This window comes from Streptomyces tropicalis (assembly GCF_029269835.1).
GTDB lineage: Bacteria > Actinomycetota > Actinomycetes > Streptomycetales > Streptomycetaceae > Streptomyces > Streptomyces tropicalis.
This window is the reverse complement of the sequence record NZ_JARJBB010000001.1, coordinates 286,055-341,685: the sequence shown is the minus strand read 5'-3', so window position 1 is coordinate 341,685 and position 55,631 is coordinate 286,055. Positions and strand designations below refer to the sequence as shown.

Sequence of the window (55,631 nt, the reverse complement as noted above, 5' to 3'; positions counted from 1 at the left end):
CCTCAACACCAGCTGGTTCGGCCGCGGCACCTACGGCATCCAGCGCGCCGCCCAGGCCTACTACGGCAAGGACGTGAGCAAGCTCAACGCCGGGCAGGCCGCCTTCCTCGCCTCCCTGCTCAAGGGCGCCGGCCTCTACGACCCCACCCTGAACAAGGCCAACCACGCCCGCGCGGTGGAGCGGTGGAACTGGATCCTGGACCGGATGGTCAAGATCGGCAAGCTGTCGCCGGCCGAGCGCGCCACCTACACGACCTTCCCCGAGCCGCTCAGGAGGAACCCGCTCTACGACACCGGCCGGCAGAGCGACTACCTGGTCGAGGTGGCCTCGCAGTACGCCAGGAAGACCGCGCACCTGTCGGACCAGCAGTTCGACCTCGGCGGCTACCAGATCTACACCACCTTCGACCGCAAGCGGGAGAACGCGCTCACCGACGCCGTCACCCGGGCCCGCAAGAAGGCCCGCACCACCGACGCGACCGCCGCCAGGACCGCGCACTACGGCGCGGCCTCGGTGAGCGACGACGGCCGGATCCTCGCCGTCTACGGCGGCCCCGACCACCGCACGCAGGGCTACAACGAGTCCAACGCGACCACCGTGCCCGCCGGTTCGGCCTTCCAGCCCTTCGTGTACGCGGCCGGGCTCGAGTACGGCGTCACCAAGCGACGTGACGCCCCGCGCGAGCAGGTGCTGCCGGAGACCGTCTACGACGGCGACGACGCGGTGCCCGTCACCACGCCCGAGGGGCCGTACTGGGACCGCAGCGGCCGCAAGGTCGCCGCGCACAACGACGGCAACCGGTCCTACGGGCGCATCAGCCTGCGCCAGGCCCTCGCGCAGTCGGTGAACACCCCGTTCATGCAGCTGGGCATGGACACCGGCCTGGACCGGGTCAAGCAGACCGCCGTGTCGGCCGGACTGCTCGCCTCCAGCCTCGGCCCGCAGACGCCCGACCTCTCCCTCGGCAACTCGACCCCGAGCGCCATCCGGATGGCGGGCGGCTACGCCACCTTCGCGGCCGCCGGGATGCACACCGAGCCCTACTCGGTGCGCCGCATCACCCGCAACGGCTCCGCCGTACGGCTGGACCGGCCGGCCCGCAACCGCGCGGTCGGCGCCACGGTGGCCCAGGAGGTCGAACAGGCCCTCGGCGACGCGTTCCGCTCCGCGCACCCGGCCGCCGCGGCGCCCGCCACGGCCGCCGTGACCGGGAAGCCCGGCACCACGTCGGACGACACCGCCGCCTGGTACGTCGGCACCGCGGACGCCGTCTCCACCGCCGTCGTCGTCTACCGCATGGACCTGGCCAAGAGCCTCCAGCCACTGCCCCTGAAGGGGATCGCCGGCACGGCAGCCGACAGCGTCCCCTACGGCATCTGGGCGGGCGCCTCGGGCCGGCCCGGCTGACCGCCGGCGGCCCGTCCGCACCGCACCCGCACCGACACCTCCCACGCAGATTGAGCCGCCCATGAAGCCCACATCCGGACGCCGCCGCAAGGCCCGCCCGCCCCGCCCCATCGCCCGCCCCGAGTTCGTCACGCTGGCCGCCCTCCTGGTCGTCGCGTCGGTCGTGGCGGGCTTCCTGGCACTGACCCGGCCCGACTCCACCGCACCGACCGCGTCCGCAGGCAGCCGGGGCGTCCCCAAGGGCAGTTCCCCGGGGGCGGCCAAGGAACCCGCGTGGGACGGGAAGACGCATGTCCTGGGCGACGGCTCGACCTCCTACACCGGGCCGCAGAAGGGCGAGCTGAAGCCCGTACCGCTCAAGCCGGGCGAGAAGCCGCCGCAGTTCGTGGTCTTCTCCTGGGACGGCGCGCTGGAGGGCGACGACCACCTCTTCTCCCACTACCGGGAGATGGCCGAGCAGTACGACGCCCACATGACCTTCTTCCTCACCGGCATCTACCTGCTGCCCAAGAGCAAGAAGGACCTGTACCACCCCCCGCAGCACCCGGTGGGCTCCGCGGCGATCAGCTACCCCACCGACGCGCACATCCGCTCCACGCTGGAGCAGCTGCGCCTGGCCTACCAGCAGGGCAACGAGATCGGCACCCACTTCAACGGCCACTTCTGCGGCGCCAAGGGCGGCGGCGACTGGAGCGTGGACGAGTGGAAGAGCGAGATCGACCAGTTCTACGACTTCGTCGAGAAGTGGAAGACCAACACCGGCTACACCGACATCCCCGCGCTCCCCTTCGACTTCAGGAAGGAGGTCGCCGGCGGCCGCGCCCCCTGCCTGGAGGGACAGCCCAACCTGCTGAAGGCCCTCAAGGGCTACGGCTGGCAGTACGACGCCAGCTCCCCGGGCGACTTCCAGATCTGGCCGGCGAAGAAGGACGGCCTGTGGGACTTCCCGCTCCAGATGCTCCCGTACGAGGACGGCAAGTACCAGGGCCTGTCCATGGACTTCAACTTCCTCTACAACCAGTCCGGCGGCGAGACCGAGGGCGACGCCGCCCAGTACCCCCAGTGGCTCCGGCAGACGGTCGCCTCGTACGTGGCCGGCTTCAACCGGGTGTACTACGGCAGCCGGGCGCCGCTGTTCATCGGCAACCACTTCGAGGACTGGAACGGCGGTATCTACATGAAGGCCATCGACCAGGTGGTCAAGACGGTGTGCACCAAGAAGGGCGTCAAGTGCGTGTCCTTCAAGGAGCTCGCCGACTGGCTCGACGTGCAGAAGCCGGAGACGCTCCAGCGTCTGCGCTCCCTCGACCCGGCCCAGGCGCCGGACTGGTCGACGGTGGTCAAGTGACGCCTGAAACAGTCCGATTCCACTTGTGCATCCCCTCTTCACAACCGTCCCGTGGGCCGTGCGAAGATGCGAACGCCCGGTAGGAGTACCGGCGTAGAGGGGAACATCATTGAAATCGAGAAGATTGAGCCGTAAGCGCAGCCGTGCGGCCATAGTCGGCGCAGCGGCCGCCTCGGTCGTCGCGGGCGTGGCCCTGGTGCCCAACTGGACCGCGGGGGCGGCCGTCGTGGACGACCCGACGGTCGACCCGGCGACGAAGGCGACCTTCCAGCGTCTGGCGGACGCGGTCTTCACCGACCGCACCCAGGCCCTGGTGGACGACGCCAAGGGCGGGGACACGGCGCGGCACCCGCGCACGTCGGGCTTCTCCGGCCGGGTCAAGCTCTCCGGCACGCAGTCCCACCAGGAGAGCTCCGCGCTGTCCCAGTTGCGCGGCCGCAAGTCCCGGCTGGCACAGCTCGGCGAGAAGTACAGCGCCGCCGCCACCAGCGTCACGCTGGACGCCACGCAGGTGAAGGGCCGCCGGGCCACCGTCGACGTCACCGAGAACACGACCCTGACCTACGAGAAGGTCAAGGGCACCGAGCCGAGGACGACCGGTTTCCAGGCGCACCACGAGCTGACCTTCAAGGCCGACCGCCAGGGGGACTGGCAGCTCACCGGCATCCGCGACACCGACGACGGCTACCTCGCCGTCAACCAGGTCGCCAAGCCGGCCGTCGCCGCGCCGGCCACCGCCGACTCCGGCCCGCCCGAGGCGACCCGCTCGTCCACGTCGTGGCCTGCCCCGTCGAAGCCGAAGAAGCTGACCGGCGGCACCTACGACTACCGTGCCATGGCCGCCTACGCGGCCAAGTACTGGAACAACTACAACCCCGCCTACCCGAACTACAACGGGCAGGGGGCCGGCGGCGACTGCACCAACTTCGTCAGCCAGACCCTGAAGGCGGGCGGCTGGAAGCACGTTCCCGGCTACACGTCCGACTACCACAAGTGGTTCGGCACCGCCGACATCCAGTCGGACTCGTTCGTCGGCGTCAACGAGTTCTCCTGGTTCGCCCTGTCCTCCCAGCGCGTCACCAGCCTGGCGAACGTCTACCAGCTGGACGTCGGCGACGTGCTGCAGATGGACTTCAACAAGGACGGGTCGAAGGACCACTCCATGATCGTCACCTACCGCAGCCCGCAGGGCGTGCCGTACGTGACGTACCACTCCACCAACACCTACAACCGTTCGGTGGCCAGCATCATCGCGTCGTACCCGACCGCGGCGTACTACGCGTACCGCACCTGACCGGTGCCCTGCGGGAGCGGGAGCCGGGCCGTCAGTGGCCGGCTCCCCGCTCCTCACGGATCCGCGCGACCACGTCGGCCGCCGTCCGCCGCACCTCCCCGGTCTCCGTCAGGAAGTGCCAGTAGTCGGGATGGCGGCCCTCCAGCGCGGCCACCGCGCGGTCCAGCCGCGCCACCGAGTCGTCCAGCGGGCGGGCGTGCCGCGGGTCGGGCGCCGTCCGGCCCGTCATCGCCAGCCGCTGGGCGTCCCGGATCGCGAACCGGGTCCGCTCCACCTCCGCCTGCGGGTCCTTCTGCACGGCGTTGAGCCGTGCGAGCCGGTCCGCGGCCGCCGACACCGCCTCGTCGGTGGTGTTCAGCAGCGCACGGACCGTCGACAGCAGCGCGGACGCGTCCGGCCAGCGCTGCGCGTCCCGTGCCGCCTGCGCCTCCGTCAGCTTCCGCTCCGCCTGCCGCACGTCCTCGGCGGCCTGCCCCGGCACCTGCTGCAGGTCCTGCCAGCAGGCGGCCGCGAACCGGCGCCGCAGCTCGCTCAGGACCGGCTCGACCTGCCCGGTCCGCGTGGTCAGCGCCTGCGCCCGGGTCCGCAGCGAGACCAGCCGGCGGTCGATCTCGGCGGCCTTCTCCGGCAGCCGCTCCGCCTCCGCCCGGATCGCCTCCGCCTCCCGCGCGACCCGCTCGGCGCGCTCCAGCGTCTGCGGCGCGCCGTGCTGCCCGGCGCCCTGGTTCAGCCGGGTCAGCTCCGGGGAGAGGGCGGCCAGCCGGGCGGCCAGGTCGTCCGCGCCGATGCCCGCCCCTCGTGCGCCGTCCAGGGCGTTGCTCGCGGCGAGCAGGGCCTGCCGGGCCCGCTCCACGGCGGGCGCCAGCCGGGCCAGCTGCGTCTCGGCCTTGCCGAGCAACGGCCCCAGACCGGAGGCGAAACGGTCCAGCTCCTGCCGGACCCGCAGCAGCTCGTCCTTGGCGCCGGTCAGCTCCGTACGGGCCCGGGCCGCCACCGAGGCCTCCAGGCCGTCCCGGTCCAGGTCCTGCGCGTCGACGGCCTGGATGTAGCGCTGACTCACCTCGTCGATGCGCCGGCCGAGCGCCTCGAAGTCGGCCACCGCGCGGCGGGCGGCCGGGGAGTCGTCGACCGCGGTGATCGTCTCCATCGAGATCCGCAGATCGCGCTGGGCGGTGTCCAGTTCGTAGAACGCGGCCGCGGCGGCGTCCTTGGCGGCCTGCGCCTCGGCCCGCTGGCTCTCGGCCCGCCCCCCGAACCAGCGCCGGGTGCCGCCGCCGGCGAACGCGGCCGGCAGCGCCAGGGCGGCGAGGGCCGGCAGCACCAGCAGGGTCAGGACGTCCCGGACCGCCGCGGGGGCGGGCCGGTGCCGTGGCCGTCGATACGGCGAGTGCGGCTCGGACGGTGTCGCCGGTGTCGCCGTCACATCCCTCTCCCGTGCTGTGGATCGCCCTGGGTGGAGTCATTCTCCCACCACGGAAGGACGAACACACGGGCCGGTCAGTTCGCCGTGCGCACCGTGATGTCTCCGTCACCGCTGCGCACGGACACCACGTGGGATGCCGTGTCGTCGCGGGGTACCCCGACACGGACGGTGCCGTCCCCGCTCGCCGTGCTCACCCGGTACACGGCCCGGGGCAGGGCCACGGTGACGGAGCCGTCCCCGGACTGCGAGTCCACCCGGTCGGGCACGGCGCCCAGTTCGAGGTCGATCCCCCCGTCGGCGGTGACCACCCGCACCCGCCGCGAGGTCACCTCGGCCCGCACCGAGCCGTCCCCGGACGTCAGGTCCACCGGTCCGGAGGTGTCCCGCACGTGCACCGCCCCGTCGCCCGTCCTGATGGTCAGCGGCTCGGCGAACCCTTGGGCGAGGACGCTCCCGTCCCCGTCCTCGACCTTCACGGCGACGCCCCGCGGCACCTCGATGCGGTGCCGCGCCGAGCAGGAGGTGAGGACGCCGGAGCACGTCATCCGCAGCACGAGCCGGTCGCCGTCCATGGTCCAGGTGGTCCGGGGGGTGCCGCCGACCACGGTGGACCCCTCGAACCAGCGGGTGACCCGGACCGTCCCCGGCCCGCCGGTGTCCGCGGTGACGACCTCCAGCGCCGAGTCGTCGGAGTCCACCGTCAGGGTGCGGCCGGTCAGGGCGAAGGACCGGTGGTCGGGGTGCCGGTCGTCGTCCGCGGAGGCGCCGCAGGCGGTGGCCCCGGCGGCGAGCACGGCGACGGCGCCGGCGAGTGCGAGGGCGCGGACGGGAACGGTGCGGCTCATGACGGTCTCCCCCTGGTACGACGGCAGGCCCCCGGTGCGACGGCGGGCCCTGCGCGGCTGCGACCGCCCCGACGCTAGGCGGTGCGGGGCCCGTGGGGAATCCGGCGGGCTTCCGCACCCGTGGTGGGGACAACCCCCGCACCCCGCTGCGGGGGTTTGCAGGGCGGCGCGCACGGCAAGGTAGGCTGTCGGTTCGTCTCGGGTGCGTAGCTCAGGGGTAGAGCGCCTGCCTTACAAGCAGGATGTCGGCGGTTCGAAACCGTCCGCGCCCACCAGCGGGGAGACCCGGCGATCAGGGCTCGGACCGGCGGGGCACTCCCCGCGGTCCGGGCCCTTCGCGCATCCTCAGCCGGCCTCCGCCAGCGAGGCCGCCCGGCCCTCCCCGTCCCAGCGGACCTCCAGGACGCGCACCACCGCGCCCCGGTCTATGGGCCCGAACACGTGCGGGAAGGCGACGCCCTCGGTGGCCCCCGGCGGCGGCGCGGGGTCGGCGGCCTCCCACTCCAGCCGGGAGCCGAGCCGGTCCTCGTCGAGGAGCAGTGCCAGCAGCGGCCGGGGCGCCGACCGGTAGAAGGCGTTGACGACGGCGAGCGTGGTCCGCTCGTCCGGGGAGCAGTGCACGAAGCCGTCCTCGGCGAGGGATGCGGGTGCGTACGGGCGGTCGGGGGCGGTGTCCCACTCGGCGAGCGGAACCACGTGGTAGATCATGCGTCGGCTTCCTGGGTGATCGTCGTGTCGGTGGTGCCGTCCGGGGCGTCCGGGGGCGCCTCGCCGGTCCCCGCGTGCTTCAGGCGGGAGCGGGCCTCGACGCGGTCCGGCCCGGCGAGCTCCGACCAGAAGCGGTGCGTGGTCACGAACACCGCCAGCTCGTGCTCCCGGCGCCGGAGCTTCTCGACCTCCGCCTGCTCGTCGGCCGTCCAGCCCGGGGAGGCGGGGCGCTCCATCTTGCGCCAGCCGCCGCCGTCACTGAAACCGTCCAGTGGCTCGACCGACCAGGGAAGCCGCTTGAGCAGGGCCGACAGCTCGGACCTGACCTGGTGCAGCTCCTCCTGGCCGGTGCGGAGATCACTCGGGAAGTCGTAGGTCGTAGCCACAGCACAATGGTACGCCTGTTCGAATTAGTGAAGCGAGTTCCGCACGGGAGTTCACGCGAACGAGTGGCCGGGACGTCCCCCGCGGCCCCGGTGGCCGTCTCCGGTCCGTTGTCGTACCCCTGCCCTACGGTGTTCCCCATGGACGAGGCGAGTGGGGGTCAGGTGCGGCTGGAGCCCTGGTCCGAGGACGACCGGCGGCTGCTGCGGCTGCTCAACAGCGCGGAGATGACGGCCCACCTGGGCGGCCCCGAGACCGAGGAGCAGCTCGCGGCGCGGCACCGGCGCTATCTGGGGCTCGCGGCGGGGCGGATGTACCGGGTGGTGTCGGCGGACGAGGGGGACACCGTCGGGTCCGTGGGCTTCTGGGAGCGGGAGTGGCAGGGGCGCACCGTCTGGGAGGCAGGGTGGGGCGTGCTGCCCGTCTTCCAGGGGCGCGGCTTCGCGGTGCGGGCGGCGCGGGCCGTGGCCGGGGCGGCGCGGGCCGCCGGACGGCACCGGTATCTGCACGCCTATCCCGGTGAGGAGCACGCCGCCTCGAACGCGGTGTGCCGCCGGGCCGGTTTCACGCTGCGGGGTCCCGTCCGGTTCGAGTATCCGAAGGGGCACTGGATCAGATCGAACGACTGGCGGCTCGACCTGGCTCCCTGACGCGCCGACCGGCCCGGCGGTCCCTCAGCGGCCGGCGGCCCGCACATCCTCCACCAGGCGCGCGGTGACCGGCACGGGCACCCCGTGACGGCCGGCCGCGCGGAGCAGGGCGCCGCCGATCGCGTCCAGCTCCAGGGGGCGCCCGGCCTCGGCGTCCCGCTGCATCGAGGACTTCGCGCCCGGCGGGAAGGCGTCGTAGCGGGCGAGTACGCCGGCCGCGTCGGCCGGGCCGCCGCAGGCGCCGCTCACCGCGGCGGTCTCCCGCACCAGCTCCGTCAGCTCCTCGCGGTGGCGGGCGCGGACGTCCCCCAGCGGCACCCGGTGCCGGGTGGTGAGCAGGGCGAAGGGCGCGAGGAAGGCCAACTTCGCCCACAGCGCCGCCGATTCGTCCTCCAGGACGCGGGTGTCCGGGCCGGCGGCTCCGAGGGCGGCGGCGAGCGCGTCCAGGCGGGCCCGCGGCACGGGGTCGCCGGCCAGGTCGACCTCGGCGAAGGGGCTGCCGTGCTCGATCACTCCCGGGGCCACGCGCGTCGACTCCACGCGGATCACCGCGGGCGCCACCCGGTCCGGGCGGTGGTGCTCCCGCAGCGCGGCGGGGTGCTCGACGCCGTTGAGGAAGGGGACGAGGAGCGCATCGCCCAGCGCCCGCGCCGGAACGCGCTCGAGTGCGGGCGCGAGGGCCGTCTGCTTGACGGCGATCAGGCACGCGTCGACCGGTTCGCGCAGTTCGGTGTCCGCCTCGACCCGGGCCGTGAAGTCGCCGAACTGCCCGCTGCGGACCCGGATTCCGCGTTCGCGCAGGACCCGGACGGTGTCGTCGCCGGCCAGGCAGACCACCCGGTGCCCGGCCCGCGCGAGCAGGGCGGCGAGCAGGCCGCCCACACCGCCGGGACCGAGCACGGCCACGGTTGCCGGGCGGTTCCCCGCCGGGTCCTTCCCCGCCGAACCGTCCTCCGGTGCGGCGGGCTCGGTCGTGTTCCGCCCGGCCGTGCCGTGGCCGGGCCGGGAGCCCTGCCCGTTCGTGTCCGGCCCGTTCGTGCCGTGGCCGGTCGTGTCGTTCGCCATGCGGACGTTCCTCTCGTCGGTCGGCCCCGGGACGGTGGCCGCCTCGCGGACGATCATGCCGGACGGGACGCCGGGGCGTCCGGCAGGCGGACGGATTCCCCGGGGGCGAGCAGGTGCAGGCGCCCGGTGGGACCGGCGGCCGCGAACGCCCTGCTCAGCTCCGGGCCGCCCTCGGTGAAGTGCGCCCAGTGCTCGAAGTGCAGGGGCACGACATGGCGGGCGCCGAGGAGGCGGGCGGCCTCGGCGGCCTGCCCGCTGGTCAGGGTGAGCGGGGCGTCGGGCACGAGCGGGGTGCGGGCGGCACCGGCGAAGAGCAGCGCGACGTCGACCGGGCCCTCGCGCTCGGCGATCTCGCGGACCACGTCCAGGGACGCGTTGTCGCCGCTGACGTACACCCTGGGCAGCCCGGCACCGGACAGGACGAAGCCGGTGACCTCGCCGACCACGGGCTCGGAACCGGCGGGACCGTGCAGGGCGGGCACGGCGGTGACCCGCAGGGCGCCGCCGCCGGGGCGCGGCAGGTCGGTGTGCGTCCAGGACGGCAGGGCCCGCACCGGGCCCCCGAGCCGGGCCGCGGCGGACGCCGTCGACAGCACCAGGCGGGCGCCGGCGACCAGGGCGCGGCCTGCCGTGTCGAGGTTGTCCGGGTGCTGGTCGTGGGAGAGCAGCACCGCGTCGGGCGGACCGGCGTCCTCGGCCGTCAGCGCCGGGGCGGCCGTCTTCACCAGGGTGCGCCGCCCGACGGGGTACTCGCCCGGGCCGTCGAAGGTGGGGTCGGTGAGCAGGCGCAGGCCGCCGAGCGTGAGGACCGCGGTCGGCCCGCCCACGTACGTGATCTCCAGCGTCGTCATGCCCGTGCAAGGGGCGCCGGTGCGGGGGTATTCCCTCCGCTCCGGCCGGGGGAGACTGGGGGCATGTGCCGGAGCATCAAGACCCTGCGTCCACCCGCCCTGCCCGAGGAGGCGACGGAGGAGGAGATCAGAGCGGCCGCGCTGCAGTTCGTGCGGAAGGTCTCCGGGTTCCGCGCGCCCGCCGCGCACAACCGCGAGGTCTTCGACACGGCGGTCGAGGCGGTCACCGCGGCCACGGCCGACCTGCTGGCGGGCCTGGAGGTCCGCGGACCGAACACGGCCCGGGCCGCACGGCCGGTGTAGCCCACCCGTCCGCATCCGGCGGGACGCCTCAGGAGCAGGCGGGACCGTGAGCCGTGGTGGGCCGGGGGCGGGGGACCGCCCCCCGGGACCGCTCCGACCGGCGCTGCGCCTCCACCGCGCTGTGGCTCCACCGCGTTGCGCCTCCACCGCGCTACGGCGCCTCCACCGGCTTCGGCTCGCGTCGGACGAGGTACGCCGCCCCCGCGCCCGCGGCGAACAGGGCCGCCACCGACACCCCCGTGGCCAGCCAGGCCGCGCCCAGCCAGCGGGTGCCGAAGTAGCCGAGGGCGGCGCTGTAGGTGGCCCAGGACAGGCCGGCCACGGCGGACCAGGGGAGGAACTCGCGCACCCGGCGGTGCGTCGCCCCCGCGCTGAAGGAGACGACCGAGCGTCCGGCGGGGGCGAAGCGGGCGAGGACCACCAGGGCGCCGCCGCCCCGGGACAGGGCCGTGCCGAGTCGTTCCTGGGCGGTGCTCAGGCGGCGGGAGCGGGATATGGCGCGGTCCAGCCGGGTACCGCCGCGCCGGGCCAGGCGGTACGCCACCAGGTCGCCCAGGACCGAGGCGGTGGCCGCGCACAGGATCAGCGCGAGGATGTCGGGCACGTCGTGGGGCACCCGCGCCGTCGCCGCGCCGGATCCCGCGGCCGCCGCCGTGGCCGCGGCGACGATCAGGACGCCGCTGGGCAGCACCGGCAGGAAGACGTCGAGCAGGACGGACAGCGCCACCGCGACGTAGATCCACGGAGTGCCGGTGAGCGACCCCACCCCCGCCAGACTCGCCTGCACCGAAACTCCCGTGTCGCCCCCCGTGGACCGGACCGTGCCGCGACGTCGCGGGGGAGCGGCAGGGGCGGCCAGTGAACAGCCATACAGCGTACGCCGGGGGCGCGGCGCCGTCTTCACCGGGGGTTCGTGCGCTCGGCACACGTCCCTCACGGCCGTCGCCGCCGGGTACGACGGCGCCCTCCCCGGGGGACCGGGGAGGGCGCGGTGGGCAGGGCCGGTCAGGCCGCCGAGGGGGTCCGCCCGGGGGCAGGCCGGGGCTCCTTCGCCGCACGCCGGGCGAGGAGTCCGTCCATGCCGAAGGCGCCGGGGCCGGTGAAGACCAGTACCAGGAACGTCCAGCAGAAGAGCGCCGAGAGCTCGCCGCCGTTCTGGATCGGCCACAGGGCGGCCTGCTGGTGGACGTCGAAGTACGCGTAGGCCATGGAGCCGGAGGCGACCAGGGCCGCGATCCTGGTGCCGAGGCCGAGCAGGACGAGGGTGCCGCCGGCCAGCTGGATCACCGCCGCGTACCAGCCGGGCCAGCTGCCCGCCGGGACGGTGCCGCCGTCGCCGCCCGCGGCCCCGCCCAGCACCCCGAAGAGCGAGGCGGCGCCGTGGCAGGCGAAGAGCAGGCCCACGACGGCGCGGAACAGGGCGAGGGCGTAGGGGCGGGCCGAGTCGAGGCGTCCGGTCGGGCCGGTCATGCAGGTCTCCTTCGTCGGGCCGGTCCGGGCGGACCGGGTGGGGGCGGATCCCACGAGAAGCCCAGATTAGGTGACCCTAATGTGTGCTTGCAAGTTCAAATATCTGCCTGGCCGCCCCTGACACGCCTGGTCAGGACGCCAGGTCGGTCTCCGTGACCGTCTCCAGGCGCGGCCGCCCGTCCCCTCCCCGCTCCGCCCGCTCCAGCCGCAGTCGCGCCGCACGGCCGCGCAGGGTCAGCGTCATGAGCTGGTTGCCGAACCACGGCCCGCCCGTCCTGCGCCAGGTCACCGGGGGTTCCGGGCACCGCCCGTGCCGGGTCAGCCGGCGGCCCAGGACCCGGGCCGCCGCGCTCCAGCCGAAGCGGAAGCCCAGCCGTATCGAGCGGGGCACGGAGTTGTGCACCGGCGAGCAGGTCAGCTGCACGACCCGGGCGTCGGGCGCGGCCCGGCCCGCGCCGGACGGCCACGACGGCTCGGCCGCGTAGGCGTGGTGCACGTCCCCGGACAGCACGCACACGGTCGCCGGGGCGCCCGCGCCGGACCCCGCCTCCGCGATCAGGTCGGCCAGCAGGACGAAGGACGCCGGGAAGGCGGCCCAGTGCTCCAGGTCGGCGCGCCGTCGCAGCCGCTCCCCGAAACGGGCCCAGCGCGCGCCGCGTTCGCCCCGGCACAGGGCCGCGTCCCACGCCTCGGCGTCGTGCACCAGATGCGGCAGCAGCCAGGGCAGCGAGGTCCCGATCAGCAGGTGGTCGCAGCCGTCCGGACCGTCCAGTCCTTCCAGGGCCTGCTCACGCAGCCACCGCGCCTCGCCGTCGTCGAGCATGGCCCGGTCCTCCTCGCGCAGCACCCGGGCGGCCCGCGAGTCCACCATCAGCACCCGGACCCGGCCGAAGTCGCGCCGGTAGCTCCAGCGCACCGAGGCGGGGTCGGCGTCGGCCTCCGCGGCGAAGGTGCGCAGGACGTCGGTGCCGTCGGGTGCGGCCCGCACCGCCGCGTACACCGGGTCGGCGGCCAGCTCCGCGGGCGACAGGTTGCCCAGGTGCTGGTACACCCAGTACGACATCAGGCCGCTCAGCAGCCGCTCCTGCCACCAGTCGGTGGCGCGCATGTCGGCCAGCCAGGAGGCGGAGGTGTTCCAGTCGTCGATGACGTCGTGGTCGTCGAAGATCATGCAGCTCGGCACGGTGGACAGCAGCCAGCGCACCTCCGGGTCCAGCCAGGACTCGTAGTAGAGGTGGGTGTACTCCTCGTAGTCCGCGACCTCGCTGCCCGGGGGGTCGGCCAGTCCGCGGCGCGCGGCGAGCCACTGGCGGGTCTCGTCGGAGGTCTCGTCGGCGTACACCTGGTCGCCGAGCAGGAGGAGGACGTCGGGGCGTTCGCCGCCGGCGTCGGCGTCCGCCCCGGCGGCGATCCGGGCGGCCAGCGTGTCCAGGGCGTCGGGGCCCACCGGGTCGTGGCCGTCCGCCGGCGCTGCGGCCCAGCGGCAGGAGCCGAAGGCGACCCGGACGTCGTCGCCGGTGCCGGGCGCGCGGATCACGGAGGGCGGGAAGGGCGAGTCGGGCAGCGGCCAGACGCGGGCGCCGTCGAGGCGGACCTCGTACGGCACCGTCGTGCCCGCGGTGAGCCCGGTCACCGGGACGAGGGCGTAGTGGTGCCCCTCGACCTGGAATGTGCGGGCCGTGCCCCCGGCGCCGTCCGGGCAGACGACCTCGGCCGTGCAGGGACGGCTCGTCTCGACCCAGACGGTCGCGGACGATCCGTCGGCGTACCTCAGCAGTGGTCCCAGGCGCAGTCCGGCCATGGTCATCCCCTCCTTCGTCGCCCCGTACGGTACGGAACGACGGAGGTCGCGGGGGAGGTCCGGGGGGTCAGCAGTTCGCGAGGTATCCCTGGAGCGCGCTCTTCTCGGCGGAGTCCACGGACAGGCCGTAGTAGTACTTCACCTGCACCCAGGCGCGGACGTACGTGCACACGTAGGCCGAGCGGGACGGCACCCAGGTGGCCGGGTCCTGGTCGCCCTTGGCCTGGTTGACGTTGTCGGTGACGGCGAGGAGCTGCGGGCGGGTCAGATCGTTGGCGAACGCCTGGCGCCGGGCGGTGGTCCATTTGCCCGCCCCGGAGTCCCAGGCCTCGGCGAGCGGGACCAGGTGGTCGATGTCCAGGTCGGAGGCGGCGGTCCAGGTGGCGCCGTCGTAGGGGGAGTACCAACTGCCGCTGGTGGCCGCGCAGGAGGAGTCGGTGACGACGTTCGTGCCGTCGCGCTCCAGGACCGTCTCACGGGTGTTGCAGGTGCCGCTGACGGTGATCCAGAGCGGGAAGAGGTCGCGGTTGTAGCCGGTGTGGTTCTCGGTGGCCACGGTCAGCGAGGACAGGTAGCTGCGGGCGGTGGCCGCGCTGACCGGCGTCGGCAGGGCGGCGGAGGCGGCCGGGCCGTTGAGCAGCCCGACGGAGGCTATGAGTCCGGTGAGCGCGGCCACGAAGCCGAGCCGTTGACGCGCGTAGCATCTGGACATGCGAACTCCCGTGGAAATGTGGGGTGTTGGGGTGCGGGCAGGGGAATGCTCGCGACCCCCCGTTGCGGGAAGGTGAGTGTTCGGTAAGAAACTAATGACGCGCGCATGTCACAACAAGGGGTGTGACGGTGCCGACCTTCCCTTGGGGTGGACGGGAGTCGTCGCGTAGCATGGGCGGCGCAGAAGGGGAGTAGCTCTTCGCCGGACCGTCGACACACTGCTCAGCTCGCCTGAGCCGGCGCCCGGAGGCAGGCCTCGGACACGGGGCCGGCCAGCGAGACCTTCGGCCAGCAGTGCACGCCCGTGCCCGTGGTGCGGGTGATCCGTGTGCTGTCGCGCCGAGGTGTTCGCAGAGCAGCACGCACTCTCGGCGGGGCGGCCCCGACCGATTGAGGAATTTTGATCAGCATCACCGTCCTGGCGGTCGTCTTCGGCGTCGTCTTCCTGGCCGAGCTGCCGGACAAGACGGCCCTCGCCGGCCTCGTCCTCGGCGCCCGCTACCGCGCGTCGTACGTCTTCGCCGGAGTCGCCGCCGCCTTCCTGCTGCACGTCGCCCTCGCCGTCGCGGCCGGCAGCGTGCTCACGCTGCTGCCGCAGCGGACCGTGCACGCCGTGACGGGCGTCCTCTTCCTGGGTGGCGCCGCGATGCTGCTGCTGCAGAAGGGCGACGGCGAGGAGGAGATCCGCCGGCCCGGGGACCAGACCTTCTGGAAGGTCGCCGGGACCGGGTTCATGCTCATCCTGGTCGCCGAGTTCGGTGACCTGACGCAGATCATGACGGCCAACCTCGCGGCCCGCTACGACGACCCGCTGTCCGTGGGCCTCGGTGCGGTTCTGGGACTGTGGGCGGTCGCCGGACTCGGCATCGTCGGCGGAAAGGCGCTGATGAAACGGGTTCCGCTGGCCCTGATCACCAAGATCGCCGCGCTTCTCATGATCGCGCTCGGCGGGTGGAGCCTCTACGAGGCCGTGGCCGGCTGAACCGAACGGCCGGTGAACCTCCGGAGGAGAGTCCGGGGGGCCGCTGGCGCCGGGCCGTCTTGTTTTGTACCGTGGAGGAACAAAGTGGCTCCCGCCCGTTTCCCCTGACCGGCGGGCGGGGCCGCCTTGTCCTCCCGGAGGCCCGATGACGCCTCCGCCCTCGCACCATCCGCCGCGCCCTGGAGCTGCCGATGCCGGCCACCGCCGTGCTCACCGCCCGCGCCCTCCTGCTCGACATGGACGGCACCCTCGTCAACTCCGACGCCGTCGTCGAACGCATCTGGCGCCGCTGGGCCGGGGAGCACGGCCTGGCCGGCGACGAGGTGATGAAGGTCGTGCACGGCCGCCAGGGCCACGCCTCGATGGCCCTGCTGCTGCCGCACCGCCCGGTGGAGCAGAACCTCGCCGACAACGCGCGCATGCTCGCCGCGGAGACCGCCGACATGGACGGCGTGGTCGCCGTCCCCGGCGCGCCCGCCTTCCTCGCCGCGCTGCGGGTCGTCCCGCACGCGCTCGTCACCTCCGCCGGCGTGGCGCTGTCCACGGCCCGCATGGCGGCCGCCGGGCTCCCGCTGCCGGACGTCCGCATCACCGCCGAGTCCGTCGGCGCGAGCAAGCCCGACCCGGAGGGCTTCCTCAAGGGCGCCGCCGAACTGGGCGTCGACCCCGCCGACTGCGTCGTCCTCGAAGACTCCGGCGCGGGGATCGCCGCCGGGCTCGCCGCGGGCATGCGGGTCGTCGGCATCGGACCGCGCGCCGCCGCCCACGGCCCGGACGTGACCGTGCCCGACCTCACCGCGATCCGCGTGGAGACCGGGCCGGACGGCACGGTCCGGCTGCACGTCGCCGGATAGCAGTCTTCCCCGGCCGGCTTCGCGGCCCGCTGCGGTCAGGGCCGGGACGTCTCCGACTCCAGGCTCGTGCGGGTGGCCGGGCCGTACACGCCCGGGTCGTCGCCGCGGATGCCGCGGGCCCACTGGTAGGTGCTGACCGCGTCCTCGACCTGCCGGCCGTAGTAGCCGTCGTCCGGGCCCGTGTAGAGCTGCAACTGGTCCAGCCGGAGCTGGAGTTCGGTGACCTCCGGGCCGCTGTCGCCGGGCCGCAGCACCGGCGTGACCCGCGCGGTGGCGGTGGCGCGGACCGTCGCCGCGGTCTGCGTCGGCCCGGCGGGGGCGGTGCCCCGCCCCGCCCCCGACGCGGTCGGCGACGGAGAGCCCGCCGACGGCGAGGGCGACGCGGACGGCGAGGGACTCGGGTCGGTGGCCGGCACCGGGCGTGCCGGCGCCGCCGGCGCCGGCGGAGAAGCCGCTGCCGGGACGGACGCCGACGGTGTGCCGGCCGGAACCTCGGGCACGCGGGCCCGTATCTCCCGCGGGGCGGCGTCCTCCCGGGCCGGCGGCTCGTACGAGAGCAGGCCGCCGGCGAACGCGGCGCCCGCCACGGCCGCGACCACGGCGCCCGCGCCGGCCGGCAGCAGCACCCGGCGGCGGACCCGGCCCGCACGTCGTGCCGGCTCGCCCTCCCGGCCCGCTCCGTCCGCTCCGCCGCAGCCGTCCACGGCCTCCGGAGGACCGACGTCCGAGGGGGCCGCACCGCCGTGGGCGGCCGAGGGGGTCAGGTCGGCGCCGACCGGGTCGGGACGGGCCCGGCCGGCGCCGGGGGCGTCCACCGGGAGGGCACCCTGCACGCCGGTGGGGCCCCCGGGGGCGCCCGGCCGTGTTCCGGCTCCGTTCGCCCCGGCGGTGTCCGCCCGTGCTCCGGCTCCGTTCGCCCCGGCGGTGCCCGGTCGTGCGCCGGTCGCCGGATCCCCGTCCCCGGCAGTCCCGGCGGGCCGTGCGCCGGGCCCCGGTTCGAACAGGCTCAGGTCCTCCGCCCGCGGTGCGGCGGCCGGTTCGGCCCGCGGGGCCTGGACCGTGGACGCCGACGGATGCGCGGGGTCCGCCGTCTCCGCCGCGGGCAGCGGCCGCGTCCGGTCCCCGGGGTCCGGCGCGCCGTGAGCGGTGCCGCCGCCCGGTCCGGCGGATGCCGTCGCGCCCGCCTCCCCGGCGGCCCCTTCCCCACCGTCCTGGCCCGCCCCGGTGGCACCGGCCGGCCGGGCGGTGCCCGGTCGCCTGCCGTCCCCCTCGAGATCGACGTAGGGCCGGATCCGCAGCGGGTCGAAGTCCTCGGCCGCGGCCGCCTCGGCCGTCCGTGCGTCGCGCAGGGCGTCGGCCGCGCGCGGCCCGCAGCCGCACGCAGGGGTGCCGTCGGCTCCCCGGGGCGTCCGGCACTCCGGGCAGGCGTGTCCCCTCGGCTCCTCCATGTGCGGTCCCCTCCCCTGAGAACTCCGGAGATTATGCAGACACCCTCCACACCGTCTCCCCGAAGCCCCCCGGAATGGATGCTTCCAAACGGACTCAACGGGCCATAACGGGTTACAGCACTGACGATGGGAGATGTCACCACACCGTCGGGAGGTCTCCATGGCCATGGCCGGGGATGCGCACGGGACGCCGGGCTCCACCGGCGGCGTGCAGGACGCACGTCCCGCACCCCCCGTGCCGCCGCACGGCGGCGGAGCGTCCGGGCACGTGCCCGGCAACGTGCTCGTGTCGATCGGCGCGCTGCTGCTGGGCATGCTGCTGGCCGCCCTCGACCAGACCATCGTGTCCACGGCGCTGCCCACCATCGTCAGCGACCTCGGCGGCCTGGAGCACCTGTCCTGGGTGGTGACCGCCTATCTGCTGGCCTCCACCGCCGCGACCCCGCTGTGGGGCAAGCTCGGCGACCAGTACGGCCGCAAGCGGCTCTTCCAGACCGCCATCGTCATCTTCCTGGCCGGCTCGGCCCTGTGCGGCATGGCGCAGGACATGCCCGAGCTGATCGGCTTCCGCGCGTTGCAGGGCCTCGGCGGCGGCGGGCTGATGGTGCTGTCCATGGCGATCGTCGGGGACGTCGTCTCACCCCGCGAGCGAGGCCGCTACCAGGGCCTGTTCGGCGCCGTGTTCGGAGCGACCAGCGTGCTCGGCCCGCTGCTCGGCGGCCTGTTCACCGAGCACCTGAGCTGGCGCTGGGTCTTCTACGTCAACCTGCCCGTCGGCGTCGTCGCGCTCGCCGTGATCGCGGCCGCCCTGCGCATCCCGCGCACCGCGCAGCGGCACCGCATCGACTACCCCGGCACCCTCCTCATCGCCTCGGTCGCCACCTGCCTGGTCCTGGTCGCCTCGCTCGGCGGCACCACCTGGGCCTGGGGCTCGCCCCAGGTCGTCGCCCTGATCGTGCTGGGCGCGGCGCTCGCGGCCGCGTTCGTGGCGGTGGAGCGCCGGGCGGCCGAGCCCGTGCTGCCGCTGAAGCTCTTCCGCATCCGCACCTTCACGCTCTCCGCGGTGATCAGCTTCATCGTCGGCTTCGCCATGTTCGGCGCGATGACGTACCTGCCGACGTTCCTCCAGGTGGTCCAGGGCGTGTCACCGACCATGTCCGGCGTGCACATGCTGCCGATGGTCGCCGGCATGCTGCTGGCGTCGACCGGCTCGGGCCAGATCGTCAGCCGCACCGGCCGCTGGAAGGTGTTCCCGGTCACCGGCACCGCCGTCACCACCGTCGGCCTGCTGCTGCTCCACCGGCTCGACGAGCACAGCTCGACCGCCGGGATGAGCCTGTGCTTCTTCGTGTTCGGCCTGGGCCTCGGCCTGGTGATGCAGGTCCTGGTGCTGATCGTGCAGAACGCCGTGGGCTACGAGGACCTCGGCGTCGCCACCTCCGGCGCCACCTTCTTCCGCTCCATCGGCGCCTCCTTCGGCGTCGCCGTCTTCGGCACCGTCTTCGCGAGCCGCCTCGGCGAGCAGCTCACCGCCGCCTTCACCGGCGTGCCGCTGCCGGGCGGGGTCTCCGCGGACTCCCTGCAGTCCGACCCGCGCGGCATCGCGGCCCTGCCGCCCGCGCTCCGCCCGGCGGCCCTGCACGCCTACGCCTCCGCCATCACCGGCGTCTTCCTCTACGCCGCCCCGGTCGCCCTGCTCGGCTTCCTGCTGTCCTGGTTCCTCAAGGAGGACCGGCTGCGCGGCTCCGTCACCGCACCGGACGGCACCGAGACGCTCGCGACCAACCCGGTCGAGCGGTCGTCGTACGACGAGGTGTGCCGCGCCCTGTCGGTGCTGGGCACCCGGGAGGGGCGACGGGAGACGTACCGCCAAATCACCGAGCGGGCCGGCTACGACCTGCTCCCCGCGACGAGCTGGCTGCTGCTGCGGATCAAGCGGTACGGCCGGGTCGAGCCCGCCCTGCTGGCCGAGCGCGGGCCGGTGCCGCTGCAGGTGGTCCTGGACGCCGCGCGGCAGATCGAGGAGCGCGGCCTGGGCGAGCGGGAGGGCCCCGACCTGCTCCTCACCGGGTCCGGGCGGGAGACCGCCGACCGGCTCGCGACGGCCCGCGAGGAGTCCCTCGCCGAGTTGCTGGGCGACTGGTGGGGGCCCGACCGGCCGACCGATCTGGTGCAGCTGGTGCGGGTGCTCACCGACGAGATGTGCGGCTCCGACGCGGAACGCCCGCACGACGAGCGGCCGGTGAACCGGCTGCCCTGAGAAGCGGTCCCGCGGCCGGCCCGGCGTCGTGCGGGTGTCAGTCCAGCGGCTTGGCGAACCAGTGCTCGGCGTACCGCTCGTCGTTGTGCCGCGCCGTCTCCCGGTATCCGAGGCGCGCGTACAGGGCCCGCGCCTCGACGAGGTCGCTGCGGGTGTCCAGGATCATCCGGCCCGCGCCCAGCGCACGGGCCTCCTCCTCGGCCGCGCCCACCAGCAGCGCGGCGCCGCCCTTGCCGCGCGCCTCCTCGCGCAGGAAGACCCGGGTGAGCTCGGCGGTCGCCGCGTCCAGCAGGCGGACCCCGGCCGTGCCGGCCGGAGCGCCGTCGTACCGGGCGAGCAGCAGCCGGCCGCGGGGCGGGGCGAGTTCCTCGCCCCGGTACGCCGCGATCTCCCGCTCCAGCTCCCCGGGGTCGGTGCGGTGCCCCTCGTGCAGCAGGTACCAGCGGTCGCTGACCTCGGTGTAGTAGGCCCGCCACAGGTCTGCGGCGGCGGGGGAGTCGTACGGCTCGGGGGCGACGGTCCAGGTCATGCGGGCCATGCTCCGCCGCCGTCCGCCGGGCCCGCAACCGGAAATGCCCGGGGCCCGGATGCGCCGGTCCGCGGCGGGGCCGGAGCCGCGCCGGTGCCCCGTCCGCAGTCTCCTGGTGCCACGCACGCACCTCCGGTGCACACCGTCCGGGGGGCGTCGTTTGCCGACCGCCTTCCGGGCAACCCGAACCGGGACCCGGCCGGTTGGGCCGATCGCACCCCGGAAGGCATTCATGTTGACAGCCTTGATCATCCTTTTGATCGTGATCGTGGCGGCCGTCGCCGTGGTGGCGGCCGTGCCCAGCCTGCGGGCCCGCGTACCGCTCGGCGGGCAGAACCTGAAGCGGCGCTTCGGGCCCGAGTACGAGCGCGCCGTCGCCCGCCACGACGGCGACACCAAGGCCGCCGAGCGCGAGCTCGCCGCACGGGTGGAACGCCACGGCGACCTGCGGCACAAGCCGCTGGAGCCGGCCGACCGCGAGCGGTTCGAGGCGCGCTGGACGGCCGTGCAGGAGCAGTTCGTCGACGCCCCGCAGGAGGCCGTGGCCGAGGCGGACCGGCTGGTCGCCGAACTCGCCGGCCTGCGCGGCTTCCCGGACGGCGGCCAGTACGAGGACCAGCTCGCCGCGCTGTCCGTGCACCACGCCCACCACGTCCACGGCTACCGGCGCGTGCACCGTGCCGCGCACGCCCCGGCGGGCGGCGTTCCGGCGGACGGGGCCGGCACCGAGGACCTGCGCGAGTCCCTGGTCGAGGCCCGTGGCCTGTTCGAGCAGTTGCTCTCCGGAACGGGCGCCGACGGCAACCGCGATGCGTCCGGTGCCGGCGAACGGCCCGCCACGGCCCGCACCGAGAGCCCCGCGCACCAGGGCTGGGCTCTGAACCGACGTCAGACGAAGGAGAGTTGAGGGGAATGGCCGACGTGACAGCGAACAGGGACACCGGGCGCCTGCCGGACGGGAAGGGCGCGAGCGGCCGTGCCCCCGACGATGTCGGCCGCGGACCGGCCCAGGAGACGGACATACCCGCGGGCCGGGAGGCGGCTCCGGGCACGCAGCGCTCCGGCGGCCGGGAGGCGGCCGGCCGTGACACCCTTCCGGGCACGGACACGCCGACCGCCGCGGGCCGCGACACCCTCCCCGGCACCGGCACCGGAACACCGACGGCATCCCGCTCCGCGGCCGCCGCGGACCCGCGGGGCGGCACGTCCGCCGCGACCGCGCCCGACGCGTCCGGGACGGACACGGCGGAGGCGGCGCCCCGCATGAACCGCGACCGGCCCGCCTCCGCCGATGCGCCCCGCTCCGAGGCCCCGGGGACCGGGACCGACGCGCCGCTCGCCGGCGAGGAGCCCGGCGCCCGCGCACGGCTCGGCGAGAGCGAGTCCGGTACGCGGGCACCGCTCGGCGAGGACGACCCCGGCACCCGTGTACGGTCCGGCCAGGGTGCGGGCGGGTCCGGCCCGCGTGCACCCCTCGGTGCGGGCGACGACGCCGACTCCCGCACGTCCCTCGGCAAGGACGTGGCCGCCGGGGCGGACCGGTCCACCCGGGCCGATGCACCGGCCGGCCGGGACGCTGTCACCAGCACTGGCATCGGCACCGGTGCGGACCCGGGCCGTGAGGCCGGGGCCGGGCACGGCGCCGTCGGCGGGACCGCCCCGGGAGTCGAGCCGGGCCGGGACCACACCCGGGAGGAGGACACCGCGTCGCCGCTCCTCCACGCGGACGAGGGAGACAAGATCGGGGCGCGGCTGCGGCAGGCCGTCACCGGCTTCGTCGACGGGCCGCGGGACGCGGTCGAGGAGGCGGACCGGGTCGTGGAGGAACTCGCCGCCCGCTTCACGGAGGCCCTCACCGAGCGGCGCCGCACGCTGCGCGCCGCCTGGCAGCCGGGGGGCGGGGACGCCTCCGGGACCGCGGCCTCCGACACCGAGCGACTGCGGCTGGCCCTGCGGGACTACCGGGAACTGGCCGACCGGCTGCTGCACCTCTGACCCGACCGGCCCGGCACCGCCTCCCGGGGCACCGCGATCCCGGATCCGCGGTGCCCCGGGAGGCGTCGACCGTCCGGGTGCCGCGGTCCGGTGCCGCGGCGTCCGGACGGTGGGCGCCGCGGCTCGTGCACCGCGGACCCGGGCGCGCCTCACGGGCCGCTGTCCCTGTCCGGCGCCGCGCGTCCGGGTGCCGCGGGACCGGGGCCGCGGTGGGCCTACTCCGCCGCCGCCCGGTGCCCGCGCCGTCGGTGCCACTCGCGGACGACCTCCTCGACGTCGTACCGCTTGAGGCCCAGCGGTGGGCCGGGCGGCGGCTTGACCATCATGTCGAGGATCTTGGTGTTGATCGCGGCGACGATCGTGCGGACGACCCGCTCCGAAGGGGCCGCGTAGGCGGCCGCGAGCGCGTCCTCGGCCTCCTTGCGCAGCGCGAGCGTCGGCGGCAGGGCAGACAGTCCCTCGCGGGCCATCTTGCTCTTGACCCACCACAGTTCGTCGTACGCCGACTCGGACGGCAAGGGCTTCCCCGCTCCGGGCAACCGGTCGAACTCGCCGCGCGCCTGGGCGTCACGGATCTGTTTGTCGACCCAGGACTCGAACGGGACACCGGGGGGCTTTCGCTCGGTCATGTCTCCATTGTGCCGGACATGCCGGGGCCGGGCGATTTATCATGCGGCCGCGGAGCGCCAACCGGGCGCACGGGCAACGGCATTGGCGCAGCCGAGCACGAGGCAGCGGCTCGGGCGCCCCGAACCACGAGGAGCGCACGTGCTCGAACTCACCATGGCCACCGTCTCGGGGACCGACGCGGGTGCCACGGCGGGCATGCTCATGGCCGACGCGCCCAGCGAACCGGGTGCCGTGCTGCGGGTGGGCCGGGACCGGGCGGTGTGCCGGCTGGTGACACCCGAGGACTGGCTGTTCGTCTCCCGGGTGCATCTGGAGTTCCAGTGCGGGGCGGACGGCACCTGGCAGGTCACCTGGCTGCGCGGCTCCCAGCCGGACCCGTCCTCCGAGGTCAGGATGGTCGTCGGCGAGTACGCCCAGCCGCTCGTCTACGGCGGCGCCGCCCCGCTGCCCCGGGGCGGCGCCGGCGAGATCGTGGTCCAGGACCGCACCGGCCCCCGCAGCGTCAACGTGGGCTTCTTCCACGAGGTCTGACGCCGGGGAGCCCGGGTCCGCCCCGGGGAGCCCTGCCGCGGCACGCGGGCTGCCCGGGGCGCGGGCTAGCCCAGCACGCGGGCCAGTGCGAAGCCGTCGTGGCCCTTGCTGCCCACCGTCTGGACGGCCGTGCCCTCCAGCCTCGGGTGCTCGGCGATCAGCTGGAGGGCGGCCCGGGTGCCGCGCACGCTCGGGTCGGCGCTGTCCGGGTCGACGACACCTCCCTCGCGCACCACGTTGTCCACGACGATGAGGCTGCCGGCACTGGTCAGCTTCAGCGCCCACTCCACGTAGTGCGCGTTGTTGGCCTTGTCGGCGTCGATGAAGACCAGGTCGAAGGGTGGCGGGTTCTCGTCGGCGAGCTTGGGCAGGGACTCCAGGGCCGGGCCCACCCGCACCTCGGTGATCCGCTCCAGCCCGGCCCGCGCGAGGTTGCGGCGGGCGACGTCCGCGTGGTGGGCGTCGAACTCCAGGGTGACCAGGCGCCCGTCCTCGGGAAGGGCGCGGGCGAGCCAGATGGTGCTGTACCCGCCGAGCGTGCCGATCTCCAGGACGGTGCGGGCGCCCTGGATCCGGGCCAGGAGCTGCAGGAGCTTGCCCTGGTTCGGCGCGACGTTGATGTGGGGCAGGCCCTCGGCGTCGCTGTCGCGCAGCGCGGCCTGCAGCGCGTCGTCCTCGGGGGAGAGCAGCGTGCTGAAGTAGGAATCGACGTCGTCCCAGAGCTGCGAGTCGCTCATGCACCAACCCTTTCGTATGTCGAGTGCCCCGACGGGCAGCGTTCGCCCCGTCGCGGCGCCGGCACGCTCCCCCGAGCTCTTCGAGCAGGGGGCACCCGCACGCACCGGGCGCCGCCCCCTGACGGGCGAACGGTGCCTGCCGGGGCGCTAGTTAGAGTGTCTAACTAGCTGCGCTAACGAATATAGCCGGGTGGCGGCGGGGATGTCAGCGTTTTTCAGCCGATCGGCGGAGGTGTCCGCACCGGTGGCGGAGCCGGCACCGGGCGCCGGGACCGGCGCACCGCGAGAAGCGCTCCGGCGGCCGTGGCCAGGGCGAGGCCGCCCCCGGCCGTCAGCAGCCATGCGGGGACGCCGCCCACCTCCAGGAGCCGGTCGCTGTAGATCACCTGCCGGTACCCCGCGTCGGTGCCCGCGCGGCGCAGCCGGTGGTCGCCGGAGATCCGGGACGGCACGGGGAACTCCTGGCCGACGGCGGTGAGGTACGAGGTGCCCCCGGCGGTCAGCCGCCCGAGCGGGCCGCCGGTGCGGGCGAGCCGTCCGGCGAAGCCGACCCGCCAGGGGGCGCCGCCGATCGTGGACGCCGGTTCCATGCGGTGGGCGGCCAGCAGGTAGAGCGAGAGCGACTGCGGGGTGCGCGCCAGCCGGGACAGCCGCATCGGGTACACCGGGGCGTCGGCGGCGAAGGTGAGGTGCAGCGGGTCCAGGGTGCCGTCCAGGGCGGCGGACGCGCCGGGGCCGCCGGGCGTCAGCCGGACCGCCACGTACTCCCAGCGGCGGTCGACGTAGGGCCGGAGTGCTCTCCCGAGCCGGGCCGGCAGGGCGAAGCCGTGGCCGTGCAGCCAGCCGGCCAGGGCGCCGGGGTCGGTCGCCGTCAGCCGGGCCACGTCGAACGGGCCGAGCCGTCGCCGCTCGACCACCCCGACGCCGGGCCGGCCGCGGCGCCCGGGGCGGCCGCGCCGTCGCCGTGGCCGAAGGGCCCCTCCCCGTCCCGCGGCCAGAAGTGGTAGCGGATCCGGTGGGCGGGGGCGGTCGCGGCGCCGAGCGCGTCGAAGAGCGCGGGGTCGCCCAGCCGCACGGTCGCGCGGTGCGGCACCGGCATGATCCACGCGGCCCGGCCGGCGTCGCCGGTCACGGTCAGCCGCATCACGATCTGCTCCTGCCGGCCGTCCCAGCGGACCGCGGACACCTCGCGGCCCACCGCGATCCGCCGGCCGTGCTCCGGCACCATCGCGCCGCAGCCGCACGCGTACGCGGGCGCCACGAGGGAGCCCAGCTGGATGCCGAGCAGGGCCAGGGCGAGCGCCAGCACGCGCACCCGTGCGCCCGCCGCCCCCGTCCGCCGCAGCAATCCGACCATGCCGACGCCCCCCGTCCCGTCACCGCAGGGGAACAGACGGTGGGACGGAGGGCGTGGTTCCCGCCGGTGCGGCCCCGGGGGACCGCACCGGGCCGTGGGTCAGCGGCGGGCGTCCTCGCGGCGCTCGACGGCCGGGCCGGAGCCGGGCAGCGGGCGGCCGGCCGACTCGGCCATGAACCACACCGCCGCACCGCCGATCACGGAGGCCGCCATCATGTAGTAGGCGGGCATCATCATGTTGCCGGTGGCGCCGATCAGCGCCGTGACCACCAGCGGGGTGGTGCCTCCGAACAGGGACACCGACACGTTGAACCCGATCGACAGGGAGCCGTAGCGGACCCGGGTCGGGAACAGCGCCGGCAGCGCGGCCGGCATGGCCGCCGTGAAGCAGACCAGCAGCAGACCCAGGGCGCCCATGCCCAGCGCGACGGCCAGCAGGCTGCCCTGGCGGATCAGCAGCAGCGCCGGGACCGAGAGGACGAGGAAGCCCGCGCAGCCGACCCCGATCATCGGGCGGAGGCCGATCCGGTCGCTCAGCATGCCCGCGAACGGCTGGACGATCATCATCAGGACCATCACGCCGAGCACCACCAGCAGACCGTGCGTCTCGTCGTACTTGAGCTCGCTGGTCAGGTAGCTCGGCATGTACGACAGCAGCATGTAGTCCGTGACGTTGTAGATCAGCACCAGGGCCATGCACAGCGCGAGCGCCTTCCACTGGCCGGAGACCATCTCGCGCAGCGCCACCTTCGGGCGGTTCGTCTCCGCCTTCTCGACCTCGGCCGCGAACGCCGGGGTCTCCTCCAGGCGCATCCGCAGGTACAGGCCGATGATGCCCATCGGGCCGGCGATCAGGAAGGGGATCCGCCAGCCCCACGAGACCAGGTCGTGGGTGGACAGCAGCGCCGTCATCAGGGTCACCAGGCCGGCGCCGCCGACGTAGCCGGCGAGCGTGCCGAACTCCAGCCAGCTGCCGAGGAAGCCGCGCTTCTTGTCCGGGGCGTACTCGGCGATGAAGGTGGTCGCGCCGGCGTACTCGCCGCCGGTGGAGAAGCCCTGCACCAGACGCGCCAGCAGCAGGAGCACGGGGGCGCCCACGCCGATCGTCGCGTAGGACGGGATCAGTCCGATCGCGAAGGTGCCGACCGCCATCATGATCATGGTGACGGCCAGGACCTTCTGGCGGCCGATGCGGTCGCCGAGCGGCCCGAAGACCATGCCGCCGATGGGGCGGACCACGAAGGCCGCGGCGAAGGCGCCGAAGGTGGAGAGCAGCTGCGCCGTCGGGTTGCCGGACGGGAAGAAGACCTTGCCCAGGGTCACCGCGATGTAGCTGTAGACACCGAAGTCGAACCATTCCATCGCGTTGCCGAGCGCCGCCGCCCGCACGGCGCGCTTCACGAGGGCCGGGTCGGTGGCGGTGGCATCGCGGTGCCTGGAGACGGACAGGGACGGGGGTGCAGCGACTGTGGCAGCCGACAAGGCTTCGCTCGCCTACCTCTCGACGGGGACAGGGACGCGGCCTGCGCGACGGCGCTGACGGGCGGGCCGAGAACGACCTGCACGCGGCAGGTCGAAAAACGACCATACGGGGGATTGCACCCCTTACGTACCGTGTGCCCCTCGTTGCATGCCGCATCCAAGTGCCCCCTGGCCTGGGACTTCTGCCCAGTTCCGCGGACACAGTCCTGTGCATGCCTGTGATCCTTGTCGCGTCCCGCAGCGGGAACCGCGCCGGCCGTCCCCCGCGAAACCGCCCGACCTGCGCCGTCCCGGCCGCGCGACGTGCAGACGCCGCCGGGCGGCCCCCGCTCGTCGCGCGGGTCGCCTGCGGACGGACGTCAGGTGAAGAGGGGGTTGCCTGCGTCCCTTCCTGGAGGTGGTGCGAGCCTCATAGGGTTCGCGGGGGAGACCCTGCGCCGGGGAGGCGCGGGTCGCATGGGGCGGGAGGCCTACGGGGCGTGGCGAATGCGGAGCACAGCGGGCGGGCGACGGGGATGCCCGCGGCCACCGGCACCATCAGGGACCGGCTGCGCGCGGCCCGGCTGGCACTGTGGCTCGTCGCCGCGGCGCTCGCCGCCCGGCAGGCGGCGGCCGTCCTGTCCACCCCGAAAGGGGAGCGGCTGACGGACCTGGAGACCTGGGTCGGCCCGCGCGGCGTCCTGCACGTGACGGGATCGCTGTACGACTCGACGCGGTTCACCGGCACCCCCTTCGCCGGCCTGGTGCTCAAGCCGCTCACCGCGAGCGCCGAACAAACCCTCGGCTGGGGCTGGACCTTCGGCACCCTCCTGCTCGTCGCCGCGCTCGGCCTGGTCGCCGCCCGCGCCCTGCCGCAGCCGGCCGGCCGGCGCACCGCGCTGCTCGCCGCGCCCGTCGCCGTCAGCCTGCTCATGCTGTCGCTGCCGGTGCGCAACACCTTCTGGCTGGGGCAGACCAGCGTCATCCCGGTCCTGCTCGTGCTCCTCGGCTGCTTCGTGGTGCGCGGGCAGCGCGCCTGCGGCGTCCTCATCGGACTGGCCGCCGCCCTCCAGCCCACCCTGCTGCTCTTCGCGGCACTGCTGTGGTGCACCGAGCGCCGCCGCGCCGTCCCCGCGGCCGGCCTCACCTTCGCCCTGTGCACCGCGCTCGCCTGGGCCGCGATGCCGCACGACTCCGCCGCCTACTGGATCCACCACCTGGCGGGCGCGGGCCTCGGCGGCCGCGCCGACGGGCTCGCCAACCAGTCGCTGCACGGCGCCCTGCTGCGCCTCGGGCTGACCGGCCCCCTGGAGATCGGCCTGTTCCTCGCGCTCGGCACCGCCGTCGCCGCCCTCGGGCTGCGCCGGGCCGTGCGCTACGCCCGCGACGGCCAGCTCCTGCTCGCGGTCGCCGTCACCGGCTGCGCCGCGATCGCCGTGTCGCCCACCGCCTGGCAGCACCAGCTGCTGTGGGTGCTGCTCGCCGCGGTCGGCCGGGTCGGCCGGCGCGCCGCCGACCGGTACGTCTGGCCGGTGGCCGTCGTTCTGGTCATGACCCTGCCGGGCAGGATGCTGCTGCCCAACTCCCCGGTCATGGGGCCCCTGCGCGACGACGTCGTCCTGCTCGCCGCCCTCGCCGCGGCCACCTTCGTGCCCTTCCTGTCCCGGACGTCGCCGTACTACCGCGCTCCCGTCCCCACCCGGTACGCGGCCCCGGTGCCCGCCCGCCTCCGGCACGTGCCGCTCGTCCCGCACCTGCGCCGGGTCCTCACCCGCCCGAACCTGCTGCTGGAACTGCTCCTCATCCGGGTCACCTACGCCGCCTACTCCTCGGTGCGCCAGAACGTCGCCGGCGACCGGGCCACCGCCGAGGCGCACGGCCACCGGATCCACTCCCTCGAACAGGCCCTGTCCCTGGACGTGGAGCACTGGGTCAACCACACGGTGGTCCACCTGCCGTGGCTGGACCGCTTCCTCAGCTTCTACTACGAGAGCTTCCACTTCGTGGTGCCGCTGACGCTCCTGGCCGTCCTCTACGTCCGGCGGCCGGTGGACTACCGCTGGGCCCGGACCGCCCTGGGCTTCGCCACCCTGCTCGGCCTGCTGGGCTTCTGGCTCTACCCGCTCGCCCCGCCCCGCCTCATGCCGGGCCTCGGCTTCATCGACACGGTGCACGGCGTCCAGGACTTCGCCCGGCCCGACTACGGCGCGATGACCGCGCTGACCAACCAGTACGCCGCGATGCCCTCGCTCCACTTCGGCTGGTCGCTGTGGTGCGGTGTCGTCATCGCGGTCGTGGCGCCCACGTGGTGGTTGAAGGCGCTGGGCCTGCTGCACCCGCTCTTCACGGTCTCCGCGATCGTGGCGACCGCGAACCACTGGGTGCTGGACGCGGTCGGCGGCGCGGCGGTCGTCACGGCCGGCTTCGCGCTGGCCTACCTGCTGTCGGGGCCGCGGGCGGCGGACACCGGTGCCGCACCGGCCGCGGACCAGGACGGGGACGGCACCGCGGTCCCGGGGGCCCGGCCGGTGGTCGCGCAGGAGTAGCCGGGTTCCAGGGGCGGAAGGACAGACCCCGGCCTTCCGGTCCTGTGGGCGTCAGCAGCGCCGGTGCCAGGGCAGGCGGTAGCGCGAGGACAGGCGGTACTCGCCGGCCGCGGGCACGTCCAGCCGGGTCCACCGCCCCGCCGGGGCGAGGCAGCCCCGGTCCGGCCACAGCCACGGCGAGTAGGCGATCCGTACGGTCACCGGCCCCGGACGCGTCACGCGGACGACCAGCCCGGCGTCGTCGAAGCGGACGACGGACGCCGGCGCCGAGACCAGCGGGACGGCGTCCCGCACCCGGTACACCCGCCAGTGGGCGTCGCCCCAGACCGGCTCCAGCCAGGCCGGACCGCCGCGCACGAAGGCCGCCTCCCGCTCCGCGGGCCCGTCGGGCCGGCCGTCGTGCAGGACCACGAACCCGACGGCCGCGTCGTCCAGCCAGGCCCGGTAGGCGGCGGGGGAGAAGGAGCCGTCGTAGAAGAGCCGGCCGCGCTCGACGTCGAGCTGCCGGTTCCAGCCCCGCGCCGCGTTCACGTGCGGGGCGAGACCGCTGGCCTCGCGGTGGTCGCGGGCCGGCACCACCTCCACCCGGGTCCGGTCGGCGCCCAGCCGGTGCAGGGCGGCCACGACCCCCTCCGTGTCGGCCGCCCACGCCGGCACCGTGGTCGAGACGCGCAGGTCGTCCGCGGTCTTCTGGGCCACCCAGTTCACCGACAGGGCGAGCGCCACGACCAGGGCGGCGCGCCGCGGCCGGGACGGCCCCGGTGCCATGGCCGCGGCGAGCAGGACGGCCGGCGCCATCAGCTCCGCGAGCCGCTCGACGTTGGTGCCGACCGGCGACGGGACCAGGTACGTGAGGACGACCCCGGCCGCGTAGACGGCCGACCCCAGCCGCAGCACCCGCCACCGGCGCGGCGCCAGCACGAGGACGGCGAGGCCGAACAGGGCGGGCGGCCAGATCCGGCCCGCGAACATGGGCTGTTCGCCCCGGAAGGGGAACAGCAGGGTCGTCAGCCCGACGACCACGACGGGGGGAAGCGCGAGGGCCGCGGCCCTGCCGTACTGCCGGCTCAGCAGGCAGCCGGCGGCCGCGACCAGGAGGAACAGCCCCGCCACCGGGCTCGCCGTCGTGGCCAGCGTGCTCAGCACCGCCGCGGCGGCCGGCCGGTCGCGCCGCTCGCCGGCGGCGGCCAGACAGGCGGCGAGGCCGAAGGCCACCCCGAGGGCGAAGGTGGTGCGGCCGGAGGCGACGTCGCACCACAGGGCGGCCGACGCCAGGAGGGCCGGCCACAGGGGCCGTCCGATCCGGGTGCGCTCCAGGAGCCGGGCCGCGCACCAGGTGGAGGCGAGCCCCGACACGACGGTGACCGCCCGCACCCCGAACCAGGCCATCAGCGGCGGCGACAGCAGGCTGTAGTTGGCGGTGTGCATCCCGCCGTACCAGAAGAGGTTGTACGCGGAGGAGGGGTGCCGGGCGGCGAACCCGGCCCAGGCGTCCTGCGCCGCCAGGTCGCCGCCGCCGGTGGCCAGCACGGCGGTCCACAGCACGTACAGCGGCACGACGGCGGCGGTGGCCACGAGCGGCACCCGGCACCGCCCCCACCAGCCCCACGATCTCCCCGCCCGCTCCCCGGCCGCCGTCCCGGCACCCCCGACCACGAGCCGCACAGAAGCCACGGTCCCCGCCTCCCCCGTTCTCCCCTCGACGCGACAGCACACTTTTCCACACGGCGGGGCGGGGGAGGGGCGGGGTGGCCGGGCCCGACGGGCGGCGGCGTCCCCCGGAGCCTCAGCGGTCCCGGAGCACCCCGTCGTGGGCCGCCGCGAGGCAGGACACGAGCTCGGCGTCCGACGCCGGCCGGCACGTCGTACAACCCCGTTGGCAGCCGGCCGGGTTCATCGCAGCACCATGGCCTGCGCCCCCCGGCCCGCCGCGGAGTCCGCCCGCAGCCGCGTCCGGTGGGCGCCCTCACTCACGCCCCGACGTCGCCACCGCCAGGACGGCCGCGGCCGTCGCGGCGATGAGGAGGGGGGTGGCCAGGTCGCGGTGGAGGACGAGCCAGGCGCCGAGCAGGGCGCCCGCCGCCATCGCGGCCACGGCGGCCGTGCGGCGGGGGGAGCGGTGGCCGGTGCCGCCGCCCGCGCGGGAGTCGGAGGCGAGGCCGGTCAGGGTCATGGTCAGCACGGTCGTGGTCAGGTCGGGCACGCCCAGGCGGCGGACGGTGGCGTTGCGCAGGCCCATCGCGAAGGCGGTGAGCGCGATCAGCGCGTACGTCGTGCCGCGTGCGTCCGGTACGGCGAGGGCGACCGCCGCGGAGGCGCCGACCAGGGCCGCCTCCGCGGCCAGGGTGACCCGGGCCCACCGGCGGCGCGAGCCCGTGCCGAAGCGGACCGCGACCCGGCCGCCCGTCGCGGCGCCGGCCAGGAAGGACGCCAGGGAGGTGGCGGTGTGCGGCACGGAGAAGCCGGGGGCGCCGGCGGCGGCGAAGCCGAGGACCACGACGTTGCCGGTCATGTTGGCGGTGAAGACGTGACCGAGCCCGAGGTAACTGACCGCGTCGATCAGCCCGCTGACCACGGTCAGGCCCAACAGCACCGCCACCAGGCGCAGTCCGCGCGTCTCGGGGTCGGTCGGCCGGGCGTCCGCCTGCGCGTCCGGCCGGGGGTCCGGCTGCGGGTCCGGGGGCGGGTCCGGGGGCGGCTCCGCTGGCATGGCATCAGCAAAGCAGAACGGCCGGTGCGGGACCGGGGGGCTCGCCGCGTCCGCGAGCGGTCACCGGACACGGCGAAGGCGGCGACCCCGGGGATCGGGGGCCGCCGCCTCCATGACTGCCGTGAGGTGGCTCAAACCGGGGCCGGTCAGTACCAGCCGTTGGCCTGCCAGAAGTTCCAGGCGCCGACCGGGCTGCCGTAGCGGGACTTCATGTAGTCCAGGCCCCACTTGATCTGCGTCCGGGCGTTCGTCCTCCAGTCCGCGCCGGCCGAGGCCATCTTCGAGCCGGGCAGGGCCTGGACCAGGCCGTAGGCGCCGGAGGAGGAGTTGGTGGCGGAGACGTTCCAGCCGCTCTCCCGCTCGACGATGTGGCTGAACGCGTTGTACTGCGCGGCGTCCGGGATCATCTTGTGCGCGATCGTCTGCGCCTGGGCGGCCGAGGGGGTGGCGTCGGCGGCGTGGGCGGGGGCGGAGGCCAGGGCCAGGCCGGCGGTGGCGGCGGCCACGGCGGCGGTGGTGAGGGCCTTCTTCGGGGAGGCGATGCGGCGGATGACGGAGACGGTCACGAAGCACCTCTTGCGTCGGGGACAGGGAGTCGCCCGCGGTCCCGGCCACGCTGTGCGCGGCGGTCGACCGCTCGGTGCGACGGCCCGTGGGGCTCGTCGGCGCCCGGCGACGTCGACCAGAGAAGCAGCCGGGAAATCCGTCCGCAAACACCCCTTTTACTAGTGGTGGTCGCATCCGGGGCGAACGTCGCCCTCGTGGCCCGGCTCTCCCTGCCCAGGTCAGCACCCCTGGCGGCGCGAGCCTGCCGGCCCGAAGAGGCTACGATCCGGCTTCGTAGGTGAGCGGCGTCACGTGGGGCGCCTCACCGGCGCCGTCGCGGAGCGCGTCCGGCGCCTCACCGAGCGGGTGCGTCGAAGGCGACCGGTGCCTCGAACGCGGCCCGCCGGGTGGCCCGGCGCAGCGCCTTCAGGACCGCCGGTCCCAGCACCGCGGTCAGTACGACCGTGACCACGGCCCGGCCCAGGTCCCAGCCCAGCGACGTGGCCACGCAGTAGGCGGCGAAGCGGGCCAGGTTGGCGGGGACCGCCGCATGCGGGTCGAAGGCGATGGAGGAGGCCAGCGCGCCCATGAAGGGCCAGCCCGCGAGATTCATGATCGTGCCGTACGCGAACGCGGCCAGGAACCCGTACAGGGCCAGCAGCGCGAGCTCCCACCGGCCGCGCAGGCGGTCCGGGCCCGGCAGGAGCCCGGCGCCCATGGTGAACCACCCCATGGCCAGCATCTGGAACGGCATCCACGGCCCCACCCCGCCCGTGAGCAGGGCGGAGGCGAACATCGTGACCGACCCCAGCACGAAGCCGAAGCCCGGACCGAGGACCCGTCCGCTCAGCACCATCAGGAAGAACATCGGCTCGATCCCGGCCGTGCCGGCCCCGATCGGGCGCAGCGCCGCCCCGGTCGCCGCCAGCACGCCGAGCATGGCCACCGCCTTCGGGCCCAGCCCGGACTCGGAGATCGTGGCGGCGACCACGGCGACGAGGAGCACCAGCAGGCCCGCGAACAGCCACGGCGCGTCCTGTGCGTGCGCGCTCAGCTGCGAGCCGGGAGGTGCCAGGAAGGGCCAGCCGAAACCGGCCACGCCGACCGCCCCGACCAGGACGAGCGCGGCCAGCGAGCGCGGGCCGAGGCGGACCGCCCGCACCCTGCGCGGTCCGGCGCTCATCGCAGGGCCTCCCGCACCTGGGCCGCGGTGAGCCACGGCTGCGGGGCCAGCACCTTGGCCACCTGCGGCGCGAACGAGGGGGAGGAGACCACCACGTCCGCGGTCGGCCCGTCCGCGATCACCTCGCCCTCGGCCAGCAGCACCACCCGGTGGGCCAGTTCGGCGGCCAGCTCCACGTCGTGCGTGGCCAGCACGATGGCGTGCCCCTCGGCGGCCAGGGCCCGCAGCAGGGCGACCAGGCGGGCCTTCGCCGCGTAGTCCAGGCCGCGGGTCGGCTCGTCGAGGAGCAGCAGCGGCGGGCGGGCGGTGAGCACCAGGGCCAGGGCGAGCGTGAGCCGCTGCCCCTCGGACAGGTCGCGCGGGTGGACCTCGTCGGCGATGCCGGGCAGCAGCTCCGAGACCAGCGCACGGCAGGTGCCCGCCGGGGCCCCGGCGTCATGGTCGGCGGCGGCGCACTCGGCGGCGACCGTGTCGGCGTAGAGCAGGTCGCGCGGCTCCTGGGGGACCAGGCCGACCCGGCGCACGAGGTCGCGCGGCGGGGTGCGGTGCGGGGTGGCGCCGCCGACCCGCACCTGTCCGGCGGACGGCTCGACCAGCCCGACGAGGGCCCCGAGGAGGGTGGACTTCCCGGCGCCGTTGCGGCCCATCAGCGCGATCGTCTCGCCGGGCGCGACGGTCAGGCCGACGTCCCGGAGGGCGTCGATCCGGCCCCGCCGCACGGCGAGCGACCGCACCTCGGCGACGGCGGTGGTGGTGGTGCCGTCACCGGGGGCGGCGGCACGTCCCGCGCCGGGGAGCGGCGCCGGACGCCGGAACAGGCGCCGGAACCCGGACCCCGCCGCCTGTGCCGGTGCCTGCCGGGGCCGGGACTCCTGGCCCGGGGTCCTTGGGGAGCGGGCCTCCCGTGCGGGGGCCCCCGTCGGGGCGGGAGGCCCGGACGGGACGGCGGGCGCCGGGGCGGGCGGGGTGCGGTCGGCGAGGCGGCTCCGCAGGGGGGCCGCGCGGCGCCGGGCGTCGCGCACCGTCAGCGGCAGCGGGTCCCAGCCCGCCAGCCGCCCGAGGTCCACCACCGGCGGGTACACCGGCGAGACGGCCATCACCTCCGCCGGGCTGCCGAGCACCGGGGCGGCGCCCGCCGCGGGCAGCAGGACGACCCGGTCGGCGTACTGGACGACGCGTTCCAGCCGGTGTTCGGCCATGAGGACCGTGGTGCCCAGGTCGTGCACCAGCCGCTGGACCACGGCGAGGACCTCCTCGGCGGCGGCCGGGTCCAGCGCCGACGTCGGTTCGTCGAGGACGAGGACCCGCGGGTGCGGGGTGAGCACCGAGCCGATCGCGACCCGCTGCTGCTGGCCCCCGGAGAGGGCGGCGAGGGAGCGGTCCCGCAGCCCGGCCAGGCCCAGCAGGTCCAGTGTCTCCTCCACCCGGCGCCGCATGACGTCCGGGGGGAGCCCCAGCGACTCCATGCCGTAAACCAGTTCGTCCTCGACCGTGTCCGTCACGAAGTGGGACAGCGGGTCCTGCCCGACGGTGCCGACGACGTCGGCGAGTTCGCGGGGCTTGTGCGTACGGGTGTCGCGGTCCGCCACCGTGACCCGGCCGCGCAGGGTGCCGCCGGTGAAGTGCGGCACGAGACCGCTGACCGCGCCGAGGACGGTGGACTTGCCGACCCCGGACGGGCCGGCGAGCAGCACCAGTTCGCCCTCCGGCACCTCGAAGTCGATCCCCTGGACGGTGGGTTCGGCGGCTCCGTCGTACGTCACGGAGACGTCCTCGAAGCGGATCACGACGACTCCTCGGCGGTGGTGGTGGCGGTGGGGACAGGGGCGGGCGCGGGGCCGGGGACGGCGGGTGCTTCCGGGCGGTGGGACTCCGGGCGCCGTGGCGGCTCCGGGCGGCGCGGCGCGGGCGGCGGGGCCGGTGCGGCGAACGCCGGCAGCAGCCCGAGCAGCACGGCGGCCGCCGGCCACAGCGGCAGCGCCGGCGCGGCGAGCGGCACCACGCCCGGGTGCAGCGCGCCGGGATCGCGGGCCGCGGCGAGCGACAGCAGGCCCGCGACGGCCCCGCCGGACCCGGCGACCAGGCACGAGCGGAGGTTCCAGGTGTCGGGGCGGTAGCGGGTGCGGGGGGAGCGGCGGCCGCCCAGCCACAGTCCGGCCAGTGCGGCGGCGAGCCCGACGCCGAGCACCGGAAGGCCGTACGTGCCGCCCTCGGCGGTGAGCAGCCCGTACGTGCCCGCGCATACGCCGAGCAGGCCGCCGAGGGTGAGCACGGCGGTCGTGCGGCGCACCGCGGGCGGCACCTCGGCCGTCCGGCCGTAGCCCCGCGCGTCCATCGCGGCGGCCAGCGCGACCGAGCGTTCCAGGGCGCCCTCCAGCACCGGGAGCCCGACGTGCAGCAGGCCCCGGACCCCGCGGTCGGGCCGGCCGCGCAGGCGGCGTGCGGCCCGCAGCCGGCGGACGTCGGCGACGAGGTGGGGGGCGAAGGTGAGCGCGACGACGACGGCCACACCGGTCTCGTAGAGGGCTCCCGGCAGGGACTTCAGCAGGCGGGCGGGCGAGGCGAGGGCGTTGGCGGCGCCCACGCAGACCAGCAGCGTCGCCAGCTTGAGTCCGTCGTACAGCGCGAACACCAGCGCCTCGGCGGTCACCGCGCCCCCCAGCCGGATGCCCTGCGCCCAGTGCGGCAGGGGGATCTCCGGGAGGGTGACCAGCACGTGCGTGCCGGGGATGGGGGAGCCGAGCAGGGTGGCGAAGACGAGGCGGACGACCAGGACCGCCAGGGCGAGTTTGACGAAGGCCGTGTACGAGCGCGCGCCCGGGTTCTCCGGACGGCAGGTCACCACGACGTAGCCGGAGACGGCGAGGAGGAGGGCGAGCAGCAGCGGGTTGGTGGTGCGGGTGGCGGCGGTCCCGAGGGCGAGCGACCACAGCCACCAGGCCCCCGGGTGGACCGCCGTCCTGGGGACGGCCCGCGCCGGCCCGACGGGGCCCGCAGCGGTCCCGACGCGCGCGCCGGCGGCGACGGCGGCCTCCCGCCGCGCCCCGAGGAGGCGCACGCCGCGCGGTGCGGCGTCGCGTGCGCGGGCGCCGGGTCCGCCCGCGCCGGGCGGTTCCGCCCCGGGTCCGCCCGCTCCGCTCCCGTCCGCGGCGCGACGGGCCGTCCCCGTCCGGGCCGTCCCCGTCCGGGCCGTGCCCGTTCCCTCCGGGCCCGTTCCGGTCGGGTCCTTGGGGCCCCGGGCGGGAGGCGGGGTGTCAGACATGGCGGCGGCGTCGGGCCTGCCAGACCGCCGCGGCGGCCAGGACGGCCACGCCCGCGGCGCCCGCGAGGAGCCCCACCGAGGGGCCGCCGTCCCGGGCGGTGCCGTGGGCCGGGGCCGCGCTCCGCGCGGGCTTCCCTCCGGCGCTCACCTGCTCGCCGCAGCCCTGCTGCGGGTATCCGGAGATCGCGCAGAGCAGGGCGTTGGTGTCGTAGCGCAGGGGCTTGGCGACGGCGGCCAGCGCCTGCGCGGTCGTCGCGTCGGACGGCACCCGCGCGCAGGCCGTGCGCCCGGCCGGCGGTGTCTCGCCGGACGGGGCGTCGGCCTGCGTGCCGAAGTCCAGGACGAGAGCCACCCGTTTGCTGCCGGGCCGCGCCGGGGTCCCCCCGCAGATCGCCGCGAAGGCGGCCGTGCCGCGCGGCCGGGTCGCGTCCGCCGAGTCGGCGCTCACCGCGAAGCGGAAGCCCTCGACGTCGCCGTCGGACGGCTGCGCGGTCGACGGGCCCTGCGTGGCGTACGTCCAGTGGCCGCCGTCCCGGTCCCAGAACGACCAGTAGCGGTAGCCGGTGGCCTGCGCCCGGCCCATGCCCGCCGAGAGCAGGAACGCGGCCAGGAGCAGGGAGGACAGGGCGCGGACCCGGCGGGTCACGGCTGCTTCTTCTTCGAGCGGCCGCTCAGCAGGAACCCGACGCCGATGCCCGCGACCAGGCAGGCGCCGACGAACCACCAGGTGCCGTGCCCGGAGTCGTCCTTCTGCCGGGCGTCCGCGGCCCCCGTCGCCCGGACCGCCAGCGGCGCCGGGCCGGTCGCCGACAGCTTCCCGACCAGGTCCAGGCCGCCGAAGTTGCGCGGGTCGGTGCCGGTGGCGTGGGCCGCGAAGATCAGCTGGGCCCAGGCGGCGGGACCGCTCTGCACGGCCCAGGACCCGGCGTGCTTCTCCAGCCACTGCAGCGGCGTGCGGGCCTGCGCGGCCCCGCCCTGCGCGGCGAGCGCGACGACCGCGTCGGCGGTGTTGCCGACGTCGGGCTGGTCGGTGGCGCCGGGCATCGTGGACGTCAGGTGGCCGGTCCTGGCCGTGGCCTGCGCGAGGTAGGCCGCGCCGTTGGCGGCGGCCCGCGCCGGGGCCGGCCCGCCGGAGCCGGTGCAGTGCGCCTCGGCCGCCGTGCCCGCGGCCCTGGGCGCCAGGCCCAGGCCGAGCGCGCCGACCACGCCCGCGGCGGTGGCGTCCGCGTTGGGGGCGAGCCTGCCCTTCTTGTCGGGCTGGAAGGCGAAGGCGCCCGAGCCGTCGCCGGAGCACGGCAGGGCCAGCTTCACCAGGGCGTCGAGGGGGGACTTGCCGTCCTTCACGACGGAGGCGGGCTTCTCGCCCACGGCGGCGAGCGCGCCGACGACGACGGAGGTGGAGTTGGCGTCGCTGGCGCCGCCCGGGTTGTACCCCCAGCCGCCGTCCTTGTTCTGCACGGACTTCAGCCAGGTGACGGCCTTGCCGGTGGTGCCGCCGTGGCCGCCGAGCGCGGCGAGCGCCTGGACCGCGACGGCCGTGCTGTTGGTGTCGACCATCACCTTCGCGTCGCAGGCGTGGCCGGGCAGCGCACGGTAGGCGGCGAAGGCGCCGTTCGCGCACTGCTGTCCGGTCAGCCAGTCCACGGCCTTCACGGCGGGGCGCACGCCCACGGTGTGCTGGGCGAGCAGGGCGAGGGACTGGCGGAAGACGCCGTCGTAGGTCGGGTCGGTGCGCCCGTAGAGCCCGGAGGGCAGCGCCGGCTTCGGCGATGCGGTCGGGGCCGGGGCGGCGACGGCGGGGGCGGCGCCGCCGAGCACGGCTATGGCGGCCAGGGCCGCGGCGCTGCGGCGAACGTTCATGATCGGCGGTTGCCTCTCCTGCGGGGAGCCGGGCAGCGCGGGACACCCCGGGCGGCTCGGCTCCGTATACCTCGACGGGCCGTGCGGCGGCGGGACGCCGACGCAGGTGAGCCGGTCATTCTCCCGGCGGGGCAGTCCGGCTCACCGCCCCGGGGCGGCTCACGGTTGCGGGTCAGCGCCGGAATTGCACCGGCTTCCCCCCGTACGGGTGTGATGACGACCCGGCCACTCTACCGGCAGGTATCAAGGGGCCGGGAGGCGCCCGCACGCGGGGCCGGGCGGGCCGTCCGAGGGCGGGATCCGCGCCCCGGGGCCCTGCCCGGGCCCGCCCCGCCGCGGGCTCCCCGCGCCGCCGCCGTCGGCCCGTCGCAACTAGAACAGGTTTCTCCGGATTCGGGCCGCCCACCTGCGCCCCGTCCGGCACCGCGTGCCTCCCCCGGCGGCCGGCCCGTGCCCGGCCGTCCGGCGGACCGCCGGACACGGACCGTGGGGCACGGGCGGCAGGGCGCGGCCGCCGGACACGGACCGCGGGGTGCGGACGGTGCCGGGTGGGGCGGCACCGCCGGACGGGCGGGCGCGACGGGCGGAGCCGCGGGGCGGGGCGCCCGCGGCTCAGTCCGCGGGCCCCGTGAGGTCGATCAGGCGGCACACCGTCTCGATGTCCCCCTTCACCTGGGCGATGGAGGCGCGGCCCGAGAGCCAGGTGATCAGCGCCGACAGCCAGGTGTGCTCGATGACGCGGACCGCGGACAGCTGCTCCGGGGTGGGGTCGTCGCTGCCCATCGCGTCCAGGATGATCGCCGTGGTCTGCCGGGAGACCTGGTCCACCTCGGGGCTCACGCTGCGGTCGGCGAAAGTCAGCGCGCGGACCATGGCGTCGGCCAGATGCGGCTCGCGCTGGAGGGCGCGGAAGGCGCGCATCAGGGTGTGGGCGACCCGTTCGCCCGCCGTCTCGCCCACGGGGGGCCGCCGGCGCAGCGTGGCGTGCAGGTGCTCCAACTGGTCCTGCATGGTGGCGACCAGCAGGTGCACCTTGGAGGGGAAGTACCGGTAGAGCGTGCCCAGGGCCACCTGCGAGGACTCCGCGACCTCGCGCATCTGCACCGCGTCGAAGCCGCCGCGGCCGGCGAGTTGGGCGCTGGCCCGCAGGATGCGGCGGCGGCGGGCCTCCTGGCGCTCGGTCAGGGGCGAGGCCGGCGGGCTCCCCGCTCGGACGGAGGGGCGTACGGGGGAGGGTCGCGCGGTGCGGGACTCCCCCTTGGCTTCCGCGTGCATGGGCACCGTTCCGTGACAGTCGGTGAGGGCGGTGGGACGGGGCGGCGGGGCCGCCGTGGCGCGAATCACCCGATCCACTGCTCGCAGCGCGGCTACCTGCCGGTAGATTCGTAGCCTCCTGGACGATCAAGTCTGAAACTTGTTCTAGATTAGCGTCCCGGCGTAATCTCGCGGGACAGTGCAGCCAGAAGGGGGCCCAGAGTGACCGCTGAGGCCAGTCAGGCGGGTCCCCGGGACGCCGCCGCCGACGGCGGGCGACCGCTCAGGATCGCGCTCCTCACCTACAAGGGAAACCCGTTCTGCGGCGGTCAGGGCGTCTACGTGCGCCACCTCTCCCGCGAGCTGTCCCTCCTCGGCCACCGGGTGGAGGTCATCGGCTCCCAGCCCTACCCCGTCCTCGACGAGGGCCATGAGGGCGTGAGCCTCACCGAGCTGCCGAGCCTCGACCTCTACCGCCAGCCGGACCCCTTCCGCACCCCCGCGCGCGAGGAGTACCGCGACTGGATCGACGCGCTGGAGGTCGGCACCATGTGGACCGGCGGCTTCCCCGAGCCGCTGACGTTCTCCCTGCGGGCCCGCCGCCATCTGCGCGCCCGGAGCGGCGCGTTCGACGTCGTGCACGACAACCAGACCCTCGGCTACGGCCTGCTCGGCGACGTCGGCGCCCCCCTGGTCACCACCATCCACCATCCGATCACGGTGGACCGCCGCCTGGAGCTGGACGCGGCCGAGGGATGGCAGCGCCGCTGGTCGGTCCGCCGCTGGTACGCCTTCACGCGGATGCAGAAGCGCGTCGCCCGCCGGCTTCCGTCGGTCCTCACCGTCTCCGGCACGTCCCGTCAGGAGATCGTCGACCACCTGGGCGTGCGCCCGGACCGGATCCACGTCGTCCACATCGGTGCCGACACCGACCTGTTCTCGCCCGACCCCGCCGCCCCGCAGGTCCCCGGCCGGATCGTGACCACCTCCAGCGCGGACGTGCCGCTCAAGGGCCTGGTCTTCCTCGTCGAGGCGCTCGCCAAGGTGCGGGCCGAGCACCCCGCCGCGCACCTCGTCGTCGTCGGCAAGCGGCCCACCGAGGGGCCGGTCGCCCAGGCCGTCGAGCGCTTCGGCCTCGAGGGCGCGGTCGAGTTCGTCAAGGGCATCTCCGACGCCGAACTCGTCGACCTGGTGCGCTCGGCCGAGGTCGCCTGCGTGCCGTCGCTCTACGAGGGCTTCTCCCTGCCGGCCGCGGAGGCGATGGCCACCGGCACCCCGCTGGTCGCCACGACCGGCGGCGCCATCCCGGAGGTCGCGGGCCGCGACGGCGAGACCTGCCTGGCGGTGCCGCCCGGCGAACCGGGCGCGCTGGCCGCCGCGTTGACCCGCCTGCTGGGCGACCCCGCGCTGCGCGAGCGCCTCGGCCGCGCCGGACGCGAGCGCGTGCTCGGCCACTTCACCTGGGCGCGGGCCGCCGAGGGGACCGTGGCCCGCTACCGCGAGGCCATCGCCGACCGGGCCCTGCGGCGCCCCGGCCTCGCGCCCGTCACGGCCCTGCCGTACGGCGACCGCACGGCGCTTGCCGCCGCACCCGGGGGAGACCGCGACGGTGTGCGCGCCGCCGCCATACCGATGACCGACGCCGAATCCAACCGCGAAAGCAGGGCCACGTGCTGACCGTCGACTTCTCCCGGTTCCCGCTCGCCCCGGGCGACCGTGTCCTGGACCTCGGCTGCGGAGCCGGCCGGCACGCGTTCGAGTGCTACCGGCGCGGAGCCCAGGTCGTGGCCCTCGACCAGAACGGCGAGGAGATCCGCGAGGTCGCCAAGTGGTTCGCCGCGATGAAGGAGGCCGGTGAGGCCCCGGCGGGCGCCACCGCCACCGCGATGGAGGGCGACGCGCTGGCCCTGCCGTTCCCGGACGAGTCCTTCGACGTCGTCATCATCTCCGAGGTGATGGAGCACATCCCCGACGACAAGGGCGTCCTCGCCGAGATGGTGCGGGTGCTCAAGCCCGGCGGACGCATCGCCGTCACCGTCCCGCGCTACGGCCCCGAGAAGGTCTGCTGGGCGCTGTCCGACGCCTACCACGAGGTCGAGGGCGGCCACATCCGCATCTACAAGGCGGAGGAACTCCTCGGCCGGATGCGGGAGGCGGGCCTGAAGCCGTACGGCACCCACCACGCGCACGCGCTGCACTCGCCGTACTGGTGGCTGAAGTGCGCCTTCGGCGTCGACAACGACCAGGCGCTCCCGGTGCGGGCGTACCACAAGCTGCTGGTCTGGGACATCATGAAGAAGCCGCTGGCCACCCGGGTCGCCGAGCAGGCGCTGAACCCGCTGATCGGCAAGAGCTTCGTGGCCTACGCGACCAAGCCGCACCTTCCCCGGACGGCCGCCCGGTGACCACGCCCCGCACGGAACACCTGGTCCTGCCCGGGGTCCTCACCGCGGAGCAGGCCGCCGCCACCGTCCGCGGCATCCTCGCCGTGCAGCGGGAGGACGGGGCCGTGCCCTGGTTCCGCGGCCACCACCTCGACCCCTGGGACCACGTCGAGGCGGCCATGGCGCTGGACGCCGCGGGCGAGCACGAGGCCGCCGAGCGCGCCTACGCCTGGCTGGCCCGGCACCAGCAGGACGACGGATCCTGGTACGCGGCCTACGCCGACGGCGCCCACGACGACGTCACCGACCGCGCCCGGGAGACCAACTTCGTCGCCTACACGGCGGTCGGGGTGTGGCACCACTACCTCGCCACCGGTGACGACACCTTCCTGGACCGCATGTGGCCGGTGGTGTTCGCCGCGGTGGAGTTCGTGCTGCGGCTCCAGCAGCCCGGCGGCCAGATCGGCTGGAAGCGGGAGGCCGACGGCACCCCCGTCACCGACGCCCTGCTGACCGGCTGCTCCTCCATGCACCACGCGCTGTGCTGCGCCCTCGCGATCGCGGAGCAGCGCGAGGAACCCCAGCCGGACTGGGAGCTCGCCGTCGGCGCACTGCGGCACGCGATCCGGCGGCACCCGGAGCGGTTCCTCGACAAGGACCGCTACTCCATGGACTGGTACTACCCGGTGCTCGGCGGAGCGCTCACCGGCACCGAGGCCAAGGAGCGCATCGAGGCCGACTGGGACCGCTTCGTGGTGCCCGGCCTCGGAGTGCGCTGCGTGGTGCCCAACCCGTGGGTGACCGGCGGCGAGTCGGCCGAACTCGCCCTCGCCCTGTGGGCGGTGGGCGAGTCCGACCGCGCGCTGGAGGTGCTGCAGTCCATCCAGCACCTGCGCGATGCGGAGAGCGGCCTGTACTGGACGGGCTACGTCTTCGAGGACGACGCCGTCTGGCCCCGCGAACTGACCACCTGGACGGCCGGGTCCCTGCTCCTCGCCGTGGCCGCGCTCGGCGGCCACGAGGCCACCTGCACCGTCTTCGCCGGGGACCGGCTGCCGAGGGGACTGGACCCGGACTGCTGCGGCTGAACCGTCAGTGCCGCTGCATGCGGTGGGCGATGGAGTGCCCGATGAACAGGTACACCACCGCGGCGAGGCCGTAGCCGGCCACGACCCGTGCCCAGGCCTCGTTGAAGGTGAACAGGTCACGCGACCAGCCGGCCAGCCAGTCGGCCGCGCGGTGGACGAACTGGACCAGGTCGTTGGCCCGGTTGGCGTCCAGCAGGTACATGAGGATCCACAGTCCGAGAATGACGGCCATGATGTCGGCGACCACCGCGACGACCGTCCCCGCGGAGTTGGAGCTGCTGCGATATCTGGGGGACATGCCTTCCGTCTGGCCCTCGAACGCTTTTTGAAACCTGGCCGGTTCGGGCTCCCGCCGGGACCGCCGGGCGCCCGCGCGGAACGGCGACGGCCCCCCGCCCTCGGGGGCGGGGGGCCGTACGGCGCGGACGGTCGAGGGGCCTGCCTCAGCCGCGCTGGATGTTGGAGGCGTCCTGCAGCACCCCGCGGCGGCCGTCCTGCATCTCCGTGAGCAGGCCCTGACCGCGCTGCTCCACGGCCAGGTACCAGACACCCGGGGTGAGTTCGGCGATCGGGGTCGGCGCGTTGTCCTCACCGAACAGCGGGCGCGGCGCCGGGACGGCGAACCAGAACGGCGAGAAGGGCGCGGCCTGCTGCGGCGCCGGCTGCGGCCGGCCGCCGAACGGCTGCGTCTGCTGCGGCTGCGCCCCGTACGGCTGCTGGCCGCCCGGGTAGCCGTAACCGCCGGGCGGCTGCGCACCGTAGGGCTGCGGCGCGGCCGGCTTGGGGGCCGGGACCAGCGCGGCCTGCAGGGCGGGCACCAGCGGGGTCGCGACGGCGGCACCGGCGAGCACGAGGGCGGCGATGAAACCTAGGATCAGGCCGGCGCCGGCGCTGCTCACGTCGATCAGCGTCCACAGCAGCGCCCAGGCGGCGGAGACGGTCAGGACCGTGCCGACCGTGCCCAGGTCCAGGCCCGCCACCTTGCGGGGCTGGGGCAGCGCGCGGGCGGTCACGACGAGCGCGGCGCCGATCACCCCGGCCATGTAGACGCCGAGGCCGAGTCCGAGGTCGTCCCACGCGTTCGGGACGGAGCCGCAGTAGGGGCCACTGCAACTCGCCAGGCCCAGGAACGACGCGATGAACAGCAACACCGCTGCTCCGATCACCACGCCGTCGCCTCGAGTGAGGGAGCGGATATTCACTTCAGGTCCTTCGCAGGTCGTCACGTCGTCGGTGGGGGGCGTCGCTGGCACCGGGTCGCCCCTGGGTCCCGGTGGCAGCGCGGGGGTGGCCCCTGATCGTCGGGACGACACTATCGTCCGTGCCGCCGGGGTGTCCGCCGGGACCGTGAGCCGGTCACGACCCGCGCAGGAAACTCACGATTCCCTCGGAGATCCCCTGTGCCGCCTTCTGCCGCCAGGCCCCGCTGGTCAGCTGCGCCGCGTCCTTGCTGTCGCGCATGTTGCCGCACTCGATGAACACCTTCGGAACCGTTGACAGATTGAGACCGCCCAGGTCCGTGCGCGTGACGAGTCCGGTACCGCCGCCGAGGTAGTTGGAGGGCGCGTCGCCCGTGACGCGCACGAAGGAGCCCGCCACCCGTTCGCCGAGCTCGCGCGAGGGCCCCACGATGCCCCGGGTGTCGGCGCCGCCCGCGTGCACGGTGCCGGGCAGGATCACGTGGAAGCCGCGGTCGCCGGCGGCGGCGCCGTCGGCGTGCAGGGAGATGGCCGCGTCGGCGTGCGCGTCGTTGCCGATCCGGGCGCGCTCGTCGACGCACGGGCCCCACGCTGGGGAGTCCCCGTCGCGGGTCATCCGCACCGTGGCCCCCTGCGCCTCCAGCAGCGCGCGCAGCCGGTGCGCCAGGTCCAGGGTGAACCGTGCCTCGGTGTACCCCGCGTCGGTGGACGTGCCGGTGGTGTCGCACTCCTTGCGGTTGGTGCCGATGTCCACCGGGCGGCCGATCTCGCCGGTGTGCCGGAAGTTGCCCTGGTTGTGGCCCGGGTCGACGAGGACGACCCTGCCCGCCAGGGGGCCCGTGCCGCCGGAACCGCCGGACACCCCGCCCGGCTTGCCGTCGCCGCCGCCCGCCCCGTGCGACGCGGACGGCGACGCCGTCGCGGACGGTGCCGTGGAGGAGGACGGCGGACGGGAGGCGGAGCCCGGCGCGGTGCCGGAGACGGCGCCCGCCGCGTCCGGTCGGCCCACGGCGCCGGAGTCGCCGGTGACCTCGTACAGCAGCCAGCCCAGCAGTCCGCCGGCCACCAGCGCGGCGAGCGCGACGGCCAGCGGGACGCGCCGGGGCCGGCGCGGCTCGTGGGGATCGAAGTCGGGGCCTGTGTAGGACACGTCAGCGACCCTAACCGCGGGCCCCGGCCGACGCGCCGGTTCGCCGCAGGACGCGCAGAGAGCCGGTCACCGAGACCTCGGTGAACTCGCCGGACTCCAGGGCCCGCAGGTACACGCGGTACGGGGCCTGCCCGGTGAACTCGTCCTCCGGGTCGGGGAAGACGTCGTGGATGACCAGCAGGCCGCCCTCGGCGACGTGGGGTGCCCAGCCCGCGTAGTCGGCGCCCGCGTGCTCGTCGGTGTGGCCGCCGTCGACGAAGACCAGGCCGAGCGGGGTGTTCCACAGCGCGGCGATCTGGGGCGAGCGGCCGACGAGCGCCACCACGTGCTCCTCCAGGCCGGCCCGGTGCAGCGTGCGCCGGAAGGCGGGCAGCGTGTCCATCAGGCCGATCTCCGGATCGACCGTGTCCGGGTCGTGGTAGTCCCAGCCCGGCTGCTGCTCCTCGCTGCCGCGGTGGTGGTCCACGGTGAGCGCGGTGACCCCGGCCCGTCGGGCCGCCTCGGCCAGCAGGACCGTCGAGCGCCCGCAGTAGGTGCCGACCTCCAGCAGCGGCAGCCCGAGCCGCCCGGCCGCCGCGGCCGCGCCGTACAGGGCGAGGCCCTCGTCCACTGGCATGAAGCCCTTCGCGGCCTCGAACGCGGCCAGGATCCCGGCGGGGGGTGCCACCGGCTCGAACGCGGTCGCGGGATCGGAGGCGGGTGCCGCGGGCATGGGGGTCCTTCCGGTCGTACGGACGTCTCGGCCCCATGCTGCCGCACCCCCCGCCGGCGGGGCGACGGAGGGTGCGGGTGGGGTGCGCCACGGCGCGGGGCGACGGTCAGGCGGTGACCGTCTCGCCGGGCAGCGCCAGGTCCAGGTCGACCGCGCGGTCGTCGCCGGCGTGGGTCGCGGACAGCGCGTGCGGGCCGTGTCCGGCGGCGCGGGCCGCCAGGACGTACGGGCCCTCGGCGGGCACGGTCAGCGCGTAGCGGCCGTCCTCGGCGGACAGGGCGGCGCCCGCCTGGCGCCCGCGGCGGTCGATCAGCGTGACCTTGGCGCGGGCGACGGGGGAGCAGCCGGCGTCCAGGATCCGGCCGCGGAAGCCCCGCAGCACCTCCTCGGCACGCACCAGGTTGGCGTCCTCCTCGCTGCTCGCCCGCAGCTGCGGCACCGTGCTGCGGCTGCGGCCGGGCAGGCACAGGGCCAGCAGCAGGCCGACGGCGACCGCGGCCGTCGCGATCAGGAAGGAGACCCGGAAGCCGTGCATGGTCGGGATCGCGCGCCCGCCGGCGTGGTGCGCGGTGTTGGCGAGCACCATGCCGATCACGGCGCTCGACACCGAGGTGCCGATGGACCGCATCAGGGTGTTGAGGCCGTTGGCGGCGCCCGTCTCGGAGGCCGGGACCGCGCCGACGATCAGGGCGGGCAGGGAGGAGTAGGCCAGGCCGATGCCGGCGCCGAGGACCACCGAGGTGACCACCGTCTGCCAGGCGGCGTCCATCAGGCCGAGGCCGCCGCCGTAGCCGATCGCGATGATCAGCAGGCCGGTGATCAGCGTGACCTTCGGGCCGTAGCGGGCGGACAGGCGGGCGTACACCGGCGCGATGAACATCATCGTCAGGCCCAGCGGAGCCACGCACAGGCCCGCGACGACCATCGACTGCCCGAGGCCGTACCCGGTCGCGCTGGGCAGCTGGAGCAGCTGGGGCAGGACCAGCGAGACGACGTAGAAGCTGACCCCGACCATGATCGAGGCGAGGTTGGTCAGCAGCACCTCGCGGCGGGCGGTGGTGCGCAGGTCGACCAGCGGGGCCGCGACGCGCAGCTCCATCAGGCCCCACAGCAGCAGCACCACGACGGCGGCCGCGAACAGGCCGAGCGTGGTGCCCGAGGACCAGCCCCAGTCGCTGCCCTTCGTGACGGGCAGCAGGAGCAGCACCAGACCCGCGGACAGGCCGAGCGCGCCCGGCAGGTCGAAGGAGCCCCGGGCGCGCATCGGCGACTCGGGGACGACGAGGAGGGTGAGGACGATGGCGAGCACGCCGAGGCCGGCGGCGCCGTAGAAGAGGGCGTGCCAGTTCGTGTGTTGCGCGACCAGGGCCGCGGAGGGCAGCGCGAGGCCGCCGCCGACGCCGATCGAGGAGCTCATCAGCGCCATGGCCGACCCGAGCCGCTCGCGGGGCAGCATGTCCCGCATCAGGCCGATGCCGAGCGGGATGGCGCCCATGGCGAAGCCCTGGAGCGTGCGTCCGACGATCATGGGTATCAGGGCGCTGGTGAAGGCGCTGACCAGCGCGCCCACCACCATCACCGCGAGGCTGGTGATCAGCATGCGGCGCTTGCCGTTCAGGTCGCCGAGGCGGCCCATGATCGGCGTGGCCACCGCGCCCGAGAGCAGGGTCGAGGTCAGCACCCAGGTCGCGTTGCTGGGCGCGGTGTCCAGCAGCTGCGGCAGGTCCTTGATGACCGGGACGAGCAGGGTCTGCATCACCGCGACAACGATGCCCGCGAAGGCGAGCACCGGGACGACGGCCCCGCTCGCGCTCCGGGTGGGCCGGCTGGTTGTCGTGAGTGTCATGTGGGCAGGCCTCCGGGCCGTTGGAGAGGGGGTGGGCGGTCATCCGTGCGGGACAAGCCCCGGGTAAACCCCGTACGCCCGGGCAACTATTCCGATGCTTCGGCGTCCTAACGATTTCTTGACCGTTCCGTGACGACCGACCGGCCGTCAGGGGTCCGCCCCAGGGCGTGTCCGCAAGGTCGCGTCGTTCGCCCGCAGGGCGGGCGTCGCGACGCATACGGGACTTTGCGGACACGCCCTAGGCCCCAGGACCGAGGCGGGGCGGTGCGAAAAGCCGATGCGGCGGGTGCGGGCGCGTTGAGAGCATGGCGCCCATGCTCGAAGCGCCCGCCGTCACCCCGATATCCCGCCGCAGCGCACCGCCGACCTGGCTGGTGGTCGCGCTCGCCTGCGCCGGGCAGTTCCTCGTCGTCCTCGACGTCTCCGTCGTCAACGTCGCACTGCCCTCCCTGCGCACCGGCCTCGGGCTCGGCGCGCCGGGCCTGCAGTGGGTGGTGAACGCCTACGCGATCGCCTTCGCCGGGTTCATGCTGCTCGGCGGGCGGGCCGGGGACCTCTACGGGCGCAAGCGGATGTTCCTCGTCGGGCTCGGCCTGTTCACCCTGGCCTCGCTCGGCGGCGGACTCGCACAGCACGGCTGGCAGCTGCTTGCCGCACGGGCCGTGCAGGGGCTCGGCGCGGCGGTGCTCGCGCCCTCGACGCTCACTCTGCTGACCGCTGCCGTGCCCGAGGGGGCCGCACGGGCGCGGGCCATCGCGACCTGGACCGCCGTCGGAGCGGGCGGCGGCGCGGCCGGCGGCCTCGTCGGCGGGGTGCTGGTGCAGGGGCTGTCGTGGCGCTGGGTGCTGCTCGTCAACGTGCCGGTCGGCGCGCTGGTGCTGGCCGGCGCCGCGCGGTGGCTGCGGGAGAGCCGGGCCGGGGGCGGCCGCCGGCTCGACCTGCCCGGTGCGCTGCTGGTGACCGCAGGACTGGCCGTGTTCGCCTACGGGATCTCGCAGACCGAGGCCGAGGGGTGGACGGCCGCCGCGACGCTGGTGCCGCTGCTCGCCGGACTCGCCCTGCTCGTCCTGTTCCTCGTCGCCGAGGCCCGCACCGCCGCCCCGCTGATGCCGCTCGCACTGCTGCGGGTCCGCTCGGTGGCCTCGGCGAACGCGGCGATGTTCCTCAGCGGTTCCGCGATGTTCTGCATGTGGTTCTTCATGACCCTGTACGCGCAGAACGTCCTCGGCTACACCCCGGTCCAGGCCGGGCTCGCCCTCGTCCCCAGCTCCCTCGCCGTCGTCCTCGGCTCCAAGCTCGCCCCGCGGCTCATGCCGGTGGCCGGGCCGCGCACCGTCGCCGTGGTGGGGACGCTGCTGGCGGCCGCCGGGTTCGCCTGGCAGTCCACGATGCGCGCGGACGGCGCGTACCTGACGGGCATCATGCTGCCCGGCATCCTCATGATGCTGGGCGCGGGACTCGCGGCCACCCCGCTCGCCGCGCTGGCCACGTCCGGCGCCGCACCGGGCGACGCGGGCCTGGTCTCCGGGCTCGTCAACACCTCCCGCACGATGGGCGGTTCGCTCGGCCTCGCGGCCATGTCCACCCTGGCGGCGGCCCGCACCGCGGGCCGGACCACGCCGGAGGGCCTGACGGACGGCTACGCCCTGGCCTTCCGGACCGCCTCGGTGGTGCTCCTCGGCGGCGCGGTCGTGATGCTGCTGTGGCTGCCCCGGCCTGCCGGGAAAGTGGCCTGAGGCAGCCGGAGTCCGGCCAGGGCTCCTCCGGCAGGGGACCCCGCTCTACAGCCACCCCTGCCGGCGGGCCTCGCGGACCGCCTCCATGCGGTTGCGGGTTCCGGTCTTGCCGATGGCCGAGGAGAGGTAGTTGCGGACGGTGGACTCCGACAGGTGCAGCCGGCCGGCGACGTCCGCGACGGTCGCCCCGTCGGCCGAGGCCTTCAGCGCGTCGCACTCGCGGGCCGTCAGCGGGCTCGGACCGGCGCTGAGGGCCGCCGCGGCGAGCACCGGGTCGACCACCGTCTCCCCGGCGAGCACCCGGCGGATCGCCGCGGCCAGTTCCTCCACCGGCCCGTCCTTGACCAGGAAGCCCGCCGCGCCCGCCTCCATGGCCCGGCGCAGATACCCGGGCCGGCCGAACGTGGTCAGGATCAGCACCCGGCAGTCCGGCACCTCCCGGCGCAGGTCGGCGGCCGCGTCCAGGCCGCTGCGGCCCGGGAGTTCGATGTCCAGCAGGGCCACGTCGGGCCGGTGGGCCAGCGCGGCGTCCACGATCGCGTCGCCCGCCCCGACCTGCGCCACCACGCTGATGTCCGGCTCCATGCCGAGCAGCAGCGCGAGGGCGCCGCGCATCATGCCCTGGTCCTCGGCCAGCAGGACCCGGACGGACGGGGCGGGGCGGTGGTCCCGCGGCATCTCGTTCACGGCTCAAGCGTAGGGATCCGCGGCCCTTCGCGTGAGCCCGGCGGTCATACCGTCCCGGGCGCCGGGGCGAGGGGGGAGCCGGACGGTTCCGCGATGTCGTCGGCGCCCACCGGGAGTTCGGCGGTGACCGTGAAGCCGCCGCGCGGCGACGGCCCCGCCCGCAGGGAGCCGCCGGCCGCCGCGAGGCGTTCCGTCAGCCCCGTGAGCCCGGTGCCGCCGACGCCCTCCGGGACCGGCCGGGACGCCGACCCGTCGCCGTCGTCGCACACCCGCAGCCTGACCCGCTCGGCGCTGCGGTCGACGGTGATCTCGCACCGGCGCGCGCCGCTGTGCCGTACGGCGTTGGTGACCGCCTCGCGGACCACCCAGCCCAGCAGGGCCTCGGTCTGCGGGGCGAGCGGCGCACCCGAGCGCTGCACCACGGGCTCGATCCCGGCGGCGGCCAGCGCCGAGCGGGCGCCGTCCAGTTCGGTGCTGAGGCTGCCCTGCCGGTAGCCGGTGACGGCCTCCCGTATCTCGGTCAGCGCCTGGCGGCCCACCGACTCGATGTCGGTGACCTGCGCCAGCGCCGCCGCCATGTCCCGGGGCGCCAGCCGCCGCGCCGCCTCCGACTTCACCACGATCACCGACAGGGTGTGGCCGAGCAGGTCGTGCAGGTCGCGGGAGAAGCGCAGCCGCTCCTGCTCCACCGCGCGGCGCGCCAGCTCCTCCCGGGCGGCGCGCAGTTCCCGCACGGCCTCGGACAGGGACAGGATCGCGGCCGTCACCATCGTGGAGATCCACGTCGCGTAGGCGATGCCGAGTCCGTTCCAGCCGTCGCGCAGACCGGAGACGACACCCGCGAGCACGGCCACGGCGGTGCCGAGGCCCCGCAGCTGCGGTCCGCGCAGCACGGCGCCCGTCGCCAGGCCCAGCAGCGGGAAGAACAGCAGCCAGGTGCCCCCGTAGCCGGCCGCCAGGGTGCACGTGACGGCGGCGAGCACGCCGAGGGCGACCCGGGTGGGGAGCGCCGCCCGCCGCTCCCGGTCGAAGGCGCGGAACGCCACATAGATGTAGAGGGAGTTGAAGGCGAGCAGCCCCAGCCCGCCGATCCACGGGTCGGGCGTCCGCCCCTGGAAGACGTTGGAGAAGGCACCCATGCCCATCAGCAGCCACGGCAGCAGGCTGAAGCCGTTGGCCGGCGGGCCCGGGTGCTCCTCGGCCTTCCCTGCCCGGCGCGCCGCCCGGCACGCGGCCTTCGCCCGCCGCACGTCCTCCGGGCGCCGCCGCGTCCGCTCGCGCCCCTGCCGCGGCGCCGCACGTCCCCGTGCCCACCGGCTGCGCACCCCGTCTCTCCCGGTCATCCCCGTTCCCCCTGTTCAGACGGCGCCCGCGCCGCGGCGGTGCGACAGGACGGCGTACGCACCGAACACCAGCAGCCAGGCGGTCAGGACGAGGATCGCACCGATCGGGGGGAGGTGTCCCTCGGTGACCGCCGACCCGATCGCGGCGAAACGGCAGGTGGGCATGTACGCGGACAGCGTGCGCAGCCAGGGCGGGAAGAGGACGACAGGGAACCACAGGCCGCCGAGGACGGCGAGCCCCAGATTGCACACCATGTTCGCCACGCCCGTGGTCTGCGCGGTCAGCCGGTAGCCGTTGCCCAGTCCGAGCAGGGTGAACGGGATCGAGCCGAGCCACAGGCACAGCGCGGTCAGCACCCACTGCCAGAGGGCCAGCCGCACCCCGTCGGCCAGGCCGCCCGCCGCGAGCACCGCCGTGATCGCGGGCAGCACGGTCACCGAACCGGTCAGCGCCCGGCCGGCCACCACCTGCCGCGCAGGCATGGGCGTCACCCGCAGCTGCCGCAGCCAGCCGACCGTGCGGTCCTCGGCGACGCCGCCGCCGGTGCCGAGGGCGGAGCCGACCGCCCCGTACGCGGCCATGCCGACCATGGAGGCGGTGCGCCACCCGGCGTCCTGGCCGCCGCCGAGGTGGGTGAAGAGCAGGTACATCAGCACCGGCATCGCGATCCCGCCGATCACGAAGCCCGGGTCGCGCAGCGTCCGCCGCACCTCCAGCCGCAGATAGGCCCCCATCACGCCGCCTCCCTCCCGCGCGCGGTCAGGGCGAGGAAGGCGTCGTCCAGCGACGCCGGGGCGACCTCCAGGTTCCGGATCGCGCCGAGCCCGGCCAGGGCGACCACCGTCGCGTCCGGGTCGTCCGTGCGCAGCCGCGCCCGGTCCCCGCGCACCTCCACCGACCGCACGCCCGGCAGCAGTTCCAGCCTGGAGGCGGTCCGGCCCGCCAGGTCGACGCCGACGAGACCGCCGCCCGCGGCCCGGCGCAGCTCCTCGCCGGTGCCGTCGGCGACGATCCGGCCGCGGTCCAGCACGAGGATCCGGTCCGCGTACGCGTCGGCCTCCTCCAGGTAGTGCGTGGAGAACAGCACCGTCCGGCCGTCCCGAGCGTCCGCGCGCAGCGCCTCCCAGAAGGCGCGCCGGGCCTCGACGTCGAGGGCCGCGGTGGGTTCGTCCAGTACGAGCAGCGCCGGGTTCCCGGCCAGCGCGACCGCGAACCGCACCCGCTGCGCCTGGCCGCCGGAGATCCGGTCCACACGGCGGCCCGCCAGTTCGGCGATCCCCGCGCTCCGCAGCGCGCGGTCCACGGGCAGCGGGTCGGGGTAGCGGCCCGCGACGAACGCGACCAGCTCGCCCACGGTGACCCGGGGCACCGCCCGCGCGTCCTGCAGCATGGCCCCCACCAGCCCCTCCCGCACCGCCCGCTCCGGTGGTGCGCCGAACAGCCCGACCGTCCCCGAGTCGGGTTCCAGCAGGCCGAGCAGCAGCGCGATCGCCGTCGACTTGCCCGCGCCGTTGCGGCCGAGCAGGGCCACCGTCCCGCCCCGGCCGATGCGCAGGTCCACGCCGTCGACGGCGCGCACGGCACCGAACGTCCTGACGACCCCCGTGAAGGACACGGCCGGGTGCGTCCCCGGTGTCTTCATCATGCCCACGACGCTACGAGCGGTAAGGGCCCGCCCAACAGAGGCGGTTGTACGGACTCGGGCAGGACAAATGTCCCGCCGGACTCCGGACTGCCGGACTCCGGTCCGCCGGACTGCCGGACCCCGGTCCGCCGGACTGCCGGACTGCCGGACCTCCGGTGTGCTTCCCCCACCCGGAAGGCCGGGTTATACAAAGGGGACGCCGGAGCGGCCGCCTTCGCTCCTCGGGCCCGGCCCGCGGCCGAGGCGGAGTGCCCGCGTTCCCGTACGGCCCGCGACGACCGAGGTGCGGCCCGCGGTCCGCCCGCACCGCGGGCCGCACCGGTGCGCACGACCCTCAGGAGCCCCATGCCCGTCGACGCCGCCCAGGCCCTCGCCGCCGAGCCCCGCACCGGCACCGTCACCTGGACCGCCAAGGACGTCCAGCTCTACCACCTCGGCATCGGCGCGGGCGTCCCCGCCACCGACCCCGGCGAGCTGCGCTACACGCTGGAGTCCCGGCTGCACGTCCTGCCCAGCTTCGCCACCGTCGCCGGCTCCGGGCCGCCCGGAGTGATCAGCGGCCTGTCCCTGCCCGGGATCGACGTCGACCTCGCCCACGTGCTGCACGGCGGGCAGGCCCTCACCGTCCACCGGCCGCTCCCGGCCCGCGGCCGCGCCACGGTCGCCGACCGGATCGCCGCCGTGTACGACAAGGGCACGGCGGCCGTCCTCGTGCTGCGCACCGAGGCCGCCGACGCCGACGGCCCGCTCTGGTCCGGCGAGACGCGGATCTACGTCCGCGGGGAGGGCGGCTGGGGCGGCGACCGCGGACCCTCCGCCCGCCACGACGAGCCCGCCGGCCCGCCCGACCTGACGGCCGAACGGCCGGTCCGCGAGGACCAGGCCCTCCTGTACCGCCTCAGCGGCGACCTGAACCCCCTCCACGCCGACCCCGGCTTCGCCGCGCGTGCCGGCTTCGATCGGCCGATCCTGCACGGGCTGTGCACCTACGGCATGGCGCTCAAGGCCGTCGTGGACACCCTGCTCGGCGGCGACGTGACCCGGGTGCGCTCCTACGACGCGCGCTTCGCCGGGGTGGTGCACCCGGGGGAGACCCTGCGCATCCGCATGTGGCGGCGGCCCGGAGCCGTCCGGGTCGGCGTGACCGTGGTCGAGCGGGGCGACGCGCCCGTCCTCGCCGGTACCGTCGCCGCCCGCCCCTGATCCCGCCCGCCGGTACCCGCCCCGGCACGGGCGCCCCGGACGCGGAACGGCCCCGCCCTCCACCGGAGGACGGGGCCGTACGCCGTTGCCACCGCCGTCAGGCGGCCGCCTCGGACTGCTCGCCCGGCTTGCGGTGACGACCCCTGGGGGTCGCCCCCGCCTCCTGGGAGGAGACGGAGCCGCGGTGCTTGCCGTGACCGGTGGCCTCCTCGGCCTCCCCGGCGGACTGCG

The 55,631-nt window shown here is 75.4% G+C and carries 52 protein-coding genes, 1 tRNA gene, 2 pseudogenes and 1 riboswitch (2 of these 56 running past the window's edge); of the genes and pseudogenes, 18 read left to right on the top strand and 37 right to left on the bottom strand.

Features of this window, described 5'->3' with window-relative positions:
- From P3H78_RS01535 to P3H78_RS01525, 3 genes are all read left to right on the top strand, one after another.
- Positions 1-1,408, top strand: the 3' portion of a protein-coding gene (locus tag P3H78_RS01535; RefSeq protein WP_438827899.1) for a transglycosylase domain-containing protein. Its footprint begins 701 nt before the window's first position; the window shows 1,408 of its 2,109 coding nt (coding positions 702-2,109); its start codon lies off the left edge, out of view; its stop codon occupies positions 1,406-1,408.
- Positions 1,409-1,469: 61 nt separating this feature from the next.
- A complete protein-coding gene (locus tag P3H78_RS01530) occupies positions 1,470-2,756 on the top strand; it encodes a polysaccharide deacetylase family protein (protein WP_276106870.1) in 1,287 nt (428 codons plus the stop codon).
- Between the two features lie 151 nt (positions 2,757-2,907).
- Positions 2,908-4,050: an amidase domain-containing protein gene (locus P3H78_RS01525; protein ID WP_438827898.1), complete on the top strand. Its 1,143-nt coding sequence runs from the start codon at positions 2,908-2,910 to the stop codon at positions 4,048-4,050.
- Between the two features lie 31 nt (positions 4,051-4,081).
- Here P3H78_RS01525 and P3H78_RS01520 read toward each other — a convergent pair whose 3' ends face one another.
- Entirely contained in the window at positions 4,082-5,473 is a 1,392-nt protein-coding gene (locus tag P3H78_RS01520) for a hypothetical protein (protein WP_276106868.1), read from the bottom strand.
- Between the two features lie 74 nt (positions 5,474-5,547).
- Positions 5,548-6,318, bottom strand: a complete 771-nt coding sequence (locus P3H78_RS01515; protein ID WP_276106866.1) for a DUF4097 family beta strand repeat-containing protein — start codon at positions 6,316-6,318, stop codon at positions 5,548-5,550.
- Positions 6,319-6,518: 200 nt separating this feature from the next.
- Here P3H78_RS01515 and P3H78_RS01510 point away from each other — a divergent pair.
- Positions 6,519-6,593, top strand: a tRNA-Val gene (locus P3H78_RS01510).
- Between the two features lie 70 nt (positions 6,594-6,663).
- On the opposite strand, the gene P3H78_RS01505 is transcribed toward P3H78_RS01510, so the two are convergent.
- The gene (locus P3H78_RS01505) at positions 6,664-7,026 is read right to left on the bottom strand and encodes a DUF952 domain-containing protein (protein ID WP_276106865.1); all 363 of its coding nucleotides are present in this window, start codon (positions 7,024-7,026) and stop codon (positions 6,664-6,666) included.
- Entirely contained in the window at positions 7,023-7,412 is a 390-nt protein-coding gene (locus P3H78_RS01500) for a DUF8825 domain-containing protein (RefSeq protein ID WP_276106864.1), read from the bottom strand. Before P3H78_RS01500 ends, P3H78_RS01505 begins: the two co-directional genes overlap by 4 nt.
- 138 nt (positions 7,413-7,550) lie before the next feature.
- Here P3H78_RS01500 and P3H78_RS01495 point away from each other — a divergent pair, with 138 nt between their 5' ends.
- The gene (locus P3H78_RS01495) at positions 7,551-8,060 is read left to right on the top strand and encodes a GNAT family N-acetyltransferase (protein ID WP_276106863.1); all 510 of its coding nucleotides are present in this window, start codon (positions 7,551-7,553) and stop codon (positions 8,058-8,060) included.
- Between the two features lie 24 nt (positions 8,061-8,084).
- Here the strand turns inward: P3H78_RS01495 and P3H78_RS01490 are convergent, their stop codons facing one another.
- Complete coding sequence (locus tag P3H78_RS01490; protein ID WP_276106862.1) at positions 8,085-9,125, bottom strand: ketopantoate reductase family protein; 1,041 nt, start codon at positions 9,123-9,125, stop codon at positions 8,085-8,087.
- 53 nt (positions 9,126-9,178) lie between these two features.
- Positions 9,179-9,976, bottom strand: coding sequence for an MBL fold metallo-hydrolase (locus P3H78_RS01485; RefSeq protein WP_276106861.1), 798 nt, complete (start codon positions 9,974-9,976; stop codon positions 9,179-9,181).
- A 63-nt stretch (positions 9,977-10,039) separates the two neighbouring features.
- On the opposite strand from P3H78_RS01485, the gene P3H78_RS01480 reads away from it, so the two are divergent.
- Positions 10,040-10,279: a DUF2277 domain-containing protein gene (locus P3H78_RS01480; RefSeq protein WP_276106860.1), complete on the top strand. Its 240-nt coding sequence runs from the start codon at positions 10,040-10,042 to the stop codon at positions 10,277-10,279.
- Between the two features lie 151 nt (positions 10,280-10,430).
- Here P3H78_RS01480 and P3H78_RS01475 read toward each other — a convergent pair whose 3' ends face one another.
- From P3H78_RS01475 to P3H78_RS01460, 4 genes are all read right to left on the bottom strand, one after another.
- Complete coding sequence (locus P3H78_RS01475) at positions 10,431-11,066, bottom strand: DedA family protein (protein ID WP_276106859.1); 636 nt, start codon at positions 11,064-11,066, stop codon at positions 10,431-10,433.
- Between the two features lie 218 nt (positions 11,067-11,284).
- A complete protein-coding gene (locus P3H78_RS01470; protein ID WP_276106858.1) occupies positions 11,285-11,749 on the bottom strand; it encodes a DoxX family protein in 465 nt (154 codons plus the stop codon).
- A gap of 130 nt (positions 11,750-11,879) precedes the next feature.
- Positions 11,880-13,550 (bottom strand): alkaline phosphatase D family protein, encoded by a 1,671-nt coding sequence (locus P3H78_RS01465; RefSeq protein WP_276106857.1) that lies wholly within the window; start codon positions 13,548-13,550, stop codon positions 11,880-11,882.
- Positions 13,551-13,617: 67 nt separating this feature from the next.
- On the bottom strand, positions 13,618-14,262 hold the full coding sequence (locus tag P3H78_RS01460; protein ID WP_276106856.1) for an HNH endonuclease family protein: 645 nt from the start codon (positions 14,260-14,262) through the stop codon (positions 13,618-13,620).
- 399 nt (positions 14,263-14,661) lie between these two features.
- Between P3H78_RS01460 and P3H78_RS01455 the strand changes: the two genes are divergently transcribed.
- Together P3H78_RS01455 and P3H78_RS01450 are read left to right on the top strand one after the other, a co-directional pair.
- Positions 14,662-15,243: a TMEM165/GDT1 family protein gene (locus tag P3H78_RS01455; protein ID WP_276106855.1), complete on the top strand. Its 582-nt coding sequence runs from the start codon at positions 14,662-14,664 to the stop codon at positions 15,241-15,243.
- A 191-nt stretch (positions 15,244-15,434) separates the two neighbouring features.
- Positions 15,435-16,097, top strand: a complete 663-nt coding sequence (locus P3H78_RS01450) for an HAD-IA family hydrolase (RefSeq protein ID WP_276106854.1) — start codon at positions 15,435-15,437, stop codon at positions 16,095-16,097.
- 35 nt (positions 16,098-16,132) lie between these two features.
- Here the strand turns inward: P3H78_RS01450 and P3H78_RS01445 are convergent, their stop codons facing one another.
- Positions 16,133-17,545: a peptidoglycan-binding domain-containing protein gene (locus tag P3H78_RS01445; RefSeq protein WP_276106853.1), complete on the bottom strand. Its 1,413-nt coding sequence runs from the start codon at positions 17,543-17,545 to the stop codon at positions 16,133-16,135.
- 166 nt (positions 17,546-17,711) lie between these two features.
- Between P3H78_RS01445 and P3H78_RS01440 the strand changes: the two genes are divergently transcribed.
- Positions 17,712-19,805, top strand: a complete 2,094-nt coding sequence (locus tag P3H78_RS01440) for an MDR family MFS transporter (RefSeq protein WP_276107320.1) — start codon at positions 17,712-17,714, stop codon at positions 19,803-19,805.
- A gap of 37 nt (positions 19,806-19,842) precedes the next feature.
- On the opposite strand, the gene P3H78_RS01435 is transcribed toward P3H78_RS01440, so the two are convergent.
- On the bottom strand, positions 19,843-20,334 hold the full coding sequence (locus P3H78_RS01435) for a GNAT family N-acetyltransferase (RefSeq protein ID WP_276106852.1): 492 nt from the start codon (positions 20,332-20,334) through the stop codon (positions 19,843-19,845).
- Positions 20,335-20,566: 232 nt separating this feature from the next.
- On the opposite strand from P3H78_RS01435, the gene P3H78_RS01430 reads away from it, so the two are divergent.
- Together P3H78_RS01430 and P3H78_RS01425 are read left to right on the top strand one after the other, a co-directional pair.
- On the top strand, positions 20,567-21,241 hold the full coding sequence (locus tag P3H78_RS01430; protein ID WP_276106851.1) for a hypothetical protein: 675 nt from the start codon (positions 20,567-20,569) through the stop codon (positions 21,239-21,241).
- Between the two features lie 5 nt (positions 21,242-21,246).
- Positions 21,247-22,329: a hypothetical protein gene (locus tag P3H78_RS01425; protein ID WP_276106850.1), complete on the top strand. Its 1,083-nt coding sequence runs from the start codon at positions 21,247-21,249 to the stop codon at positions 22,327-22,329.
- A 215-nt stretch (positions 22,330-22,544) separates the two neighbouring features.
- Here P3H78_RS01425 and P3H78_RS01420 read toward each other — a convergent pair whose 3' ends face one another.
- Entirely contained in the window at positions 22,545-22,958 is a 414-nt protein-coding gene (locus P3H78_RS01420) for a DnaJ family domain-containing protein (protein WP_276106849.1), read from the bottom strand.
- 139 nt (positions 22,959-23,097) lie between these two features.
- Here P3H78_RS01420 and P3H78_RS01415 point away from each other — a divergent pair, with 139 nt between their 5' ends.
- The gene (locus tag P3H78_RS01415; RefSeq protein ID WP_276106848.1) at positions 23,098-23,490 is read left to right on the top strand and encodes an FHA domain-containing protein; all 393 of its coding nucleotides are present in this window, start codon (positions 23,098-23,100) and stop codon (positions 23,488-23,490) included.
- Positions 23,491-23,555: 65 nt separating this feature from the next.
- On the opposite strand, the gene P3H78_RS01410 is transcribed toward P3H78_RS01415, so the two are convergent.
- From P3H78_RS01410 to proP, 4 genes are all read right to left on the bottom strand, one after another.
- Positions 23,556-24,227, bottom strand: coding sequence for an O-methyltransferase (locus P3H78_RS01410; protein WP_276106847.1), 672 nt, complete (start codon positions 24,225-24,227; stop codon positions 23,556-23,558).
- A gap of 215 nt (positions 24,228-24,442) precedes the next feature.
- A complete protein-coding gene (locus P3H78_RS01405; RefSeq protein ID WP_369015695.1) occupies positions 24,443-25,144 on the bottom strand; it encodes a DUF2330 domain-containing protein in 702 nt (233 codons plus the stop codon).
- Positions 25,099-25,584, bottom strand: a complete 486-nt coding sequence (locus P3H78_RS33355) for a DUF2330 domain-containing protein (protein WP_369015694.1) — start codon at positions 25,582-25,584, stop codon at positions 25,099-25,101. Before P3H78_RS33355 ends, P3H78_RS01405 begins: the two co-directional genes overlap by 46 nt.
- A gap of 99 nt (positions 25,585-25,683) precedes the next feature.
- Positions 25,684-27,066: a glycine betaine/L-proline transporter ProP gene (proP, locus tag P3H78_RS01400; RefSeq protein ID WP_276106846.1), complete on the bottom strand. Its 1,383-nt coding sequence runs from the start codon at positions 27,064-27,066 to the stop codon at positions 25,684-25,686.
- Positions 27,067-27,545: 479 nt separating this feature from the next.
- On the opposite strand from proP, the gene P3H78_RS01395 reads away from it, so the two are divergent.
- Positions 27,546-29,591, top strand: coding sequence for a bifunctional glycosyltransferase 87/phosphatase PAP2 family protein (locus P3H78_RS01395; RefSeq protein WP_276106845.1), 2,046 nt, complete (start codon positions 27,546-27,548; stop codon positions 29,589-29,591).
- Positions 29,592-29,642: 51 nt separating this feature from the next.
- On the opposite strand, the gene P3H78_RS01390 is transcribed toward P3H78_RS01395, so the two are convergent.
- The 9 genes from P3H78_RS01390 to P3H78_RS01350 all read right to left on the bottom strand — a co-directional run bounded on the left by P3H78_RS01390 (position 29,643) and on the right by P3H78_RS01350 (position 40,427).
- Entirely contained in the window at positions 29,643-31,265 is a 1,623-nt protein-coding gene (locus P3H78_RS01390; protein ID WP_438827887.1) for a DUF8823 domain-containing protein, read from the bottom strand.
- A 292-nt stretch (positions 31,266-31,557) separates the two neighbouring features.
- Entirely contained in the window at positions 31,558-32,301 is a 744-nt protein-coding gene (locus P3H78_RS01385) for a YoaK family protein (RefSeq protein ID WP_276106844.1), read from the bottom strand.
- 146 nt (positions 32,302-32,447) lie between these two features.
- On the bottom strand, positions 32,448-32,867 hold the full coding sequence (locus P3H78_RS01380; RefSeq protein ID WP_276106843.1) for an aggregation-promoting factor C-terminal-like domain-containing protein: 420 nt from the start codon (positions 32,865-32,867) through the stop codon (positions 32,448-32,450).
- Between the two features lie 335 nt (positions 32,868-33,202).
- Positions 33,203-34,030 (bottom strand): ECF transporter S component, encoded by an 828-nt coding sequence (locus P3H78_RS01375; protein WP_276106842.1) that lies wholly within the window; start codon positions 34,028-34,030, stop codon positions 33,203-33,205.
- Entirely contained in the window at positions 34,027-35,817 is a 1,791-nt protein-coding gene (locus tag P3H78_RS01370) for an ABC transporter ATP-binding protein (RefSeq protein WP_276106840.1), read from the bottom strand. Before P3H78_RS01370 ends, P3H78_RS01375 begins: the two co-directional genes overlap by 4 nt.
- Complete coding sequence (locus P3H78_RS01365) at positions 35,814-36,962, bottom strand: CbiQ family ECF transporter T component (RefSeq protein WP_276107318.1); 1,149 nt, start codon at positions 36,960-36,962, stop codon at positions 35,814-35,816. Before P3H78_RS01365 ends, P3H78_RS01370 begins: the two co-directional genes overlap by 4 nt.
- 322 nt (positions 36,963-37,284) lie before the next feature.
- Complete coding sequence (locus tag P3H78_RS01360) at positions 37,285-37,875, bottom strand: SCO2322 family protein (RefSeq protein ID WP_276107317.1); 591 nt, start codon at positions 37,873-37,875, stop codon at positions 37,285-37,287.
- Positions 37,876-37,934: 59 nt separating this feature from the next.
- Positions 37,935-39,152, bottom strand: coding sequence for an SCO2321 family membrane protein (locus P3H78_RS01355; protein WP_276106839.1), 1,218 nt, complete (start codon positions 39,150-39,152; stop codon positions 37,935-37,937).
- A gap of 119 nt (positions 39,153-39,271) precedes the next feature.
- A riboswitch (cobalamin riboswitch) is annotated at positions 39,272-39,349 on the bottom strand.
- A gap of 415 nt (positions 39,350-39,764) precedes the next feature.
- Complete coding sequence (locus tag P3H78_RS01350; RefSeq protein ID WP_276106838.1) at positions 39,765-40,427, bottom strand: TetR family transcriptional regulator; 663 nt, start codon at positions 40,425-40,427, stop codon at positions 39,765-39,767.
- Between the two features lie 201 nt (positions 40,428-40,628).
- Between P3H78_RS01350 and P3H78_RS01345 the strand changes: the two genes are divergently transcribed.
- From P3H78_RS01345 to P3H78_RS01335, 3 genes are read left to right on the top strand one after another with little or no spacing between them, the layout of a single operon-like run.
- Positions 40,629-42,083 (top strand): glycosyltransferase family 4 protein, encoded by a 1,455-nt coding sequence (locus tag P3H78_RS01345; RefSeq protein ID WP_276106837.1) that lies wholly within the window; start codon positions 40,629-40,631, stop codon positions 42,081-42,083.
- Positions 42,077-42,811: a class I SAM-dependent methyltransferase gene (locus tag P3H78_RS01340; protein WP_276106836.1), complete on the top strand. Its 735-nt coding sequence runs from the start codon at positions 42,077-42,079 to the stop codon at positions 42,809-42,811. The genes P3H78_RS01345 and P3H78_RS01340 overlap by 7 nt, the downstream gene beginning before the upstream one ends.
- Positions 42,808-43,878: a prenyltransferase/squalene oxidase repeat-containing protein gene (locus tag P3H78_RS01335; protein WP_276106835.1), complete on the top strand. Its 1,071-nt coding sequence runs from the start codon at positions 42,808-42,810 to the stop codon at positions 43,876-43,878. The genes P3H78_RS01340 and P3H78_RS01335 overlap by 4 nt, the downstream gene beginning before the upstream one ends.
- A gap of 4 nt (positions 43,879-43,882) precedes the next feature.
- Here the strand turns inward: P3H78_RS01335 and P3H78_RS01330 are convergent, their stop codons facing one another.
- The 5 genes from P3H78_RS01330 to P3H78_RS01310 form a co-directional block, all read right to left on the bottom strand.
- The gene (locus P3H78_RS01330; protein WP_276106834.1) at positions 43,883-44,176 is read right to left on the bottom strand and encodes a hypothetical protein; all 294 of its coding nucleotides are present in this window, start codon (positions 44,174-44,176) and stop codon (positions 43,883-43,885) included.
- Between the two features lie 145 nt (positions 44,177-44,321).
- Positions 44,322-45,080, bottom strand: a complete 759-nt coding sequence (locus P3H78_RS01325; RefSeq protein ID WP_276106833.1) for a DUF5336 domain-containing protein — start codon at positions 45,078-45,080, stop codon at positions 44,322-44,324.
- A 154-nt stretch (positions 45,081-45,234) separates the two neighbouring features.
- Positions 45,235-46,227 (bottom strand): N-acetylmuramoyl-L-alanine amidase, encoded by a 993-nt coding sequence (locus P3H78_RS01320; RefSeq protein WP_276106832.1) that lies wholly within the window; start codon positions 46,225-46,227, stop codon positions 45,235-45,237.
- 10 nt (positions 46,228-46,237) lie between these two features.
- Complete coding sequence (locus P3H78_RS01315) at positions 46,238-46,939, bottom strand: class I SAM-dependent methyltransferase (protein ID WP_438827886.1); 702 nt, start codon at positions 46,937-46,939, stop codon at positions 46,238-46,240.
- Between the two features lie 106 nt (positions 46,940-47,045).
- On the bottom strand, positions 47,046-48,785 hold the full coding sequence (locus P3H78_RS01310) for an MFS transporter (RefSeq protein WP_276106831.1): 1,740 nt from the start codon (positions 48,783-48,785) through the stop codon (positions 47,046-47,048).
- 305 nt (positions 48,786-49,090) lie between these two features.
- Here P3H78_RS01310 and P3H78_RS01305 point away from each other — a divergent pair, with 305 nt between their 5' ends.
- Complete coding sequence (locus P3H78_RS01305; RefSeq protein ID WP_438827885.1) at positions 49,091-50,521, top strand: MFS transporter; 1,431 nt, start codon at positions 49,091-49,093, stop codon at positions 50,519-50,521.
- A 45-nt stretch (positions 50,522-50,566) separates the two neighbouring features.
- On the opposite strand, the gene P3H78_RS01300 is transcribed toward P3H78_RS01305, so the two are convergent.
- The 5 genes and pseudogenes from P3H78_RS01300 to P3H78_RS33460 form a co-directional block, all read right to left on the bottom strand.
- On the bottom strand, positions 50,567-51,199 hold the full coding sequence (locus tag P3H78_RS01300) for a response regulator transcription factor (RefSeq protein WP_276107315.1): 633 nt from the start codon (positions 51,197-51,199) through the stop codon (positions 50,567-50,569).
- 53 nt (positions 51,200-51,252) lie between these two features.
- Positions 51,253-52,551: a sensor histidine kinase gene (locus tag P3H78_RS01295; RefSeq protein ID WP_276106829.1), complete on the bottom strand. Its 1,299-nt coding sequence runs from the start codon at positions 52,549-52,551 to the stop codon at positions 51,253-51,255.
- Positions 52,552-52,566: 15 nt separating this feature from the next.
- Positions 52,567-53,286: an ABC transporter permease gene (locus P3H78_RS01290; protein ID WP_276106828.1), complete on the bottom strand. Its 720-nt coding sequence runs from the start codon at positions 53,284-53,286 to the stop codon at positions 52,567-52,569.
- Positions 53,287-53,519: 233 nt separating this feature from the next.
- Positions 53,520-53,618 (bottom strand): annotated as a pseudogene (locus P3H78_RS33465) (ABC transporter ATP-binding protein); the annotation flags it as partial.
- Between the two features lie 15 nt (positions 53,619-53,633).
- Positions 53,634-54,194 (bottom strand): annotated as a pseudogene (locus P3H78_RS33460) (ABC transporter ATP-binding protein); the annotation flags it as partial.
- 348 nt (positions 54,195-54,542) lie between these two features.
- Here P3H78_RS33460 and P3H78_RS01280 point away from each other — a divergent pair.
- Positions 54,543-55,400: a MaoC/PaaZ C-terminal domain-containing protein gene (locus P3H78_RS01280; RefSeq protein ID WP_276106826.1), complete on the top strand. Its 858-nt coding sequence runs from the start codon at positions 54,543-54,545 to the stop codon at positions 55,398-55,400.
- A gap of 97 nt (positions 55,401-55,497) precedes the next feature.
- Here the strand turns inward: P3H78_RS01280 and P3H78_RS01275 are convergent, their stop codons facing one another.
- Positions 55,498-55,631, bottom strand: partial view of a hypothetical protein gene (locus P3H78_RS01275; protein WP_276106825.1) — the 3' portion only. The gene runs 25 nt beyond the window's last position; the window shows 134 of its 159 coding nt (coding positions 26-159); its start codon lies beyond the right edge, outside the window; it ends in the stop codon at positions 55,498-55,500.

Coding starts and splice junctions, on each gene's coding strand:
- P3H78_RS01530 (WP_276106870.1), top strand. CDS start 1,470: ATGAAGCCCACATCCGGACGCCGCCGCAAGGCCCGCCCGCCCCGCCCC.
- P3H78_RS01515 (WP_276106866.1), bottom strand. CDS start 6,318: ATGAGCCGCACCGTTCCCGTCCGCGCCCTCGCACTCGCCGGCGCCGTC.
- P3H78_RS01505 (WP_276106865.1), bottom strand. CDS start 7,026: ATGATCTACCACGTGGTTCCGCTCGCCGAGTGGGACACCGCCCCCGAC.
- P3H78_RS01495 (WP_276106863.1), top strand. CDS start 7,551: ATGGACGAGGCGAGTGGGGGTCAGGTGCGGCTGGAGCCCTGGTCCGAG.
- P3H78_RS01490 (WP_276106862.1), bottom strand. CDS start 9,125: ATGGCGAACGACACGACCGGCCACGGCACGAACGGGCCGGACACGAAC.
- P3H78_RS01485 (WP_276106861.1), bottom strand. CDS start 9,976: ATGACGACGCTGGAGATCACGTACGTGGGCGGGCCGACCGCGGTCCTC.
- P3H78_RS01480 (WP_276106860.1), top strand. CDS start 10,040: ATGTGCCGGAGCATCAAGACCCTGCGTCCACCCGCCCTGCCCGAGGAG.
- P3H78_RS01470 (WP_276106858.1), bottom strand. CDS start 11,749: ATGACCGGCCCGACCGGACGCCTCGACTCGGCCCGCCCCTACGCCCTC.
- P3H78_RS01465 (WP_276106857.1), bottom strand. CDS start 13,550: ATGGCCGGACTGCGCCTGGGACCACTGCTGAGGTACGCCGACGGATCG.
- P3H78_RS01460 (WP_276106856.1), bottom strand. CDS start 14,262: ATGTCCAGATGCTACGCGCGTCAACGGCTCGGCTTCGTGGCCGCGCTC.
- P3H78_RS01450 (WP_276106854.1), top strand. CDS start 15,435: ATGCCGGCCACCGCCGTGCTCACCGCCCGCGCCCTCCTGCTCGACATG.
- P3H78_RS01445 (WP_276106853.1), bottom strand. CDS start 17,545: ATGGAGGAGCCGAGGGGACACGCCTGCCCGGAGTGCCGGACGCCCCGG.
- P3H78_RS01440 (WP_276107320.1), top strand. CDS start 17,712: ATGGCCGGGGATGCGCACGGGACGCCGGGCTCCACCGGCGGCGTGCAG.
- P3H78_RS01435 (WP_276106852.1), bottom strand. CDS start 20,334: ATGACCTGGACCGTCGCCCCCGAGCCGTACGACTCCCCCGCCGCCGCA.
- P3H78_RS01430 (WP_276106851.1), top strand. CDS start 20,567: ATGTTGACAGCCTTGATCATCCTTTTGATCGTGATCGTGGCGGCCGTC.
- P3H78_RS01425 (WP_276106850.1), top strand. CDS start 21,247: ATGGCCGACGTGACAGCGAACAGGGACACCGGGCGCCTGCCGGACGGG.
- P3H78_RS01420 (WP_276106849.1), bottom strand. CDS start 22,958: ATGACCGAGCGAAAGCCCCCCGGTGTCCCGTTCGAGTCCTGGGTCGAC.
- P3H78_RS01410 (WP_276106847.1), bottom strand. CDS start 24,227: ATGAGCGACTCGCAGCTCTGGGACGACGTCGATTCCTACTTCAGCACG.
- P3H78_RS33355 (WP_369015694.1), bottom strand. CDS start 25,584: ATGGTCGGATTGCTGCGGCGGACGGGGGCGGCGGGCGCACGGGTGCGC.
- P3H78_RS01385 (WP_276106844.1), bottom strand. CDS start 32,301: ATGCCAGCGGAGCCGCCCCCGGACCCGCCCCCGGACCCGCAGCCGGAC.
- P3H78_RS01375 (WP_276106842.1), bottom strand. CDS start 34,030: ATGAGCGCCGGACCGCGCAGGGTGCGGGCGGTCCGCCTCGGCCCGCGC.
- P3H78_RS01360 (WP_276107317.1), bottom strand. CDS start 37,875: ATGGGCCGGGCGCAGGCCACCGGCTACCGCTACTGGTCGTTCTGGGAC.
- P3H78_RS01355 (WP_276106839.1), bottom strand. CDS start 39,152: ATGAACGTTCGCCGCAGCGCCGCGGCCCTGGCCGCCATAGCCGTGCTC.
- P3H78_RS01350 (WP_276106838.1), bottom strand. CDS start 40,427: ATGCACGCGGAAGCCAAGGGGGAGTCCCGCACCGCGCGACCCTCCCCC.
- P3H78_RS01330 (WP_276106834.1), bottom strand. CDS start 44,176: ATGTCCCCCAGATATCGCAGCAGCTCCAACTCCGCGGGGACGGTCGTC.
- P3H78_RS01315 (WP_438827886.1), bottom strand. CDS start 46,939: ATGCCCGCGGCACCCGCCTCCGATCCCGCGACCGCGTTCGAGCCGGTG.
- P3H78_RS01310 (WP_276106831.1), bottom strand. CDS start 48,785: ATGACACTCACGACAACCAGCCGGCCCACCCGGAGCGCGAGCGGGGCC.
- P3H78_RS01305 (WP_438827885.1), top strand. CDS start 49,091: ATGGCGCCCATGCTCGAAGCGCCCGCCGTCACCCCGATATCCCGCCGC.
- P3H78_RS01300 (WP_276107315.1), bottom strand. CDS start 51,199: ATGCCGCGGGACCACCGCCCCGCCCCGTCCGTCCGGGTCCTGCTGGCC.
- P3H78_RS01295 (WP_276106829.1), bottom strand. CDS start 52,551: ATGACCGGGAGAGACGGGGTGCGCAGCCGGTGGGCACGGGGACGTGCG.
- P3H78_RS01290 (WP_276106828.1), bottom strand. CDS start 53,286: ATGGGGGCCTATCTGCGGCTGGAGGTGCGGCGGACGCTGCGCGACCCG.
- P3H78_RS01280 (WP_276106826.1), top strand. CDS start 54,543: ATGCCCGTCGACGCCGCCCAGGCCCTCGCCGCCGAGCCCCGCACCGGC.